Below are 57,671 nucleotides of genomic sequence, written 5' to 3' on the forward strand. Positions count from 1 at the left end.
ATAATCCGTTGTTTCGCTTCCTTACAGCCTTTAGGGGACAATACAGTGATTTTAATGGTTATGGAACCTATATGCTTTCATATGCACAACGGGCGATGTTTGGTTTATGCAGTTTGTTGGTTTTCTGGCAGATTTCAAATATGATAAAAGAGCGCAAAATGAAAGTTCATTTCTTGATTCTGTTCATCTTTCTAGTTTTTTCATCTTTTTTCTTTGCCAATCAATTCTTAAAAGGGTATGTACCTGCAGATAAACGCCAGAAGCTGGAAATGGCAGTTAGCTATGAAAAAAAATACAGAAAATATCAAGCCATACCGCAGCCTGTTATTACTGATGTAATAACACAGGTGCATCTATTCCCGTCATTACAGCAATACACGGTTGAGGGCGTTTATACGATCAGGAATAAATCCAACCGTCCGGTGAACCACATTCTCGTTAGTTTTCATGATGATTTGAAAATAACAGAGGCACAGTTTACGTCTGCTTCAGAGACACTTGAGATCGATCAACCCATCAGTGAAATTTACCTTCGTCAGCCATTGAGGCCAAATGACAGTGCAAAATTGCGATTTTCACTGCAGTACTCCTGGCGTCCGGTGAATGGACATCAGTCTTTTAATGCCATCGTTGAAAATGGTTCATTTATGCGCATCAGCCGGTATTATCCGAGGATCGGTTATCAATCGGACTATGAATTGATGGATAGCATTGAAAGAAAACAATACGGTCTGGGGCCGGCTACTCCCTTAAAGCGGATTCAGGATCCAAGAGAGCCTGCTGATGATTTGATAACGCTTGCAATGACAATTGATACCGACGACGGGCAAACCGCAGTAGGTATCGGCGAACTGAAAAAGAAATGGAGCGACAAGGGCCGAAATTATTTTCAATTCGAAGCAATGGATCCGATTCCTTTTCGGTTTGCAGTCTCTTCTGCAGCATATAAAATTAAGAGTGTTCTGCATGATAGTATAACTATCAGTGTGCTGTATCATCCTGAACATGAAGTAAACGTAGATCATCTTATACGTAATGCAAAATTGACATTGGACTATTGCCGCAGTAATTTCGGGGCATACCCTTTTAAGTCTGTTTGCTTTGCAGAAGTGTCTTCATTCACAAAGGGCTTCGCCGGAACAGCTTATCCTGCATCCATATTTATGACTGAGGATATGCTTTTTCATGCCAATATTAAAGCGGATCAAAAACAGGATGTAATCAATGAGCTGGCAGGGCATGAGTTATCTCATTTATGGTGGGGAGGCAATCAGATTGTTCCTGATATAAGAGAAGGCGCTGCATTTCTTACGGAAACTTTGGCCATGTATACAGAGATGATGCTGTATAAAAAAATGTATGGTATTGAAAAAATGAAAGAACGCTTGCAGGTACACCAGCAGATATATGATACAGAAAAAGGATTTTCATCAAATGAGCCATTGTATAAAGTAAGTGATGGTAATCCACATATTTGTTATTCAAAAGGTGCAGTGGTAATGGTTCAGCTAAGTGAACTGATTGGGGAACAAACAGTAAATATGGCATTAAGAAATTTCTTACAATCAGTCAGGTATTCCGGGAATAAGCCAATATCAACAGATTTTATAAATGAAGTATTGAAAGTTAGTGAGCAAAGGTTTCATAGTCAGATCAAGCAGCTATTTATGGAAGTATAAATAGCCTTCGATAAAACCGTGTATAGAAAACTGTTTTCGTAGTAAGGTTAAATCACACAATCATACAGATTATTAAGCAGCAATGGTATACCAAAAAAATAAGAAGGTAGTTTTTACTACAAGCATAGTTGTAGATGAATTAAATATTCAGATAGAGATTGATCCGGAAGATGTAAGTATTGACGAGCATTTGGAAATGGTTAACCGTGTAATTGATAATTATTCTCTTTACGAAGACATGGCAAGAAAGAAAATTATTGAAGATTTTCTCAGCCAGTATGATAACATCTGGGTTGATGAGGATCATACTGAATTAAATCAGGCCGACTTTGCTAAGAACCTTTCAGTTAAACGAATTTCATTTCTTTCGAACACTGGGATTGATTTTATTTATGACGAAAAAAGGATGTTTGGATTTCATTCATTGGTTGCACATTCCTTTGATGGTGAAAAATTTGAATATACTTCTATGTTAGGGTGAAATTGAAACGGATTCGCTGAAAAAGACCTAAATGCTGACAGCCAAAAAACTGGTCCTACCTCTATTCCTGAATGAAAGAATTGTATTGTTATAATTAACCTGTACCTGTATCGTATTGTAAATAGGTTATTTGCATAATCGAATAACATATTTTAAAGTCATTTCCTATGCAGTTACAAGTCACTAAGTTAGCGTATGAATGAAGCAGGTATAACGGCTCTGGTAATAAGAGCAAGAGTTGGCAGTCAATAAGTTTTGTAAACCGAAAGTTTCCGCTTAAAGACAATGGATTGTTAGATCGATGATTCAAAATGAAAAGAAGTGATATGAATTGGCATTTCGTTGCTTTTGAAAATAGTTCAGTTGCTGAAAATAAAGATTCATGGAGGTGTTACCCAATGTTCTATATGTCTATTGTTGAGCTTGGTCAACGCACAGTTGTGATACTCAGAGAGCAGTATCAGCTAGCTGGTCTTATGTTTACAAAATGTAAAATATTCAATCATAAAGTTGATAGTTAGGATCGTAAAAAGGCTGCTATTGAAGCTGCTTGTTGTCTGTAAAAGAGTAGTTGCCTTTTTATTGGGAAATCAGTAGCGATCTGAATGCAAATGGAATAGCAGAACTTTTCAGAGTCGGTTGTTTAAATGTTTCACTTGGTTTTTTCAGCCAACAGCTGTTTTTCTGACCGATGATAAATGTTCAGTTGCTTTAAATTCCTGGGGAGAAATTCCCGTCTGTTTTTTGAAAAACCGAGTAAAATAAGCAGGGTCATCAAATCCAAGCTCATATCCAATTTCTTTAATACTCTTGCTGTTGTAAGACAGCTCTCTTTTTGCCTCAAGTATAATTCTGTCTGCAATAATATCTCCTGCTGTTTTTGCAGTGTATTTTTTGGATAAGCTGTTTAATGTTCTCGGCTGTATGGACAGCGCCTCGGCGTAAGCCTGTACACTGTGTTCGGTACGAAACTTTTTTTCGACCTCTCTTTTGTATTTTTGAAATACAGAGAAATTGACATCGGTAGTTGTCAACTCCTGTGACGTATTGATTTTCTTTAACCTGCTGATATGGGTGATCAGTATTTTCAGGTAAGCAAGCATTATTTTTTCTTTATCTTCCTCGTTGGCATTGAACTCTGTTTCCATTTTATTCAAAACATCATCCAGTACTGCATGAACCGAAGCCGTGAGTTTAATGACGGGTTCGGTTTGTATATTGTCAAATAAGCCTGTTTTAATCAGGTAATCGTCCATGTCTTTACTGTCTGAAAACAACGACGGTAAAAACTTAATAACAAAACCTTCAGCTTTTTCTTTTGGAAAAATGCGGTGTAACTGACCGGGAGATAACATGAACAATACGGATCCGGCATATGGATAATCTATCGTGTCAATAACATGGTTGCCGCTCCCTTTTTTTAACCAGACAATTTCATAATAATTCTGACGATGCCCTTCTTCAATTTCTGCAATCGTACATGCTTCTTCTTGAAATGAACTTATTTTAATACTGCGTATTTCTTTTGTGTTGCAATAGTCGGCGATTGCAAATACTGGTGCATGTTTCTTCTTTTCCATTGCTGGTAAAATTTATTCTACAAATTTAATCAATGTACCAGATATGCCGTCTTGCACAAATGTGGTTTTCACTTGCACAATAACGACCTAGATGTAGTTGTCATTTATAAAAAGGTTGAAAAATCCAAGTTTTCTGCATTTTCTGCTATTCTATCATGCAGTGCAGCGGGACAACTTTGCAAAAAAATATAAGAGTATATGATCGCTGATTTAAAAGAACAAAAAGTAGACATGGGTTTGCTGGTATTAAGAGTTTTGATTGGATTTATGTTCATTTTGCATGGAGCGCCGAAGCTTTTTGGAGGAACAGAGACTTGGACCTTTGTAGGAAGTTCGATGGAGTTTGTTGGCTTGAAAAGTGGGTTTGCATTTTGGGGATTGATGGCTGCATTGGCAGAGTTTGCGGGAGGCTTACTGCTGATTATAGGCTTGTTTGTACGGCCTGCATCTTTGTTTTTATTGGGAACAATGATCGTAGCCATACTTTTCCATTTTGGAAAGAACGAAGGATTCAATGGCGCTTCACATGCAATGGAAGATGCAGTTGTGTTTGTGTGTCTTTTTATAACCGGAGGTGGCAAATTTGCGTTGGACGCTATGATGAACAGCAGGTTTGGAAAGTTCGGTTCAAAACAAAATGCAGCTTAAAATGCGGATAGCAGCTTTTTGTTTTTTGTTATTGCCCATTGCTGCTATTGGTCAAAAAGGCCCTTTCAGTTTAACCAATAGAGTTAAGCTGGACAGGGCCCTTTTTGCTTTTAGATCAAAAACCTTTGTGGATTTTGATACCCTGCGGATGATTAAGAATATATCTGAAATGCGCATGGCTTTAATGATTTCCGATTCATTAAACACGAAATGCAGTTTTCGGATTTTTGGGTCGCTCACTGTAGCAAAACAAAATTATTCCAACAGCTCAGCAGAATTGATTCTTAAGCCCGGTAAAAAAGTAAAGATCAATTTTGGTTACACAGCAACGCTTACTACCGAATTACGGCCGAATCCGACTGTTCCTGAAAGCTTAATCGAGTCAATGCCACAGGCGTCAATTATCGGCGCACGGCCAACTGCAAAGCTGCAATACAAATGGACAGATCACTTTTCAACAGGTATCGGTACTTCTTATCATGATACGGCCTTAGCCATTCATGCAGCAGTTTCATTTAAAAATTTGAGAATGGCTGGCTATGTTTCAAAGCATGAATTTTTTGTTGCCAGTGATGCGAGGTTTAAGCATATTGATTATTCATGGACCTATCGTAATACGGGCGTTTTTTCCATCGCTTTTTTCGTTAAATTAAAGAAAAATTTTACGTCTTTTGTCGATATGCAGATTCCGGTTAAAACAGGAGGTTCCAGGGTAATTGGAATCAGAAAGCATTTTTCTGATAAATCCGGTATAGTACACGGATTTTTAGAAACCTCTTTCGATCTGCATTCAAATCTGTTGTCACTGCAATATTACTTTCATATCTGAATTGAGACATATACCTCTTCCTGTATATCGTTCATTTCAACAAGCTGAATTTATTTCCATTTTTTTTGACGAAGACTTTGGTTGTCTTTGCAATACATGCAGGCTTCGGTTCTACAGTTTGGATTTTTTTATTCTGGTTTGCCGTTATTTGAAAACCTGTAAAAGATCTTGCTGAGCAGGCTGCGGGAAAAGGAATGATTTTTACATCGTTATTTTTCAAACACAATATAAGATGAGGAGTCCTTACTCTTTGTATTTATTATACGTCGTCTATCTGCATGATTCTCCTAAAACTTTTATGATCATTGGTTGATAGGACTACTTGTTCATTTCTTATTTCATACGGTATGTATAAAAATGCAATTCATGTGTTTTTTCGTCCATTCTTTCGGGCACAGCTGCAACTGAAATTTGCATAGAAAATAAATACAACATGCCTTTTATACAAATTGATGTAACACGTGATGGTGTTACCAAAGCACAAAAACAGGAATTGATTCTTGGTGCAACACAACTCCTGAAAGATGTCCTTAATAAGGATTTTAGTCTCACACATGTCATCATCAGAGAAATCGACAGCGATAATTGGGGGCTTGCAGGTGAGCAGGTAACAGAAATTCGTAAACAAATTAATAAACAATCAAACAATGCGTAAAAAAACAGTGATCGTAACTGGTGCATCAACCGGAATAGGCAAAGCAATCAGTAAAACATTTCTCGATAAAGGATGGAATGTGGTAATGAACTCTGCTACAAAGCAGAATCTTCAAAACACATTTGAAGAATTCAGTTCTCCGGAAAATGTAAAAGTGGTTGTTGGGGATGTCAGCAAACAAGCTGTCTGCGATGAAATGGTAGCAACTGCTCTTCAACATTTTGGAGCCGTTGATGTGCTCATTAATAATGCCGGCGTATTTGCTCCCAAAGGTTTTCTGGATGTGGAAGAAGCTGATTTGGACAGGTATTTTACAATCAATCTCAAAGGAACGTTTTTCGCTACACAGGCCGCAATCAGAGAAATGCTCCAACTTGGCGGTGGTTCGGTGTTAAATATCGGAACCGTATTGGTTAATCATGCGATCGGTGGATTTCCTGCAACTGCTCCTGTTGTTAGTAAGGGAGCCGTCCATGCATTAACCGTTCAGCTGGCAGCTGAATTTGGCAAACAAAACATTCGTGTTAATACAATTGCCCCAGGAATCATTCGTAGTCCTTTACAGGGTAAAATCGGTGTTGCTGATGCAGATAGTTTAGCGGGTCTTCACCTTGTAAACAGGATCGGTGAACCGGAAGATATTGCGGAAGTCGTGTATACCGTAGCAACCAGCAATTTTATTTCCGGTGAAATCATCAATGTCGACGGCGGACATGTTGCCGGTCATCATCTTAATTAAACTCAAAAAAGTAAAAAAATGAAAACTAATTTAATGATTCTTCTCGTTGCAATTTTTAGTATGGCATGTTTTGCCGGTAACGCACAGAGCAATAAAAAAACTAAAATTCTTTTTGTATTAACATCCCATAATAAACTTGGGAATACCGGTAAGCCAACCGGTTTCTGGATCGAAGAGTTTGCGACACCGTATTATTATTTTACGGATAAAGGATACGAAGTAGTTGTCGCCACACCGAATGGAGGACAGGCACCGATTGATCCAAAGAGCAATGAACCTTCCTTTCAAACGTCTTCTACAAAACGTTATTATAATGATGCAGTAACCCAGAAGGTATTGGCTTCTACCAAAAAACTTTCAACAATAAAACCTGATGATTTTGTTGCGATATTCTATCCCGGCGGTCATGGCCCTATGTGGGATCTGGCGAATGATAAAAATTCTATCCGTTTGATTCAGCAGTTTTATGAAAGCAAAAAGCCTGTAGCCTTTGTATGTCACGGTCCGGCAGCTTTGGTTAATGTGAAAGATAAAAAAGGGAATTATCTCGTGAATGGAAAGAAAATAACCAGCTTTTGCAACACGGAAGAAGATGCGGTACAGCTTTCAAAAATAGTTCCTTTCCCTCTGGAAAGTAAGTTAAAGGAAAGAGGAGCAATTTATGTGAAAGGAGCAGACTGGAGTTCATTTGCAATCGAAGACGGCAATTTAATTACCGGTCAGAATCCGCAGTCATCGGAACTGGTTGCAGAAAAACTTTTAGGACAAATTAAAGGCAACTAAATCAGTATTTATGTTTCAGCAGGATATACAACAGATTCAGTCTGTTATTACCAATTATTTTGAAGGCATCTACTATGGAGATATCGATAAGCTGTCCTCTGCGTTTCATACGCAATGCTTATTGATCGGAGATATCAACGGACAGCCTTACTTCAAGAACCTCGAGGAATATCTGCATGGTGTAAAGAACCGCAAAAGCCCCTGTGATTCGGGCGAGCAGTTTCAAATGAAGATTTTAGGAATTGAAGCAGTCAATGATATTGCCAGTGCAAAACTCCATCTGCCGATGTTGGGATATAATTATTACGATTATATGTCATTAAGCAGAATTGAAGGTCAGTGGAAGATCGTAAATAAAATTTTTACAAATGTGGGTGTGGGTACGCGGTAAATATGAAACCCGGTTGGCAATTGCTGCCGGGTTTTCATTTTTTTATGCAATAGTTAGACGTTCAGTGGTCAATCCTTCAACCGGTACAATGAAAAAAGCAGAGGGAGCACAGATGTTTAAATGGAAATGGTTGTTGATTTTATTCTTCGTGGTTATCATCAAAGCGGATAGCTATACGCAGGAGTTATCTATCAACAAACTCGGGGTTGTTTGGCAGGATAGCCTGCAGTGGAATTCGTTCGCAGCATTTCCTGCAAAAGTTAAACTGGCTATTCTTGTCGGAGATCCACGAAAGCCAGCACCTTACCTGGTGCGGGTAAAAGTGCCTTTGAATGAAAAGATAATGCCGCATAAACATCCTGAGGACAGAGTATATACTGTGATTTCGGGCGTCTTTTATATTGGAATAGGAGAAGTCTTTAACGATAATATTTTACAGGCCTATCCACCGGGAGCTGTTATTGTATTACCTGGTAATACGCCGCATTTTCATTGGGCAAAATCAGGTGAGTATATCACACAGGTTTATGCAATTGGTCCGTTAGGTCTGGAGTATATCGACACTAAATATGACCCAAGGTTGACTTCAACAGAAAAACATGATGACTAGAAAAAAAGACATAGCCCCCATTTTAAAAATTCAGCATCCCATATTGCAGGGCCCCTTTGGTGGAGGTTTGTCCTCTTCCAGACTTGTAGCTGCCGTTTCCAATGCAGGAGGTTTGGGAGGATACGGAGCATATCAATTGGAACCACTGCAAATTACAGAAGTGATCAAGGAAATAAGAGAACTCACAAATAAACCATTCAATATTAATTTATGGGTCAATGATGCAGATGCAAATGCGAGTGACTTGAATGATGTTGAGTTTGAAAATGTTGCTGCGGTATTCAAGCCTTATTTTGAGGAATTGAATATTCCCCTTCCTCGGAAGCCACAGAATGTTACCAGCAAATTTGAAAAACAAGTTGAAGTACTGTTGTCACAGCAACCTGCTGTTTTCAGTTTTGTTTTTGGAATTCCATCAAGGGATATTCTGATCGAATGCAGCAAACGCCAAATCGCAACCATTGGTGCCGCAACAACACTTGATGAAGCTTTGGCTTTGGAGGATGCAGGTGTTGATCTGATTGTAGCTTCAGGTTTTGAAGCCGGAGGCCATCGCCCCTCATTTATACAAACACCGGAACTGTCGTTGCATGGAACATTCACCCTGGTGCATCAGTTGTCTTCAAAAGTGAAAGTGCCCTTGATCGCAGCGGGTGGAATAGTTGATGCTAAAAGTATCGAGGCTGCATTTAAACTGGGTGCATCCGGTGTTCAGATCGGTACTGCATTTTTAGCCTGTCAGGAATCAGGAGCATCTAACGAATACAGGGAGGTGCTTTTTTCAGATCGTGCAAAATATACGTCACTTACAAATGTATTTACCGGAAGACTTGCAAGAGGTATCAGTGGTCGTGTCGGAAATGACTTGCGTTCGGTTGCGGAAGTACTTCCATTTCCTTTGCAATCAGTTTTTCTATCTCCTTTGCGAAAAGCCGCAATTGAACAGGGGCGAACCGAGCTGTTGACATTTTGGGCAGGGCAGAATGCAATGTCTTTGAAACATAAAACGGTTAAAGATTTTTTTGATTCTATTATTCCTGTTCTTAAATCGTAATTGTGAATTACTAAAAGATGACTTCTATTGATGTTAGGGTTTGTATTGTTTGTGTAGGCGGTTTTGTCAGCAACAGAAGAGGTTTGATGATTGTGAATAGTTGTACCTGTAATAGTTCGATAATAAATTAAGACATCAGTAGGTTGCTAACACAAAATTGTTTTTTGGAGAAATCAGCGCAGTGAAAGAACAAGCTTGAACATAATTAAGTATGTTTTTTTTAATCCATCTGAGAAATGTCATTTAAATGTTTAAGGCATAGGGTAAGAGGTAAACAAACTAATGGCTGATTTTTATTAACGTGTCAATCCGATGTGAGATATAGAAGGTGTTGATTAGATCAAGGTATTGTTGCTGTGAAACAATGTGAATACATTTTCAAGTGTGCGCATCCTGCCTTAGTTTATGAGCTTGTAAACTTCCAGGTAAGAGCCTTTTATGTACAGCTTTGTAAAAAAATAAAAAAATGTATATACCAAAACACTTCTCTGTTGAAGACAGTAATCAGATTCTGAGTTTTATCAAACAATATAGTTTTGCTTCAATCGTCTCTTTGCAGGATAAGGTGCCGGTAGCAGCTCATCTGCCTTTTGTTATTGAGGAACAAGATGGTCATTTGAAGCTGCTTTCACACTTTGCTAAGTTGAATAAACAATGGGAAACTATCGAAAATCAGGTTTCTCTCGTAATATTTTCTGAGCCGCACGCTTATATATCTCCGGTTCATTACAACTCGGCTTTGAATGTTCCGACGTGGAATTATGTTGCGATTCACGTGTACGGACAGGTTCAAATTATTCGGGAGCAGAATAAGGTAGAAGAGTTATTAATAAAAACTATTCAACAGTATGAGCAGGATTATCTCCGGCAATGGAAGAGTCTTCCTGATCAGTTCAAATTAAATATGCAGAAGGGAATAGTTGCTTTTGAAGTGCAGATTACACAGGTGCAGGCAAAATTTAAATTAAGCCAGAATCGAACTGAATCTGAAAGGAAATCTATTATCTCATTATTATCTGTCAGTGAAAAGTCAACAGAAAATGAAATCGGAATATTGATGAAGAATAACTTTCTGTGATGCTTATTACACGGTTTCTGATGTTCGCAGATGAATAAAGGAGTAATAGCAGAACAGCTTTTAAGTCAAAGACAAGTTCGTGATTTTTGATATCGGAAAGTGGAATTTTAATGGATTGAACATTTGGCTGATAAAGTTTATTCTTTACACTTTTAATATAAAAGAGGTGTGTTTTTTTAACAGATGCCATCCTGAGATTTGCGTAGATTTTTATATTGCCACAATAAAATATTTCAATAATGCATCAGCAATTAGCAGACGATCTTGCAAACATTGAATCGCTATTAGAGGTTGTTAAACTTCAGGGTCTGGACTACTTAGGACAACTCTCTCAACGGCCGACCATTGCTGCGACAGTCGAACAAACGCATAACTTAAGTGATGAAGGGATAGGAACCCTGCGTGCACTCGAATTGTTTAACTCTCAATTTGAGCCCGTGATCATCAGTTCATCAGGCCCCAGATATTTGGGTTTTGTCACGGGAGGTTCAACTCCTGCTGCAATTGCAGGGGACTGGCTCGCTTCTATTTATGATCAAAATACACAAGCAACAAATGGACAGGGCGATAATTCCGCAATCATCGAAAAAGCTACGATCAATTTACTGTTAGAGCTCTTCGGACTTCCCAAAACGTTTCTCGGCGGGTTTGTAACGGGAGCAACAATGTCTAATTTTACCTGTCTTGCAACTGCCAGGCAATGGGCCGGTAAATGTCAGGGAAGAAATATTTCACAAAGCGGAATTTCTCAAAATCTGCATGTGTTGTCAGCGAATGCACATTCCTCCATTCTGAAATCCATGTCGATGTTAGGGATTGGCAGTGCCAATATATTAAAAGTCGGTACTGAAGAAGGGAACAGGGAGAGTATTGATTTGATGGATCTGGAAAATAAAGTCAAGCTGCTGAAAGAACAGCCGTTTATTCTGGTGTCAAGTGCAGGTACAGTCAATACCGTTGATTTTGATAATTTCAAAGCAATTGCTGCACTAAAAAGTAAGTACAGTTTTTGGTGGCATATCGATGCAGCGTTTGGAGCTTTTGCAACCTGTTCCCCTTACTACAGACATTTACTCGATGGGTGGGAGAACGCTGACAGTATTACAATTGATTGTCACAAATGGCTGAACGTTCCTTATGAAAATGCTGTGTTTTTTATCAAAACATATCATCAGGATCTGCAGGTGGAAACCTTTCAGAACTCCAATGCACCTTATCTGGGTTCACTTACTGATCAATTCAGTTACTTGAATTTTCTGCCCGAGAATTCAAGACGCTTAAAGGCATTGCCGGTTTGGTTTTCACTGATGGCATATGGAAAAAAAGGGTTTCGGGCTATTGTTGAAAATTCAGTCGATATGGCTCGTCGTTTAGGTGAATTTATTTTCCTTTCTGAGCAATTTGCATTGCTGGCACCCGTTCGTTTGAACAATGTCTGTTTTACTTTGAAAAATGACAAAAATCAGGAATTGGTTTCTGTATTTTTGGAACAATTGAACGGTACAGGAAAAGTCTTTATGACACCCACTTTTTATAATGGGAAAAAGGGTATCAGGGCGTCTTTTGTAAACTGGAGGACATCTGTACATGACCTTGAAATAATTACAACGACAATGATTTCAATAGCACGTTCTATTAACAATTGAACTTAATCAATATACCCAAGCCGGAATATTCAAACTAAGCAGATATTTTATGAGTAAGCTATCAGATATTTTGAAATGCTGGAATCAAGTTGCAACAGCATTTCTTCAGTTGCATGGTTTTAAACAATATGGCAAAGATGGTTTTGGCAGGATGACACATGATCATGTTTTTCAGTTTTTTATTTTTAATGTCCATCGGCATACCAATACATTTACACTGGATATCGGTATTCGGCCTATGTACTGTGAAAATCAAAATTACCTTATACTTCGGCCGGGTAACAGGTTGGGAAAATTGGCAAGCAAAAACGGATTGGATACCTGGTGGCCAAGTGATACTGATGAAGTAAGGGAAAGAAGTTTGACAGAAGTGCTCCGGCTTTTTCAGGAATATGTATTGCCTTTTTATGACAATACAAGGACTTCTGTAGATATTGTCAAGTCGTGTCAAAAAAATTTTTTTGGAAAGAATAAATTCGGCGATCGGGTAAGTTGGGGGTCGCCGGGCTATGAATGTTTTGATTTTGGATATATTTATCTGAGAGCAGGTGAATATGAAAAAGCTGCAAGGGAATTTGAAAGGTGCTCGAAATTTGTTTCCGCATCTAATTATGAAAGTGAGCGTCAGCGAAATGAAAAATATCTGAAACTGATACAGCTTTGTAAAACAGCGAAACTGGAAATAAATGCATACTTGCAAAACCAGATACAGAACAGTCTGTCGAATTTAAAACTTGATAACTGGCTGTTTGCAGATATCTATAAATCAATTGCCCGTTATTTTCCTTCTCCAGTTGAACAGGCCGAAGTTGAAAAGCTTTTACAGTCAATCAATCGAGCTGATATTACAGTTGGAATAGATCAGTTAGCCAGAAGCATACTGGTTGTAGCAGATGGAAACCTGAATGAACTAAGGCGGCTGTTTGATACTGGGTTTTTAGGTGATCCAAGAGATGTCATCATGATTGCTATGGGTAAAACAAGTAACAAAAAAGATTTCAGCGCACCATTTGATTATTAAACCTGTAACAGTTCCTTCGTTTAGATAGTTTATTTTCTTTAAAATGATCAGATTCTGGATTGTTATGACGTTGTTCAATATCAATTATGCTACTTTGTACGCACAGGATTTTTTACCTAATGCCAAGGTTATGCAAAATAAAAAAGTCAAAACTGTAACACAGTTTGATTGTGATTCGACAGGTAATAATTGTTTTATCCTTAACCGAAAATACTACGACACACTTGGGCAACTGTATCTTTCAGAAGATTATGCACAAGGGGTGGTTTATTTAACCACAGCTTACAGCTATTTGAAAGATGGTAGAATCGATACTGTTTTTCAAACTACTCCCGGTGAGGAAAAAAGACCCGTAATAGTTTATACGTACGATACTGCCGGAAATAAAATTGAGCAACGACAATATTCACAAGGTACAGAGCCAGTGTTAAGAACAATATATGCTTACAATGCAGCTAAACAATTACAAATTGAGGTCGTAAAAGAAGGAAATAAAACAAACAGCGAAAAGAAATATTATTACGATTCATCTGGTAATGTCATTAAAACGGTTGAGACGTATTATCCAGACGGAATGAAGGAAACCATTTTGCTTTTTTACGACGGCTTGAACAGACTTGCAAAAATTAAATACGGTAGCCGGGAAGAAGAATATTTTTATGACGAACATGCTAATCTTGTTAGAGTAGCTTATCTGGAATATGATACCAAAATAAAGCAAGTAAGTCTTCTGAGCTATTTTGGTCAATTGTTGATTTCATCTGTAACACTTCATGGTGACGACGTTCTTTTTTTTATTAAATACGAGTATCAGTTTTATTGATAGATATCCATGCTTAAAGTGAATGCAATGATGTGTGTTCTGATGTAAGTGGTGGTTATCTAAAGTATACTTGTATGTAAGGCTTGGCTTGAGGTAGTTAGACAATAGGTTGAAATGTACTGACAAATGGTTTTATGTTCAATTTATTATGAAAGCTTATGGCCCCTTGATTGGAACAAAGTTATTCAAGTGGATAGTGACATATAAAAAAACGTTTAACCTTTGATGTGTTCAACTTTGAGGCGGATTTGTGGAATAGATTAATAGAGGTTTGTATAAATTATACAAGATAAATGCTTTTTTGTCCATTTTTATTGAGGCCGTTTTCATTCATTTTTGTCTAAAAAAATGAGTTCTCTTTCTAGACTATTTTTGTGTAGTATTATTTTGATTGCAGTTTCTTTTTCTTGTAAAAAAAGAAGTCAATCTTCATATCCTCTTCCGGTTTCGATTCAATACAGAATTATAGCTTCGAACGGAGTTTCCCAGGCAACAAGTATCATTTATACAAATGAAACTGGAGGCTTGACAAATCTTACCAATCAAAATTTACCTTTTTCCAAATCTTTAAGTACAACCGTAACCAGAGGAGATGCCTTTACTTTACGTGGTGACGCATCTGGAGCCGGAAGTTTGAAACTTGAAATTCTTGTTAATAACAACGTGGTGAAAACTGCTACATATACAGGAAGTTCAGTTATAACAGGGCAAATAACCTATCAGTTTCAATAGCTGTTGAGTGAATGCTCACTTAGGCTTTTCAATTTCTCTGGTATTATTGAGGAAAGTGTATCTGCCAGTGTTACTTATATTCTGCACTGCCTGTTTGGCGAATAAGAATTATATACCTAAGAAAGAAACTATTCAGCCAGAATGTTTTTTCTTTTCCCTGGCTCGGAATCAAGGATAATTTCTTTTAAATGATAGGATAAGGTTCTTATTGGAATATTCCTGTAATTGCTCAGAATAATAATTGTTAAATCATCTTCCTTATAATAATGATAATTGGAAGTAAACCCGTTCATCGTTCCTCCATGCCGTATTAAGGTGCCCGGTGTTTGCAATAATGGACTGCGTTGATACCCTTGTACCCGGAATCCGTATCCATAATAGCCCCAGTCCTTCGTGCCTCCATCAAACATTTTAGCCAGGCTTTCTGCATTCACTAATTTTCCACTTTGTAGCGCTCTGCTCCAATTATATAGTTCCATAGTAGTTGAATATATATCGCCGGAACCAAACGCATAGGAAACTACGTTTTGCACACGGCGAAACTGGTTGTTAATCATTCGGTAGCCAATGGCCCTGTTTGCCGGTATGTTCAGCAAGCGTTCCATTCCTGTATTCTTCATACCAACCGGAGTAAAAATTGTTTCCTGTAAATAAGCCTGGTAGGTTTTGCCTGTTACCTTTTCAATAACCATTGCCAGCAGGCAATAGTTGATATTGGAATATTCATGTTTCTCACCAGGATTAAAATTCTTTTTGGATTTATTAATGATTTCCAGCAGCTCAAGCGGTGTAATATCCATGATTTCATATTCTGTTAAATTATCCATTGACGCAGCGAGACCCGATTGTTGCTTAAGTAAATGATGAACTGTAACATTTTTGGCAAGTTCAGGCTTAAGGTTAGGAATGTACTGTTGCAGGGGGGCATTTAAATCAACCATGCCTTTCTCTACCAGTTGCATGATGGCCGTCGCAACAAAGGATTTAGTAAGTGAGCCAACAAGAAACTGCGTCGTAACGGCATTGGGCACTTTGTTTTCGACATCAAAATAGCCATACGCTGCATGATGGATGATTGAATCTCCTTTTGCAATCAAAACAGTTCCGTGAAAATTAGCAGTGTCTTTAAATGATTGGATGTATTTTTCTGCTAGCGGATGCTTTATCTCTATTCCATCTTTCGGCTCATTCCCAGATGATTTAAATTTTTCCAGCTCAACCGAAAATAATACACTTGCAATTTTCCATTGATTATTCACTTTTATAAGCCCCCAACTTTCTTTTCCCCAATTACCTTTTTTATTATTAACCAAAAAACTATAATCGAACGTAACAGATCCAATTGTGCCATCCTCTGAAATAACAGGATTGGTAAATTTTTCCTGGTAAAGGCGGTCTCTCATCAGACCGGTGACCCATGTTTTGTAATTCCGAGATTCCACTAAAGGCTCATTGAGTTTTGTTTTTTGCAACTCCTTCAATGTTTCAGGTTTCCAAACTGCAACCCAGCTAATGGGCACATCAACAAACAAAGAAAATAACGTACCGGTATCTTTTTTTTCGATGGAGTTCATAAACAGGTGTAACAGATGTTCAATCTGCTGTTTATCGGTATTGGGGTTTGCCGTTAAATTATTTCGAAAGGTTTGGTCCATCATAGGGCCAAGTTTTGTGCCTCCCAGTAAATGCAGGTGTATATGAAACACGGACTGTCCGGCATTTTCATTTGTATTTAGTGCCAGCCTGTAACCTGTTTGGTCTATACCCTTTTTGCGGGCCATTTCTTTTGCCAACAGCATCATTTTGCCCAGCATATTCTGATTATCCGTCCCTGCTTCGTTCAAAGTCGTAATTCTTTTTTTGGGAACAATTAAAAGATGCACAGGTGCCTGCTTACTTACAGGTTCAAAAACCATAAGCTCTTTATCCTCGTATTCCAGTACCACATCCTTTTTTTGATGGGCTGCAATTAATTCAAATGGAGATGTTGTCTTAAGCGCACTGTCTTTTTTCTTTTTATAATTTTCTGATTGCGCCATGCATTCATTACGAACAATAAAAGCGGCTACTAAAACAAAGAGGAATTTAAAACGCATATCTTTTTTTTGCAAACCTTTAGTTTTTTCCAGGTGCATAAAAATTAAATCGATCAAAGCGATTTAAATACCTATAAACAGGAGGTTCACGTGTTCGTGTCCGAAAAAGAACTGTTGGTGTTAAAACAATGCCGGTTCATCTATTTCCAGCAATGCAGCTGTTTTTTTTATTTAATTTAGCTCAAAAGGATACATGCGTTTTTTAAGTAAAAGAAAGTGGTTGATACATCTGGTTTTTTGGATTGTCATGTACATCCTTTACCTGGTACAGCCTCTTGTTTCGGGCGGGGAAGATGCAGGTGCGGTAACGGCCATTTCATATGCAGCTGCAGTAAAAACGCTTTTCCATTTACTGAGCGTTGCAGCCACCAGTTATTTTATATGCATCATTGTAATGCCACTTTTGCTTGAAAAAACGAAGCTATTAAATGGCTTTCTGCTATTGGTATCAGGATTGTATGCAATTGCAGTTGTAAGCAGGGTGGGAGTGGTTTATCTTGTAGAACCTCTTGTTGGCTATAACAACAGCAAGGAAACCCTTTTGCAAATTGTAAGTCAACTCGGAATCCTTTTCCAATATTATATTATCGGCAATATCGCTGCCGCATTTCCATTTGTTGCTTTTTATTTGTTACTCGACAGACAATTGCTGATGCGCAAACAAGCCGAAGCCGAAAATGAGAAAAAGGAGGCAGAGCTTGCAGCGTTAAAAGCACAATTAAATCCGCATTTTTTGTTTAATACACTGAATAATATCTATTCACTTGCTGTTCAAAATTCGCCGCAAACTTCTTATTGTATTGAAAAGTTAGCCCACATACTTGACTATCTGCTTTATCGCTGTAACGATAAATTAGTGCCAATGGAAAAAGAAATCGAGTTGCTTCAGAATTACCTGGACTTACAGAAAATAAGATTTGGCGACAGGTTGAATTTAAAAGCTGAATACAAAGCCGATCATTCCTATAAAATAGCACCATTGTTGTTATTGCCGATTGTTGAGAACATGTTTAAACATGGGGTAGAACAAAATGCCGGAAAAACAGATGTGAAGGTATCCTTGGAGTGTTTCAAAGATAGGCTTACGTTCAATACCGAAAATTTATATGATCCCGATGCAGCAGAAGCTCCGGGTATCGGTTTGCAAAATCTGAAACGCCAGCTTGAATTACTGTACCCGGAAAAGAATAGTTTTACAATTACAAAAGCAAATCATTTTTTTAAAACAAATCTGCAATTAACCCTCTCTTGAAAGCCACTTGTTTAATAGTTGATGATGAGCCATTGGCCGTGCAGTTATTAAAAAAGCACGTCAGCGAAATGGATAATCTGCTCCTGGCGGGAACGTGCACCAATGCGGTTGAAGCTTCATCTTTTCTGAAGCAGCACCGGGTAGAGCTATTGTTTTTAGATATTCAGATGCCACGTATTACGGGTATTGACTTTTTAAAAGCATTACAATTTCCTCCTGCTGTAATCATCACTACAGCCCACCGTGAGTATGCATTAGAAGGATACAATCTGGATATTGTTGATTACCTATTGAAACCAATAACCTTTGAGCGGTTTCTTGCTTCTGTTGAACGTTTTTGGCGCAGGAACCAAAATAACAACCGCACACCACTCACAGATATAACAGTACCCGGAGATATTTATCTGTCAATAAAATCAGGAACAAAAATCTACCAGTTTAACGAAAGCGAAATTGTATACATTGAAAGTATCAGGGATTTTATACAAATTCATTTCAGGGATGAAAAGAAACTGATGCTTAAATACAGGATTAGCCAGATTGAAGCTGAACTATCGGGTAGTTTTATCCGGGTTCATAAATCCTATATTGTTAATAAGAAATCGATTACAACACTTTCGGCCAATACCATTGAAATGGGGAAAATGATTATTCCGGTGGGTGAGCGTTTTAAAACAGAAGTTGAACGGTTTTTGAAATTGTAGTGGTTATTGGAAAAGGTATGCATCTTAAGTAACAGGCGTTGTAAGTTGTGCGATTTTACATTATTAAGATTTCACTTTTTACTTGTCTGGTTGCTGTCTATACTTGTTAAAAGGAAAATCTATTCAGTTTTGATTTAAGCCGCTGTATTATTTCTTAATCGTTTTAGCTTGAAATTAGTATGGTCGCATTCAAATTTACAAAAAACAAATACGGAGTTGGGCTATTAATGGATATCGGAACCTATGCTGATATTCCTGCTTATTTTTTTGAGGAGACATTACATGAAACAGATTTTTATGAAATAGTTTTCTTTAAACAAGGAAATGGGTATATTCTGCTTGATCAGCAACGGATACCTGTTGAAAATGATATGATTGTTTTCATTTCCCCATTTCAAAAACGACAGTGGTTTGTTGATAAAGCAACTATCGATTGCTACTTTCTGCTTTTTCAAGCTGATTTCCTTTCGTCATTTTTTGTTGACAAGCTTTTTACGTACAGATTACAGTATTTCTATAATAAGGCTACGCCATTATATCTGAAACCGGATGCGAACTCTTTTTTTCGTGTACAATCTGTATTGGAAGATCTGTTGACTGAAATAAAAAATATCCGCAAAGACAGTGAACACGTAATCCGTGCATTGTTATATTTTCTTCTGGTAAAGCTGAATCGTGAATATGAACATAGGTTCTATTTGTCTCCGGATAAAAAGCAGCATGTGAATGCTTTAAAGTTTAAAGAACTGCTAATCCGGGAAGTAAAGAATCGGAGTGGAATCGGCTATTATGCTGGTAAACTTGGTGTTAGTAGAGTTACTTTAAACAAATCAGTGAAGGCGCATTTTGGAATTCCTGTTTCTGAAATGATTAATGAGTTTTTAATGTTCGAAATAAAATCACAACTATTGTATACGGATCGTACCATCAAAGAAATCGCCTATGACTTGCATTTTTCTGCTCCCAATCATATGACTCGTCTTTTTAAAACATTGACAGGTCTTTCTCCAAAAGATTTTCGGCTGACTTATCAAAATGGTAGGAATATTCACTGATTGGTAATAGTTGGCTGTTTGTGAAATCTAATTTCGCCCTGTTAGATTAAATCAGGGTAAAGCATGAATAAGCAGTCGCTGTCTTTTCAACAGTATGGTGTATTTAAAAGTTGTTTTGTTTGGTATCTTTTCCAATTTCAGTTCATGATATTGCTTTTTTTGTTGAATGGGATGCCGTTGTTCGGGCAACAACAGAAAGCAAAGGTTGTAATGATCTCCATCGATGGTACGCCCGATTATTTGGTTGATCATTATCTTAAGAACGGTGTATTACCTCAGAATGGTGCCTTTGCGAAAATGAAAAAATATGGTGCCTATGCTGAAACAATGTTTCCTGTTAATGTTGCTTCTACCGGACCCTCTCATATTTCAATTTTTACGGGCGCATCTCCTGCAAAAACAGGAATTGTGGGGAACAGTTTTCGACGTTTTGATCAGCCATGGGAAGCGCCTTCTTTATCGGCATTTCGTCAGCCGTTAAAAGCAGAAACCATTTTTCAGGCAGCTATGCGACAAGGAAAGAAAGTCGTGGTTCTGGGTGGAGTGGGAGTAGATCATCTTGGTCCGGAACGCAGAACGGATTTCATGCACATGTATCCGTCTATAAGCGGACCTTCGCTTGTGTTGGACCTTGTTCCCGATGGCAATCAGAAAAACATGAACGGGAAATATTTTCAACAGTTAACTACGACTGCCACTTCTCCATCTGCTGCGATCTATGAACTTAGTAATAATGTAAAACTACCCCTCTACATTTTTCAATCTGATACAGCAGAAAATGTAGCCAACATATTATATCCCATCCCGCAGGTAATCATTGATCAGGATGCAGATCTGAGTAATGGTTACAATGCTATCATTAATGGTCATTCGTGGACCACGATGATTATTTGCTACCAGGGGAAACAGTATGCTTCCTCATTTCGCCTAATCGATACCTATTCAAAAGAAAACCGAATTCGGTTATTTATGAGCGCACCTGCAGAAGTGTTTGGATATCCTGCTTCTTTTTTTCAACATATAGAAAAAGAATGCGGGGTTTGGCCCGGTGAACCAGAGAACCGGAAACAAACGAGTGGTTTGATCTCAGAAGAAATCTGGTTCGAACAAGTGGATCGGCTGGCAGCTTATTCCAGAGATTTAATCCTGGCAAGTATGCAAACCAATCAATGGGATTTACTCTTTGGATATTTTTCAACGCTCGATGATCTTCAACATAGGTATACCTTGACAGATCCACGGCAGTTAGATTATACGGCAGATAGCGGTAGCCGTCCGCAGCTTTATGCATCTTTTATCGAACAATATTTTCAAAAAATAGATCGGTACCTGCTTCAAATCATGAATGCGGCACCAATGGGTACAAATTTTGTCGTTTTTTCGGATCATGGTATGATCCCTGTTCATACGACCTTACTGCTCGGTAATTTTTTGGAACGTTCAGGATTTTCTGTTACGGGCCAAATGGTAAAAAGTTTGTCCAGTGGAAACTCCGCTCATATTTATTTGAATAATTCGCTGCTTGCACCGGCAGTAAAGGCCGATTACCTGAATCGTCTGTCAAAACACTTGCTGGCCTTGAAAGATTCCCTGACGGGAGAGCCTATTTTTGAACTCGTAGCAACCTCGTCTATGCAAAAAGAACTTGGTATCTATCATCCCGAATATGCCGGTGACCTTTTTGTGAGTTGCAGAAAAGGGTACTCTCTTTCAGATAAAGTTTTGCAGGATGTTCCAGTGTTTGTAAAGAATTCGTTTGATCCTGCTTTGTTTGCCACGCAGAATCAAGCAGTCAGAAATTTTCTTATTAACGGGACTATGAATGAGACAGGTAGGGGCGTACATGGAAATCTTGCTTCTGTAAGAGAAGGACAGTCTATATTCTATGCAATCGGACCTAACATACCCCGAGGCAATTTGGGGGACGTTAATTCCCTGCAAATTGCCGCTTCGGTTGCAGATATTTTATCCATTGATCCTCCCTTCGAAGTCGAAATGATGACGGTGTTTCAAAAAGGAAAACAGAAACGCAGTAAAAGGTTGACTACGAAAATTAAAAAATGAATGAAGGGGTTTTATTCTTTCAACAGTTTGAGATAGATACAAAGGATAATCTCAATAAATAATTTATTTGCTAAAAGAAAAGTTGATGATAAGAGGCAAATGATTGTTGCAAATAATAGCAATTGTCTGAATGTGCGTTTGATGATTCTTTAATGCAGAATACGATCAGGCTGTTATTCATGTATGCCGTAATTCAAAATTAAAAAAAAACACTGAACAGGCTCAAAGTTGTAAGAATGTCTGTACACTATTTTAGAATGTACTGAGATAAATCACTGATTTATTTACTTCAAGTTAAACAATCATAAAATTATCACGATGATTCAATGCTTGACCAGAAGTATGGCGTAATCAGAGCTGTTGATTCTTGTTTATTTTTTATTGCTGTCAATCAGCGTCTTTTATAAAGTATAAATGATTTCAAGATCAAAAGTGATGTTCAGTTTAGCAGGAAAATTCTTTTCATTTTTTTAAATTGATAATTGTGCAACGTTTTTTTTATGTCAGATGTCACATCAAAAAAATAAGTATGAAACAAATTTGTTTTGCAGCATTGATCAGTCTTTTTGTAGTTTCCTGTGACAAACTGGATTGTGAGGAACATTCGGTTGTTGATGAATGCACTAAGTCCGCCGGCTTTGCTCCGGTAGAACCAAAAATTACGGTTTCACAGGGTATCTATGGAACTGTTCAGTTTAAACTTGGAAATTGTATGCCTACAGCTGGACCAGGTAGATCAGACTGCAGAACCTGTCCGGTGAAACGGAAAGTTCAAATTTACAATTACAGCTTAATAACGGATGCTGTACGTTCAATGAACTCAACTGTATTCTTTGAACGCTTAAATACAAAGCTCATTGCAGAAACCGAATCGGATGCAAATGGTTTTTTCCAGGTTACTCTGCAGCCGGGAACTTATACCATGGTTGTTGTTGAAGATGGAAAATTGTATGCAAATTCTGGAGACGGGCAGGGTGGGATTAATCCGTTTACCGTTGTTACGGGTATCAGGAATGTGGACATGCGTATTGATTACAAAGCTGTGTATTAAATGGGATCTGAAAATAAGCAATCTTATACCTTTGCCGGAAATAGTCTTGAATTCCGCCGAATAAGTTGATGTTTAGTTTTTCAAAACATCTTAGAGAGTTCAAAAATAGCTGTAAGTCTGTGCATTTAGATAATGAATGCAGTAGCGGTTACACATCCTGCTTTTCCAGGATTTCCTGAGTAGCATTTTGTGTGGCGGGGACGGGTTCGCCATTAGTAAAAACATTATCGTATTTGTTAGGGGCGAGGAATATAGAGAAATGTTTGAACAAAGGCGTCTCCAACTGATTCGTAGTTGTACTGCTATTGAAACTATAACATGATCAGTTTTGGTTATCAGCGAACTTCTTGTTTATATTGTACTTTATTTAGTACAAAACAACTTGTTACAAGGGAGCGCAAAAACACACTTATGCAGGACATCTTATTTGACTTTATTGCCAAGTACATTACCCTTACAGAAGAAGAAAAGAATGCGATTCTGCCACTGGATATCTTTCACACTGTAAAGAAAGGAACCATTTTACTTAAGGAAGGGCAACAATCAAAAGACAGTTACTTTGTAATCAATGGCTGTATCCGTACGTACTACATAAAAGACGGGGAAGAAAGAACTACCGCTTTCTACACCGAAATGGAGGCTTTGACACCCAATTGTGTTGTGAATCAAACACCCTCGGATTATTTCGTCAGTTGTGTTGAAGACACAGTGCTTACCATTTCAAACTTGGATATGGAAGCAGAAATGAACAGCAGATTTCCCAAGTTTGAAATCATGTGCAGAAAAATGTCGGAAGAAATTTTAGTCAAACAACGGATGGATTTCGACGAATTTAAAACCTCTTCTCCAGAAGAACGATACCTTAATTTATTGCAGAAAAGACCGGACCTCATTCAACGTGTTCCACAAAACCAGTTAGCCAGCTATTTAGGTATCAAGCCCCAATCGCTGAGCAGACTAAGAGCAAGGATGCTTGAAAAAAAATGCTAAAACGTTTTTTAACTTAAGTGAACTGTGCCATATTCTGCTTTACCCACTTTTGCAGTATCATTTATCATTCATTGAAAGATTATGCAAAAGAAAATCTTATGGGTTATACACGCCTTTGAAGCAACGGTAAGTTTAAATGAAAACACAACTCGTCAATACGGGGCTGAAAAATGTGTCTAATATGTAGGTTACGCATGCTGCCAGAAAAATTTCATTAGGCAAATAACGTTGAGCGTTCACAATCAAGAATTTGTTACAGTGAGTCGTGCAAAGACTTTGTTCATTCTGGGTTTACGTGTTCCTCTTATTCCTTGTTAACCGGTATTCTTTTCGGCTCATCAAACTTTATAAGCCTTGGGAGAGTAATCCCAGTGACTGATTACCCACCTGCACATCCAGCAAGTTGCCAGCACTTTTGCGTGAAAGTTGTAGTTGATCTTGCCAAAATTTTATACTATAAAACAGAAACAATGAAAGCCGTAATCTGCTCTCAATATGGCCCTCCTGATGTTTTGCAAATTGAGGAAGTTGCCAAGCCAAAACCCAATCCCAACCAGCTTCTTGTAAGAGTAGCTGCTTCTGCTGTTAACTCCGGAGATGTGAGGGTAAGAAAACTTGATGTGAAGGGATTGATGAAGATCATTATGCGACTGGTATTAGGCATTTCAAAGCCAAGAAAACCTATTTTGGGAACAGTGTATGCCGGAGTTGTTGAAACTGTAGGAGACAAGGTTTCTACGTTCAAGCCCGGTGACAAAGTATTTGGCATGTCGGGGTTTGATTTCGGTGCCCATGCAGAATACATTGTGATCAATCAAAACAGGAACGTTATTAAAATGCCTGCTAATGCTTCATTTGAAGAAGCTGCTGCCATTATTTTCGGCGGACAAACAGCCATCTATTTTCTGGATAAGCTAAAAATTGACAGAAAGCCAAATCAAAAAATCCTGATTATCGGAGCAACCGGTTCAGTAGGATCTGCAGCAATTCAGATTGCAAAATATTACAGGGCTGATGTAACTGCAGTATGCAGCTCCCAAGGGCAATATCTTGTGAACGAGTTAGGTATTACAGACATTGTTTTATACGACAAAGAAAGCTTTACTAGCAGGACAGATAAGTTTGATATCATTTTTGATGCAATCGGTAAGTATAGTAAAAATGAATGTAAAAAGCTCTTAAAGAAAAAAGGAATGTACAAAAGTGTGAACGGTACAGAATATGCTTCGGAAAAAAAACAACAACTACAATTATTAAAAGAGTTATTTGAAAAAAATGCATTCAAAGCAATTATAGATAAAACGTTTCGAATGGATGAAATAAGAGAAGCTCACTGGTATGTAGAATCGGGAAGAAAAAAGGGCAACGTAGTGCTGCGAATGGGCGAATGATTAAAATAAATTGCTAAAAAAAAGGTAACAACTATTAATTAACTTAAGTGAACGGATAGTCTGTTTTGCTCATCCACTTTTGCAGTATCGAATTATTTAAAAAAGAAAAAGAAATGCAAAAGAAAGTTTTATTCATTGGTTTTGTCTTCATGATTACGAGTGCCCTTCAACTCAAAGCACAATATGCAAAAACCGACAGTACGCATAATCGATGGTTCGTTGGCAGTACTATGTTTTTATTAGGTAATCTGGCTTCTACGAATCCACCCAACTTTGTTCAACTCAATATCGGTTACCGTATTACAGGAAAAGATGTTATTACACTAGAACCCAAGACCTGGAAATATGCCTGGCCGAATGGTATTCATCCTTTCTTTAATAAGGCCTACGGAAAACCTGAAGAGCAGTTCCCGGGTTATGTTCGTGAGTATGGCCTGTCAGTAGCGTATCAGCGTTTTCTGTATAAAGGTTTGTATGCCGAACTGAATGTAATGCCTACGCTGCAAAAATTTGTGAACCGTGAAGGAAAAAAGGTTGATAATGGTTTTCAGCTTTTCAATACCTACCGTGTTGGCTATCACGTTAAACTTTTTAAGGATCGATTTTTTATTCAGCCATCCCTCGCCATTACTCACCGGGCTTATCACACAGAACTTCCAAATGGGTTTAAGCAATTAGACGATAAATGGTCAAAATTTGTTTTCGGCGAGCCTGGCTTGCATTTTGGATTTAACTTTTAACATCCGTATCAGGAAATTTGTTGCAAACTCAAACCTTATAACGGTAGCCTGGATGTTAATGACAGATAGTTGTCTAATCTGCTGCGAATACGGCTTTACAGGTTAATGAGCTTTCCTCTTGGGTATGATTGAAAAAACAAGAAGCATTTTAATAGTGAGCAGAATCTGCAGATTCGCTTCGCTTTTAAAAAACGTTTTCCACTAAATAAATATTTATTCAAATGAAAAATATCAGTACTTATTCCTTCTTTTTTCTGCTTGCTGTATTACTTACCTCATGTGGTATTGGAACCGCTGTTGTTACCAACCACAATCAAAATGCAACGGAGGTACATCTGAGCGGGAATAACTTCAAAGTAGTTGATCAGGTAACGGGAAGTTCCGAAGCATCATACGTATTGGCAATTGGAGGTATGAATAAACGGCAATTGTATGAAAATGCATACTCAACGATGATCAAGAAAGCCAACTTAATGAATGGTTCCAGAGCCATCATCAATGTGATGACGGAAGAGCATATTAGTGGGTTTGCACCATTCTTTGTCAGAAGAACCATAACGGTCAGTGCTCAGGTCGTTGAATTCACGAGGTAATTTAATAGCAAACAAGTTGTTATTACTGTATAGCGAATAGCATACCCCCAATGGGCCTCCTTGCAATAATAATTTTATGCTGTGATTTAAAGTGAATCTAAATGAAAACACAAAAGATATCTGTTTCCAAGTTGGAGGACGTTGCAATCAGTATAAAACTGAAACTCGCTATGGTGTGGACGAGTTTAATGTTTCTGATAATCTATCTTGATTATTTTCACTTGTATATGCCGGGTAAAATAGCGGATATTCTCAAAGGGCGGGTGTTTGTATTTGATATTACGCAAGGATTTCTTTTGGTAGCACTCGCTTTAATTGCAACACCGGCGCTGATGATTTTCCTTTCTGTAGCTCTTCCGGCTAAAATAAATCGCTGGATAAATATCATTACTGCTGCGGTTAATATTCCCTGTATCTTATTCAATTTAGCAGGTGAGGCATGGCTGCATATGGTGACAGGAGCTGTAATACAAGTGATCCTGCTTAGTCTTATTATCTTTTATGCATGGAAATGGCCTCGTACTTAATTTTGAAAAATATGGAATCGTCAGTAATTGGACAGACGGTTGAATATCAGTTACGAAGAGGCATTTGACAAAGTGCTGCCTCCAGTTCCGGCAGAGTGTTCGTCAGTTTGGATTAATGATTATAATCATTAAAAGAATAAGTTGTGAGAAGGTACTTGATTTTGCAATATGTCAGGATTTTTTGAGTGGACCTCTCTCTTCAAAAAATAAGATTTAAAAAAGTAAACATGAATAAGTTCAAAGAAAAAATTGTTCTGCTGATTTTTTTTGCCTCAATGCTTAGTTGCTCAGCTTCTAAAAAGAAAATGACAGCCGAAGTAGAAGACAATCTCTTCATTGAAAAGCTATATTTGAAAGATATTGAAATAAGGGAACTGGATGCGAAGACTGATACTGTAATATTAGAAAACTACGATAAAGTACACCGGGAACAAATATTTCAATTTCTGGCCGAAAATAAAGTCGTAACAGTGAGAGATAAAATCAGAGCAGCCTGGATTTTGCAGCATACAGCAGCAAGATTTTGTGATGGAGAATTAACAAGCCTGAGTCCTGAAAACTTTTTGTTAGCTTACAAATTATCATCAACAGCACTTGCACAGTTAGAAGCCCAAAAAGATACGTTGACCATCCGGAAAGAAAATATTCCGAGAGTTGTAGCCTTGAATTATGACCGGTATCTTTTATACACATTTGGGTATCAAAAATTTGGAACTCAATTTGTATTTGATGATAAAACCAATGAAATGCTGTTGGCACCGATTGATACAACCCTCTCTAATGATGAAGAAAGAAAAAAATATAACGTTGAATCATTACACGAACTCCTGAATCAATACAAAATGAAATCAATGCCAAAACGTTAGCTGAAGTTAGGTTGATATACCAGAAATGCTTTATCCGGACTTTGAACAGAATAGGTGGATCGGATAAAGCGTTTCTTTTTGCATACGAAAGAATAATGGCCTCATGTTAGTGTAATTCTTATACACATGCAATAGGATCGAAATAGGAAAAGTTTATTCGATAAATAATAGACAATTTTATTTTCTGTTGGATAGTATTCATTACTTTTTGACCAGTGTTCTTGTGAAAAGCAAATTGCACGAGTGAATGCATTTCAATATTTCTACCGAAATTAACTTAAGTTAATTTTTTCTGTCCTGCAATCAACTATTCTTGTCGCATTCATTGATCAAACCTGAATGCATGAAAAATATAAGCTTAACAGCTGCTTGTAGATCTTTTATTTTGTTGACAGCTTTCCTGCTGTTTGTCTCTCTAAATACTTCATATGCTCAGACCATTCGCTACGTTGATGCTGCCCGGCCTGATAATGCCGGTGCAGGTACAAGTTGGGCAACTGCAAAAAAAGATCTGCAGGCTGCTATTATTGCGGCTGTAGCAGGTGATCAGATCTGGGTGAAAGCGGGTACCTATTTACCTACACACGATGCATTCGGCAGTACAACGCCTGCGAACAATCGGGATAAATGTTTTATGTTGAAAGACGGCGTAAAGGTCTACGGTGGATTTGCAGGCACAGAAACCCAGTTGAATCAACGAAACTGGAAACTGAATGTAACAACACTGAGCGGTGATTTGGGTGTTGTCAATACGCTTACCGATAATGCCTATCATGTGGTGTTGAGTATTAATCTTACCAGCGCATCTGTACTTGATGGGTTTACCGTAACGAAGGGTTATGCTACTGCACCTGGTCTTTCCAGGATTACAGTAGGCAGCCGTGTGATCGACCGTTTTAAAGGGGGCGGTATTTTTAATTCCAATGCGGCAACACAGTTTGCGAATCTTACAATAACACAAAACAGTGCCGACTGTACTGATATGAACGACGATTCCTGGGGTGCAGGGATGGTGAGTGAGCTATCCACTTCAACTTTTACAGATTGTTTATTTCTATCCAATTCATTTTTAGCCGGCGGGGGAAGTTTTGGTGTATTTGGTGCCGGTTTACTGATTTCCGGTTCGCCAGCTCAGACGTTAACACGTTGCGTTTTTGCCAACAACTCGGGTGGTTCGGGTTTTCTTGATGGTTCACGTGGCGGCGGTTTTTACATGGATGCCGGTTCACACACAATCAGCAATTGTATTTTTTATGGCAATACTGCAGACAACGGGGCCGGTATGATGGCGGGTGGTGCAGAATTTAATACATCAAACTTTGTGAACTGTACGTTTGCCAATAACAGCTCCCGATTTGCAGGGACAGCTTATTCGGGTTTTACAGATGCAGTATTTAGGAATTGTATTTTCTGGAATAATACTCCAACGACCAGCAGTGTAGCAGGGCGTAATGAAATCTACAGTCAGGAAACCCGTTCTCAATACTGGCCTACATTCAACAATTGCATTATCCGTGATGCAACAGGTTCACCCTTGAGTGTAACCAATACTGTCACAAGTAATGTACTCAATGGAAATCCCTTGTTTGTAAATTACAACGATGGCGACGGAGCGGACAATGTGTGGGGTACAGCTGATGACGGGCTGCGCTTGCAATGCAGTTCGCCTGCAGTTGGTTCGGGCACCGGTACAACACCAACAACTGATTTCTTAGGATTGACAAGAACAACAGTACTTGATATCGGAGCCTACGAAGGAGAACATGCAAACAGTTCTGTAAGTCCGCTTGCAACAGCACAAACGACCGTGCAGCTTGCTGTAACAGGAACAGGTGTAACAAACTTTTCAAATTGTTCCAATCTTGTTGCCTCTATTCAATCTGGTGCTCCTTACACTGTAACAGGAACAGTGACTTCAACGGTATGGATACAGGGCACACAACCTGCAGGTCATGTACGCAGACATTATGAGATAACGCCCTCGACTAACGCAGCTGCTGCAACATCCCGGGTGACCCTGTATTTTACACAGGCTGATTTTGATGCTTTCAATAACCAGGTTCCTGCACCTTCTTCAAAATTACCAATGAACAGTGCAGACGCTACCGGTAAACAAAATCTGTTAGTAGAAAAAAGAGCAGGCGTAAGCAGCAACGGAACAGGGTTGCCGCCAACTTATACAGGTGCGATTACAACCATCAATCCTAATGATGCGGATATTGTATGGAACAGTACTGCATCGAGATGGGAAGTAGCCTTTGATGTAACAGGCTTCAGCGGATTTTTTGTTAAAACGGTATCCGCAACGCTTCCACTCACATTGGTCGATCTCGGGGTGAAGCGTATGCAACAATGCAATACCCTTCAATGGCAAACAAAGGATGAAATCAATACCAATTATTTTGAGATTGAATCATCTGTTGACGGGAATGTATTTACTACGAAAGGAAAGCTGACTGCTGCCGGGGCCAGTAATAATGCTTACCGTTTTACAGATTGTGCAGATGTGGGATCCGTAAACTATTATCGTTTGAAAATGATTGATCATGATGGCAGCTGGCTGTATAGTAAACTCGTAAAAGTTGAAGCAGATGTCCACGCAAAAGCTGTTACTGTCTTTCCGACAATTACCAGTAGTTATGTAACAATTCAACTAGCAGACAGATCCAATGTCGGTACCGTTGTCCGTGTAATTGATGTTAGTGGGAAAATCCATAAACAGATACGCATTGCGGATTTACAAACAAGGTTACATGTACATGATCTGAAAAAAGGAGTGTATATCCTTCAATTCGCTAACGGTTATACTGAAAAAATCATTGTTCATTAAGGACACAGATTATAACCTGATGTATAACCGACATCCTGTTCTTGTTTGTAAAATGTAACGTGTCGTCGGCAGAAAATTTCATTATATTGATTGTATCCGATAGTGAATAAATGTGAGAGCATCCAGTGGCGGTTGATCTGAAACCAGTCATCAATATCGCCGGATACAAAAACTAAATATACCATCTGACGGAACTGAAATTGCCGGTAGCAAATGATATGCAAAACAATTTAACAGGTATTTTAGTGGAGAGGGGGGGAATGAATGAATTCGTAATTTGATAAAGTTTCCGGTCACTTAATTGGTCATTGTGGTTTATTGCAGTTAAGAGTATACGGTCTGATCGAACTGGAAGTTGGTTATTCGATCTTGCCGGTTTTTTTTGTACAAAGGATATGCAACGGAAGCTGCCATCAAATGTAAAGCGCATGCATTTGAATATTTGCTTTCTTCATCTTTGGTTTCAATCATTGGTCTGTCGAATACAGCAGTACAAAAAGTAGCGTGAAAAATGAGGATGACTTTGGATAAGACGACGGTATACAGTGAAAACAAAGTAAACATCTTCGGGGTGTGCATTTAAGCTAATCTTCCTTATTACTAAAGTTGGGTATTCCGAACCCCTTTAGCGGAACATACTAATTCTGATTTGTTATCTGACCGAAATAAACTACAAAAGCACCGTTCCATTTGGAACGGTGCTTTTGTATACTGACTTCCATTGATCAGAAAACATGGATGATGTTGCCGAATTGAATTCGTCCGGTTGCGTCAGCGGTTTGCGTAACAGTCTTTTTTAACTCCGTTCCGATGTAAAGTTTTGCTGTTGCTGTTTGACCGGTTACGCCAACTGTACTTGTACTGGTTGTACTGGCAGTAAGTGTTGCTGATTGCATCCCTGTACCTGCCGTGAAGGATTTATTCCAGGGTAATGATACATTTGTTAATGTTTGAAAATTACCTGTTTCATCGGTGAATACAATATTTAGTTTACCTGTGTAGTTGCCGGTGATTTCATAACGGACAGCCCGGCTTTCCTGATTGTTGTTTTGATTGTCCTTTTTACATGATGCCAAAATGATCGCAAGCATTGCGATAACGGAAAGACTCTTCAATACTTTCATAACTGTTTGTTGTAGGAGTTTATAATTGTGGTTAAATAATTGTACTTAGTGTTTAAAAAATATGATAGGGGGCGGGAAGAGGCAAACCCTGGAAGCCGTTGGTAAGTCCACACAGAACTGCAAACGCAACCAGTATACCGGTAATAGCCAACAGGTTTGCTTGTACAGGAACTGAAATGCCAGCGATGGTTCTGCGCATTCGTTGTGCGTGGATCGCTGCGAAATGAATAAAGAAAGCGGCAATCGCTAAAGCATAATAAGGAATGAAGAACAGATTGACCGGAAAACTGTTAAGACCCGCAGCTCCAAAATATATATTGGTATCAAGCTGTAAAACAAATCTGCCTGCCATTACTGCTCCAACATGTATGATCAGAAATATTGCCAGATAGAAGCCCGACCATGCCTGCCACCGGGCATAACCTGTCCATTCTTTTTTTTGTTTGCTGAGTAAAAGGCGTAAACCGGAAATGATCTGTACTGTTACAGCCACCAGCAACACCGTTTCAACAAAGATATTCCTGTACACTTTGCGGAATTGACCCATAACGGTAAGATGAATATCTGCACCCATTAAACTGCATAGGTGATTGAACAGGTGGATGCCTACAAATGATGCAAGGACTAAACCGGAGCTTCGGTGCAGTTTTTTCATAGTGTAAACTTCTGCAATACGGTGGTGCTAAAAATTAACTTTAGTTAATTTTTGCTAATACAAGTGTTGTCTTAGTGTTTTATAGTTTCGATAGTTTATTTGAATAAAAGACAATAATCGCTTGTAAATTGAAAGGATGTTTTAAAGCATATCGATTCTTAAGATTTTGTCACGATGAACTTTGCTGTATTCTCAGCAATAAAGGAGTGGATGATTTGAAAGAATTCATAAAAATTACTGGCAGTATAACCAAAGTATTTTCCAATATGGTTTAAATCAAAAACTGAAATGTTTCTCTTATCAGATAGATTATCACTATCTGTAAATTGACATATATACTTTATTCTGGTAGTTTAGTAAAAACTCGGATGACAATAAAACCTACAACCCAATTAAGGTCAACAAATAAGTTGACTTTTTATTTGCTAGAAAATACCAATTCAATCTGTCCTAAATGTTTTTAAGAAACGCATATAAGAAGTTCGATGGACTGATATCATTTTAACTGCAAAAAATGAAAGTATTTTTACGTGCAAAATGTTCTTATATTTGAATCAATATCACACAAATGAGCCTCCAGAAGCTGTAGCGTTGTGATGAAATGCTTTTAGTGAGTCATTTAGTGAGTCGTAAAATTTTGGCCTTATAACAGTTTGATTATTAATAAGTTATAACGATTTTAGTAGGAGCCGTCCGGTCCGCAAAAATCTGAACAAAGAGAGATAAAACCGCTTAGAACATGCATTCTAAGCGGTTTTTCTTTTATAGCCAGTCCAAAACTGACCATCTATTTGCAATCTGCTCGGTTAGCAAACAATTGTTCAAAAAGCTGCTAACCGAATGAAGGAATCCTGATGGCGTTAGATGCGTTAAGCATTATCCATTTGATTAGAAAATGCAAAAGCTGGCTTACCTTCTTTCTAAAGTGAAGGCTATCTGCATGGATTACTCATGGATAAACAAGTATGTTGTTATCTTTTTTTATTGCGCATTTTGGCAATATACTCCGATGGCAACATGTTAAATTTTGCTTTGAATGATTTTGCAAAGTAATTAGGCGTAGAGAAACCTACGGAATAGGCTATTTCTGCAATGGTAAGTTCACTTGTTTCCAGTAAGTGCGCAGCTTTATCAAGCTTTACCGAACGTATAAATTCTACCGGCGTTTGGCCAGTGAGTTCAAGCAACTTGCTGTACAATGTGCTTCTGCTCATCCCAACATGTTTACTTAAGTTTTCAACAGATAGTTGCGTGTCTGTAAGATTATTTTCTATGTAAAGAACAATTGTTTGAATGAGCTTTTCTGCAGATGATTCAACTTCGGCTTTTTGCGGAAGAACTTCCACTCTTTTTAAATAGGTATTCTTCAGCGTGTCGTTTAAGAGCAAAAGGTTTTTAATTTTAGCATGCAGCACCTCAAAATTGAAAGGCTTTGTAATGTAGTCACTGGCTCCTGTTTTCAAGCCTTTAATCTGGCTTTTCTCTTCTGTTAATGCTGTTAAAAGAATGACCGGTATATGGCTTGTTCGTTTATCGGCTTTAATTTTTTTACAGAGTTCAATACCATCCATATGCGGCATGCTGATGTCGCTTACAATCAAGCTAGGATGAACGGCTAAAGCCTTTTGCCATCCTTCCATCCCGTTTGTTGCTTCAATAACTTTATAATTTAAACGGAGGTTCTCTTTTAAATAAAAGCGGAAATCATCATTGTCTTCTACCAGTAACACGGTTGGCATTGTTGCTGCGTCTTGTGTATTGGTATTAATTGTAATGTCTTCATCAGTCTTATTTACGTCTTCCTCAGTGGTAAACGTGAGTATTTCTCCAGGCTTTTCTGTTTTTTGTGACGCAGGAAGTTCCGTATAAGGAATCTGAATGACGAAGGTGCTTCCTTTTCCCGGTTCACTTTCTACTGTAATTGTTCCACCATGCATCCGTATAAATTCCTTGGTAATTGAAAGCCCGATGCCTGAGCCCTGGTTAAGAATAGAAGCTGCAGTATTGTTCTGGAAAAAGCGTTCGAAAATGACCTCTTGTTTATCGTGAGGTATCCCAATTCCGGTGTCTTGTACTTTCATTGAAATAAGTGTAGAGTTCGTTTCCTGGTTATATATTTCCTTCTCAATTTCAAACCGGATACTACCTCCTTCAAGCGTAAACTTGAATGCATTGGATAAAAGATTGAACAGTATACGCTCTGTTTTATCGTGGTCAAATACTGTATGAAATTGTTCTGTATTACTTGTAAAACTGAAGTCAATTTTCTTTCTTTCAGATAAGTCTAGAAAGGAATCGTATACTTCTTTTAAAAATGAAATCAGCTCGCCTTCTTTTGGTTGCAGTTTTAGTTCCTGTTCTTCCATCTTCCGGAAGTCGAGTAATTGGTTTACCAGGTTTAACAAACGTTTGCCGTTTCGTTTGATCATGTTTAACTGAAGACGAAACGTATTGTTTTTTTCTTGCTCAATAAGACTGTCAACAGGGCCAAGTATCAATGAAATCGGTGTTCTGAATTCATGACTAAGGTTTGTGAGGAATTTCAGTTTTAACTGATCCAGTTCATGTATTCGTTCTGCTTCTTTACGTTCCTGTTCTGCACGAAAACTTTCCTGCTCGAGTAAAAACTTTCTTCTGATTTTTTCCACACTTCTGTGACGAAAATAAATGAGTGCGCCAACAATCAGTAATGTGTAAAAGAAGTAAGCATAAATTGTTTGCCAAAAAGGCGGGCGAACATATATTTTTATAGATGTTCCTTTGGTATTCCAAACGCCGTTATTATTACTTGCTCTTACACGGAAAATATATTTGCCCGGAGATATGTTGGTGTATGAAACAGTTGAAGCATTGCCAATATTGATCCAGTCTTTATCAAATCCTTCAAGTTTGTATTCGTACTGGTTCTGTTCTGGGGCTGTAAAGTTTAAACCCACAAAGGATAGTGCAAAATTTTGTTTATAATCAAGGGTTATTTCAGTGGCCGTTGTGATGTTTTCTTTTATCGGTCCGTTTTCAGAAGGGACAACTGACCTGTTTGAAATTTTAAGATCGGTAATGATTACAGGGGGGATTGCAGTATTCTTTTTCAGATTTGCAGGGTTGAAATAATTAAAGCCTTCATGCCCTCCAAAAAACAAATCTCCGTTTTTTAGCCTTAATCCCGATCCCAGAATAAATGTGTTGTGCTGTATGCCATTATGGTAATTATAGTTATTGATGATTCTTGCTTTTGTATCAAAACTACTCAACCCTTTGTTGGTGCTTATCCATAGCAGGCCATTTTGATCTTCAATAATTTTATAAACGTTGTTATTTGTCAATCCGTCTTTTTCTGAAAGTGAAACAAATTGCCCATTTTGCTGTTTGAACAAAGCCAATCCTCCGCCAAATGTTCCTGCCCAGATATTTCTGTTCTTGTCTTCTAACAATGTAAGCACTTTGTCATTCGGTAACTTACTGTTTTGCGTTGTGTAAATACTGAATTTTTTTGATACAGGATTATAAACTGCAATACCTCCACCATGTGTAGCAATCCAGATGTTGCCATTTCTCACTTCCACTATATCACGTATGTATGCATTAACGGGTAGGTTGATATCCGTAGGTAACGTGGGGTGGGGTGTTAACCGGAATACTTGTTCATTTGCATTATTCATAACGAAAATTCCATTTCCATTTGTGCCAATCCACTTGTTGCCTTTTCTATCTTCTCTGATCGCATAAATTTGATTGGAAGCAATGTCTGATGTTTTGGTTCCCGGCAGCAGCTGTTCATATTTACCGGAAGCCTGGTTGTATATAAAAAGACCGTCATCAAAAGTTCCGATAAACAGTTCATCATTGCTGGTCATGGTTAATGTAATGATTGCAAGATGTTTACTTTCGGGACGCTTCGATCTGATATTAATTTGCCGGAATAATCTTGTTTTCGGATCAAACAAGCTAAGACCTCCGTTATCGGTGCCAACAAAAACACGACCGTCTTTTGCTTCTGCGAATGATGTTACAATTGGAGCATTTAAACCTTGGTTATCGAAAGGGTTACTCTGTATTAAATTAAACAGGTTAAGGTTCTTGTCATATTTACAGATGCCTCCCAGGAATGTACCCAGCCAACAAATACCTTCTTTAGCCAGGTACACAGTATGAATATTGTTGCTTGAAAGTCCATTTGTATTGCGTGGGTCGAAACTGTAACCGGTGATTGTTTTAGTTTTTGCGTCGAGTATATTCAAGCCTTTCGAGGAACCGATCCAGAGTTTATTAAAGTCGTCAACCGCAATTGAATAAATGTAATTGCTGTTGAGTGTTTGTTTATTCCCTTCATTATGTATAAATCTTGTAAATCCCTTTCCATTAGATAGTAACATGTTTAAACCGTTGGTTGTACCAACCCAGAGATTTCCATCCTTGTCTTCTGTAATTGTAAGTACATGGTTGCTGCTTAAACTTGCCGCATCAAGCAAATTATGCCGAAACGGAACCAGCGAGTTTGTATGCTTATCATAGAGGAATAAGCCATCAGGAGTTCCAATCCACATCCGCTGTTTACTGTCTTCAAACAGTGCGTTACAGGTTTTTGTAAACCGTGAACCATTTCCGGGTTTGAAATCAGAAATACGATGCGTTTTCTTATCCATGATGTTGATACCATCAAAATGGCCAATCCATAGTTTTCCCTGAAAATCGCTGCAGATGCTCATGACTACATTGTTTCGAATTGCCCCTTCTGCCGGTCTGTGTGGGAAATTGACAAACGCATCTTGTTTACGATTGTATAAACTCAGCGAGCCACCGCTGGTGCCAACCCATAAATTACCGTCCTTATCCTCATGGAGTGATAAAACTTCGTTGGCCTGTAAACTTGTAGAGTCTGTTGGGTTGTTCCGGTAAACTTTAAAATTTGCACCATCGAATCTGTCCAGTCCATCATCTGTAGCAAACCACATAAAACCGAATCTGTCTTTCAAAATCGCATTGATGTTATTCGACGAGAGCCCTTCTTTGGTAGTTAGCGTTGTAAAGTTGATATCCTCCTGTGCTGCGGCTATAGAAACGCAGGCGAAAAGGCAAAAGCAGACCTGTACTAAAGAGCTAAGTTTTGGCATTGGGGCTTGAAGCAAATGTTAGTTAAATAAGTGCGATATTTTTGTGCCATTACGTTTCCACTACTTGAGCATGCGAAACCCGGCAAAATGAACTTTTATCCACCCTGTTTTCAAAACCGGTAAGCGGCCTTTTCTCTTTCGTAAGGCAACAGAACGAAGCGTTTTGATCCGTTCTTTTTTCCAGTAATCAAACACTCACCTCATCTGCACAGCAGTCTTTTGTTCATTAGTTTTTGCACACTCCAGAAAATGTTTTAGCACTGCTAATGTAAAACTTGTTTGCCAAAAAAGTTTAAAGGGTAAAAAATAGACAAAAGTGTAATTGTTTGAAAATCAGACATTCTAATCGGTTGCATAAAATGGGAATAAACATTTGTATCATAAGTTTCAACAAATGAGCCAGCCTTCGGGAAAGGCAAAAATTAGTTTTGAGAGGCAATGATTTTTGAATGTTCTGCAGGCAACAAGAACGCTTGAACCAAGGAACTCAGAAAGAAATTGTACTGACTGATGCCGGTATTGAGATGTTGGAAATGGGAGTAGCAAACATGCTTATATCCCGATAAAACAGGTTTGTGCTTTGCCGGTATCAACACGATTGTTTAGTAAAAACAGACTAATCTTAATTAACTGCTTAGGATAATACGTAGGATTTCTATGTGGCTCCATGGCGTGTAATTAAGCAAAACCCTTCTGATTGCCATATGGAAGAATTACAAAAACTGCAACTACGGATTGCGATGCACGAAGACATCCGGGCATACCGGGAGCTTTACCTGCTTTTGTCGGAGGGTCTTCAACATTTTTCCTTTTCCATTACAAAATCCCGTGAAGGTGCTGAAGAAGTGGTATCTGATGCATTCGTTAAAATCTGGCAAATGCGCAGCCAGTTGCACAGCATAGATAACCTGAAAGGCTACCTGTATACAACCACCCGCAATCTGTCGCTCAACTATTTGGCCAAACGTTCGAAAGAGCCTATTCGTGTTTTACATGATGTTGCAGAAGAGTCATTTATTGAATGCAACAGCCCGGAAGAATTGATGATTGCAAGGGAAACATGCAAAGCCATCGATCGGGTTGTACATGGATTACCAGCACAGTGCAAAGCTGTGTTTCAACTGGTAAAAGAAGAGGGATTGAAATACAAAGAAGTCGCTTCGGAGTTGAACATTTCCGTGTTTACGGTACGTAATCAAATGACAATTGCTACCCGGAAAATAGGTAAGGCACTTTTATTTGGCGTAACGGAACCGGCAGGGTTGGCGATTTCGAATTGAGCTGTTCGAAATCAATTCAAAAGCAAAAGTTGTTGATGTTTTTATTAGTTGTAAAGAGCCAGGTAACAATTGCAACAGCATTCGGGATAAACTTTTTGCAGAAAAATGCAAATGCCTTTGGTACATAGTTAAGCCCTGGCTGTCTTTAATAAATGGTGGATTCTAAAAAGTGGAAAACACCGGACTTACAGCCTTTGTGTTGAAGTTTTGAAATAAACAGTTAACGATTTGAGCATTTCGGGAGAAGCAGAAAATGCAAAATGCTTGCACAACACTGCATACGCTTCTCAAAGAACTGCTAGAACTATTTAAATGATTGCTTAAGTATATGGATTCATCTTAACCAGGACTTTTCTGCATTTGGTATAGTATGTTTTAACAAACATCAACGAAATCAAGACTAACTCTAATAAATAATCAAGTATGAAATGCGTGGCTAAAAACTGGCTGCTAAAGCTAACTGTTGCCCTCTGCTGTATTTTATTAACAGGCTTGCAGGCATCGGCACAAGGAAATTCAAGAACCGTAACCGGTACCGTTAAAGATTCTTCGGGTGTACCTCTTTATGGCGCTACCATTAAAGTTAAAGGGACAGCAATAGCTACTTCAACCGATTCTTCAGGTTTATTCCGGATTACAATTCCAACAAAAGAAAAAATACTGGTCATAAGTTACGTTGGAATGGATGAAATGGAAGTTGGGATAGCCGACCAGACTGTTATTGAAGTAAGGCTTGGCTTAACCCGTACCATTTTAGAAGATGTGGTTATTGTTGGTTATGGCCGGCAAAAGAAGGAGAGTGTGGTAGGGGCTATTACACAAACAACCGGCAAAGTTCTGCAACGTGCTGGCGGTGTATCTAACATTGGTGCTGCTTTAACCGGTAATGTTCCCGGCGTTATCACTATACAAGGTACTGGTATGCCTGGCGCAGAAGATCCGTTGATTTTTATACGTGGACAAGGCACCTGGAACAGTGCAGGACCACTTATCCTGGTTGATGGAATTGAACGTTCGATCAATGGTGTAGATATTGGATCTGTTGAGAGTGTTTCTATCTTAAAGGATGCATCGGCAACAGCTGTATTTGGTGTTAAAGGTGCAAATGGTGTAGTACTTATTACAACGAAACGTGGTGTAGAAGGAAAAGCCAACATTAATATTACGGTGAACTCCACCTTGAAAGTTCCTTCACGTTTGCCGGAGAAGTATGATGCATACGATGCGTTAACTATACGCAATATGGCTATTGAACGTGAGCTGGGCATCAGTCCCGCATCATGGCAGGATTATACTCCGCAAGCAATCATTGAAAAATATCGCAATCCTGCAAATGCGCAGGAAGCGCAGCAATATCCCAATATTGATTGGCAAGCCGAATCGTTGAAGAAATTGGCAACGGCTCAAAATGCCAACATCAATATTTCAGGTGGTTCCAGTTTTGTGAAGTATTTCACTTCTGTAGACTTATTACATGAAGGTGATATCATGAAAATACCGGATAACGGTAAAGGGTATAAACCTGGCTTTTTTTACGACCGATTAAACATTCGTGCAAACCTCGATTTTAAGTTAACCCGCACAACAACGCTGTCTACAAATTTATCGGCGCTCTATGGTAAACGTCAGGATACATGGAGTGGTTTTGAATATTCCTGGTATCAAGGGATTTATGGTTTGGCACCCGATCTTTTTTATCCTGTTTACAGCGATGGTGCTTTTGGTTATTATCCCCTTGATCCCGTATCAACAAACAATCCTGCACACATTCTTTCGAACAATGGTGTAAGAAATACGAAAACCACACAAATGACTACTGACTTTATCCTTACACAGGATTTAAGTGCAATACTCAAAAACTTATCGTTTAAAGGTTCGTATTCATTAGATAATACGTTTGTTTCACAAGGTGGCCAATTTGATGATGGCAGTGCAATTGTGAAATGGATTGCACCCGATGGAAGAGTGCAATACCGTAATACAGCAGGCCCTAACCAGTTTGATTATATATTACCACAATGGAGTGTTAGACCTGATGCATTCCAAAACGGACAAACAAGAAGAAGACGTGTTTACCAGTTGCAACTGAACCATGCAATAAAAGTGGGTAAGCACAACATTACTTCAATGGGGTTATTTATGCGTAATGAAAATGCTGTAGGTAGCTCTTTCCCCGAATTCAGAGAGGACTGGGTATTCAGAACTACTTATAACTATGGTAACAGATACTTTGCTGAAGTAAATGGTGCGTACAACGGTTCGCAACGTTTTGGTCCTAATTACCGCTTCGACTTTTTCCCTTCTGCAGCTGTTGGCTGGACTTTGACAAATGAGAAATTCATGAAAAAAGTTGACTGGTTATCCAGTTTGAAAGTAAGAGCTTCTTATGGCCTTGTAGGTAATGATGCTATTGGCGGTAACTACCTTTATTTAACACAATGGACTTACGGAGGTCAGGCACGTATGGGTCAAAATAATGCAAACAGCCCATATGTATGGTTTAGAGAAAATACAATTGGCAACCCGGATATTCATTGGGAAACTGTTGCAAAAGCAAATTTAGGTGTTGACTTCAATTTGTTCAGAGGACTCATTGAAGGTAGCTTCGAGGTATACAGAGATCACCGTACAGATGTATTGATCAGCGGTAATCAACGTGCAGTGCCTGCTTATTTTGGTGGCACTCCTCCAACCGCAAATCTTGGTCAAACAATAGTACAGGGTTATGAAGTTGAAGTGAAGTTTAATAAAACGTTTAACAGGCAGCGGGATATTCGTTTGTGGGGAAATTTTGCATTGACACATGCAAAGGATGAAATCCTCGATCGTGATGATCCGAAATTACTCGATGATTATCTGAAGCAGGCAGGCTATCAAATCGGTCAGTACAGATCACAATTACGTGCAGGCTATTACAATACATGGGATGAAGTGTATGGCAGTAGTATTCTGGATCAAAACGATAATAATAAACTGCCTGGTAATTTTAATTTGATCGATTTTAATGGCGATGGTGTGATTAACAGCTTTGATAACGTACCATATGCTTATCCTGAAAGACCACAAAACACCTATACAGGAAGCATTGGATTTGATTACAAACGCTTCTCCATTTTTGTACAGTTTTATGCAGTTAATAATGTAACAAGAAATTTAACGCAAACAAACTTCAGTGCAGCATTGAACTCTGTATTTAAGCAAGGTGATTACTGGACAAAAGATAATACAGATGCAATTTCTCCGCTTCCACGCTGGAAGTCCAGACTTTATAGTTACGGTGATTTTTACAACTACGATGGATCATATGTTCGTTTAAAAACAGCTGAGATGTCGTATACCATTAACCCAACTTGGTTGAAAAAAACAGGTATACAATCAATGCGTGTTTATGTAAATGGTAACAATCTTCTTTTCTGGAGTAAAATGCCGGACGATCGTGAAGCAAATGTTGGTTCCAGCAACTACTCCGGACAAGGTGCATACCCAACAGTTCGTCGTATCAACTTTGGCTTTAACCTAAGCTTATAATTGAAAAAGTAATTAATTATGACAAAGCATTTTGTAAAATTAAAATTAGCAGCAGCTGCATTACTTATTATAGTAGGATTTGCATCGTGTAAAAAGTATTTAGACAGGCCTCTGGATGCAAACATTTCTGAAAAGGATGTATTTACAAGCTTTAGAAGTTTCCAGGGTTTTACAGAAGAGTTATATTCATGTTTGCCAGACATGTCTAAATCAACCTGGAATAACGAATGGAATACAGGTGATGATATACTGTCTACAACAAACGCCAATTACAGATTGAATGCGGAGTTTGATAATGGCAATTACAGAGCATGGCAAACAGGTGGTGGCGGCTGGGATAACAGCTGGCTTGATGACAGAGCGGCAACAACTAATCCTAATGAATGTCATGATAAAGGACTTTGGCCATTGTCATGGTATGGTATACGTAAGGCAAATCTCGGTTTAGCCAATCTTGAAATGTTAACATCTGCTACACAAGAGGAAAAAGATGTAATAAGAGGACAACTCCTGTTTTTCCGTGGATTCTTTCACTTTCAATTAATGAGCTTTTGGGGAGGTTTACCTTATATTGATACTGTTCTTTCAAGTTCTGTAAGACTTGAATTACCTCGGTTAACGTATAAAGAAACTGCTTTAAAAGCTGCTAAAGATTTTGAAGATGCTGCGGCTTTATTACCAAACAATTGGGATAATGCAGCAGTTGGCCAAACTACTGCAGGTAATAATCAGCAACGAGTAACTAAATCAATTGCGCTTGCTTATAAAGGGAAGAATTTATTATATGCAGCAAGTCCAATGATGAATAAAGCTTCAACAGGTACAAATGCATATGATGTAGAATTGTGTAAACAAGCGGCTGATGCATTTGCCCGTGTAATAAAAATGTCTGAGAGTGGAGAGTCTTTCCATAAACTACTGCCTTGGGATAAATACAGTGAAAACTGGTATACTATTTCTAATAACTCAAGACATCCGGGTTTTCCTGAAGTAATTTTTGGCCCTCCCACGTACGTAGGTTGGAAATCTCGTTGGTCGTTGGTAAATATGTTTATTCCGCCACCATTAGGTGGAGAAGCAGGTATTTCATCACCTGCAGCCAACTATGTCAATTATTTTGGTATGGCGAACGGTTTGCCACTTGATGCTACTGGTTCGGGTTATGATATTGCCGATCCATGGACTAATCGTGACCCACGTTTTTACAAAGCAATTACCTATGATGGCGTACGCATGATACGTGGTACCGCCAATGCAGCTTATCGTTTTGCCAACTTGTTTAACGGTGGTAATCTTCGCTTAGATAATACAGCCAGCCGTAGCGGCTACTTGGTACGCAAATTTGTAACAGATGGTTGCAACAATACAGATAATGAGTGGAATAATATTAATATCATCATTCCATATCTCCGTTTAGCAGATGTTTATTTAATGTATGCAGAATCTGTATTACATGGTTTTGGTACTCCGCAAAGCACAGCAACAGGTATGAGTCTTACCGCTGTAGCTGCAGTAAATAAAATCAGAACAAGAGCTGGTGTTCCGGATGTTGATGCAAGATTCCTCGGTTCAAAAGAGAGTTTCATGGGCGAACTGATGAGAGAAAGAGCAGTTGAATTAGCATTTGAAGGTTTAAGATGGCACGACTTACGCAGATGGGGTGTTGCCGGCGAAAAGAAATATACTGAGAAAACAGTGATTGATTTTGACAGAGGCACGAATGGCAAACCACTTAACCTTAGAGAGCGTGTAGTTGTAACAAGAGTGTTTGAACCAAAGCACAACTGGTTGCCTTTACCTACCAATCAAGTTAATCTTTACCCTTCATTCGGTCAAAACCCGGGATGGTAATACCACAAGTAAACGAACAGTATTAAACCTGGTAAAACGGTTCAATACTGTTATCGCTAATTCACGTTTAAATTTTAGAAATGAAGTATTTCAAAATATGTTGGATACTCTGTGCATTAATTTCACTTATTTCAACAGGAATAAACGCTCAGGAAGTTACACAGATAACGATTTCATCGGTTGTGTACGATGAAAAAGGAAATCCGGTTGATGGTGCAGTTGTATCAGGTAATCAAGGAAAAACAAATGCTTACACAGATAAAGCCGGTAATTTTTCAATTAAAGTTCCTCTTAATTCTGATTTAATAATCAGTGCAAAAGGGTTTAGGCTATCTGTTATAAAAGCAACAGCTACACTTGGTAACATTTCACTTAACAGCGAAGAAGCATTATACAGTGAAGTGTACCTTCCTTTTAATAAAATCAATAAAAAGGATGTAGCCGGTGCAATAAGTATTTTAAATCCGGAAAGTTATATCGATCAGGATTTTAACCTTACTGTTCAAGGTGGTATGAATGGTCGTGTTGCAGGCTTACTTTGGAGTAACAATATCTGGGGTTTAGAAAATGCGATTGTTATTATTGATGGAATACGCAGAGAGTTTTCAGATATTACATTTAACGAGGTGCAACAGATTTCAGTTTTAAAAGGTGTAAATGCTGTTGCTCTTTATGGAAGTCAGGCAGCTAAAGGTGTTATTTTCATTACAACAAAAAAGGGTGAAGTTGACGGCCGTAAAATTGGCATTCGTGTAAATACAGGTGTAGCAACACCAAGTGAACTGCCTAATTATCTCAACTCAGCTGATTATATGACCTTGTTTAATGAAGCAAGGCGCAATGATGGTCTTGCTAATTTGTACGATGCTGCAACTATTCAAAATTATACAACCGGAAGAAATATTTATCGTTACCCGAGTGCTAACTTTTATTCAGCACAGTATTTGAAAAAATTTCAAAACGCTACCGATGCAAATGCTGAATTTTCCGGCGGAAATAAAAATGCCCGGTTTTATTCAAACATCGGTTTTGCCAATAGTTCAACCTTGTTGAATGTAGGCGAAGGAAAGAATGAAAACGATAACCGGTTAAATGTTCGTGGTAATGTTGACTTAAAATTGAATGAACATATTTCGAGCTCGGTATATGTATCAGCAATCTTCAGCGAAAGCCGCAGAGCACGTGGTAATTTTTGGGCGAATGCTGCAACATTATTACCTAACAGACTCGCTCCGCTTATTCCGATTAGTTTAATTCCTGAAAGTAATAAGACATTATTTGCTTTAGCCTCATCAAGCCGTAATATCATTGATGGTAAATATTTGTTAGGTGGTGCGCAACAGTTTCAAACAAACCCGATAGCTGATTTGTATGCTGCCGGTTATGATATGAATATCAGACGTGTACTGCAGGTAACAAATCAAATTGATGCAAATCTCAGTACAGTAGTTAAAGGGTTGTCTTTTCACACACTGTTTAATTTGGATTATGGCAACTCTTATTTGCAATCAATAAGTAATACCTATGCAGTTTTTTCTCCCACATGGAGTTCTACTTCAAATGAAATAACAGGGTTGCAAAAATTTGGTGAAGATGCTCGTCCAGGTATACAAAATATCAATAACACAACACAACGACAAAACATTGGTTTTTCATCTTGGTTTAGTTATGATAAAGTTGTTGCAAACGATCATAATATTTCGGCAAAACTTCTCGGATTTACATCGTCTGTTTCTGTTAATGATGTCTATCAGCCCATTACCAATTCACATCTTGGCCTGCAGCTCGGCTATAATTACAAACACAAGTATTGGGTCGATTTCAGCAGTGCCTATGTTAATTCAACAAAATTACCTAAAGGTAACCGTGCAGCATTTTCGCCCACATTTAGTTTAAGCTGGTTAGCGAGTGCAGAAAATTTTCTTGTTAACTCAAAAAGTGTTAACCATCTTAAACTTTCTGCATCAGCCGGTATATTAAATACAGATTTGGATATAAATGGTTATTACCTCTACGAAGATATCTACAATCGTGGGGCATTTTTTACCTGGAATGATGGTGTGCAAGCGCAAACGCAGGCAACTACTGCAGCAAATGGAGCAAATCCAAATCTTGGTTTTCCAACCAGGAGAGAAGTAAATGCTTCTGTTGAAGCAGGTTTCTTTAATAACCTTATAACAATGCAATCTTCGTTCTTCATTACACAGATGGACGGGTTGCTTACGCAACGCTTTTCGCAATACCCGAACTATTTCAGTTCGTTTATTCCATACACGAACTATAACGCAAATAAACGTTCAGGCTTTGACTTAATGTTGAACATTAATAAGAAAATCGGCGATGTGCAATTTAGTCTGGGCACAAACCTTGTTTACTCAAAATCAACAGTTACAAAACGTGATGAGTTGTTTTTAGATGCTTACCAAAACAGAGCCGGTAAACCTCTCGATGCAATTTTCGGTTTGCAAAATGCAGGCTTCTTTAAAGATCAGGCTGATATTAATAACAGCCCCCGTCAATTGTTCAGTGAAGTAAGGCCCGGCGATATTAAATATGTTGATCAAAATGGCGATAATGTAATCGACAATCGTGATGAGGTGATGATTGGCAGATACATTGCTCCGTTTACTTATGGAATTAATTTTTCTGTTGCCTACAAAAACTTTAATCTGTTTGTTTTAGGCACGGGCAACAATGGTGGCTATGGCTTAACAAACAATAACTACTATTGGGTAAGTGGTGATCTGAAGTATTCGGAAGTTGTATTAAACCGATGGACTGAAGCAACGAAGAACACTGCTACATATCCCCGTTTAAGCTCGCAGCAAAATAACAATAACTTCCGCAGCTCCGATTTCTGGGTATATAAAACAGATCGGTTTAATCTAAGTAAGGTACAGTTAACCTATAACATAGCGAGCAACGTCTTTCGTAATTCAGTGTTTAAAGGTATGTTAGTGTATATCTCAGGATCGAATCTGTACACATTTGCTCAAAACAGAAAAATTCTGGAACTGGCTGTAGCCAGTTCACCCCAGCTCAGAAGTTATAATATGGGAATACGTGCACAATTTTAATGTAAGATTCAACACAGAAAACGGAATATCATGACTAATAAATTATTGATACTTTTTATAACTGTGCTTGCATTGAGTGGATGTAAGAAAGTACTTGAACCACTTGATGACAATCACAGAACTTTAAGCGATATCTATGCTGATCCGGGATATGCAGAAGGCGTTTTAATGAATGCGTATACCAGGCTGCCGACAAATAGCTATTCGTTTAATGATGTAGCAACAGATGATGCTGTTACAAACGACAAGTTTAATCCATTGCTGAATATGGCAACAGGCTCATGGTCTGCAGCGAATAATCCCGTTGATCAGTGGAACAATTCATACACTGCAATTTTATACTTAAATCTTTTTTTACGGGAAGTTGACAGCGTAAACTGGGCTCCATCAAGTAAAGATGTACGCAAACTTTTTACAGATCGGTTAAAGGGCGAAGTTTATGGCTTGCGTGCTTTGTTTATGTATAATTTATTGCAGGCGCATGCAGGTTACAGTGCAAGTGGCGAATTGCTGGGTGTGCCTATTATAACAGAAGCGTTGACTCCTGATTCTGATTTCAGAAAACCTCGTAATACATTTGATCAATGCGTTCAACAGATTTATACTGATTTAACCGAGTCAGAAAAGTATCTGCCGCTCGATTATGTAAATGTAACACAGGTGCCGGCTAAATACACAGGTATGGCTGTTGCAGATTATAACAGGGTTTTTGGCACGTTTAACAGGCAAAGAATGTCGGGCCGTATATTAAAGGCAATCAAAGCACGTACTGCATTGCTTGCTGCCAGCCCCGCATATAACCCACAGTTGACTGCTGCGAAATGGGAAGCAGCTGCAAATACTGCAAGTGAAATATTGAACCTGATTGGTGGTGTTAATGCCATCGACCCACAAGGTGCTTTATTTTACACGGCTGCTAATGTTAATGCACTTGATATTAACACATCGCCTAACTCGCCAACAGAACAACGGGAAATGTTGTGGAGAGGTAACATTGTAGTTACAAACAACTTGGAAAGAGATAATTTTCCTCCAACACTTTTTGGAAACGGAAGAGTTAATCCAACGCAAAATCTGGTAGATGCTTTTCCTATGGCCAACGGATATCCTATTACCAATCCTGCAAGCGGGTATGTAGCAACAAACCCTTACGCAAATCGTGATCCACGCTTACGTAACTATATTGTTGTGAATGGCGGTACTATTTCTAACAGAACAATATTTACAAAATCGGATGCTCCTACAAATGATGCTGTAAATCTGTTGCCAAATTCTACCAGGACCGGCTACTATATGCGTAAATTATTACGAGAAGATGTCAATGCAAATCCTACAGCACTCTCAACGCAGAAGCATTATCCGGTACATATTCGCTATACAGAAATCTTTTTGATTTGTGCAGAAGCTGCAAATGAAGCTTGGGGTCCGGATGGGGCAACCGCTCACGGTTATACTGCACGCAGTATAATACAAGCCATTCGCAAAAGAGCAGGTATTACACAGCCGGATGCTTATCTGGCGTCTGTTACCACGAAAGAGGATATGCGTAATCTTATTCGTAACGAACGCAGACTTGAATTATGTTTTGAAGGATTCCGTTTCTGGGATATGCGTCGTTGGAAATTGAATTTGACAGAACCTGCAAAAGGTGTAACAATCAACAGCAATGTATTTACAGTACAGAATGTTGAAATACGACAGTATTCTCCCGATATGTACTATGGACCAATTCCTTTAACTGAGGCGCAAAAAGCAAATCTTGTTCAAAATAAAGGCTGGTAATATTTGAATTATAACTATTAATGCTAGAAATATGAAAAGAGTTTTAATTATCTCTGCAATTTTACTCTCAGTTATTACAGCCTGTAATAAAAAGTGGGAGTTCCCCGACTATAAATATTCAACTGTATATTTTGCATACCAATCGCCCGTAAGAACACTTGTTTTTGGTGAGGATATTATTGATAATACACTGGATAATCAAAAGAAGTGTTTGATTATGGCTACAATGGGTGGTGTATACGAAAACAAGAAGGATGTAACGCTTTCTGTAGTTATCGATAATACACTCGCACAAAGGCTGAAATTTGGTTCGACATCAGGGAGCGATGTTATTGCTATGCCTTCAAACTATTATACACTGCCACAGGATATGAAGATTGTAATTCCTCGTGGAAAAGTAATTGGTGGAATTGAAGTACAACTCACAGATGCTTTTTTTGCTGATCCACGTTCAATAAAAAATACGTTTGTTATACCCATGCGCATTAATTCTGTTGTAAATGCAGATTCTGTTTTACGTGGCTCAACAACTAAATCAACTCCGGATCCACGACTTTCGACAGATTGGGCTGTATTGCCGAAAGATTATGTGTTATATGCTGTTAAATATGTAAATCCATTTCATGGTGTTTACTTACGAAGGGGTGTAGCAGAGGTAAGAGGTAATAATGGTAATACTGCGCTCGATACGAATCTGGTTTACAGAAATCAGTATGTTGAAAAAGATGAAATCTGTAACCTCTTTACGAAATCAATGACTGAAGACAGTATTTCCTTAAATTCAAAAAATAAGGGAAATGTGAATGCTCCTTTTCAACTTTTCTTGAATTTCGATAATACTGGCAAGTGTACTGTTGTTGGCCCTGCTACAGCAACGTATACAGTAACCGGTAACGGCACTTTTGTAAAGAAAGGAGATATGTTTGGTAACCAAAAAAGAGATGTGCTGCATTTGAAATACCAGGTGAACTTTGGTACTACGACACATAGCTTTACCGATACCCTCGTTTTAAGAGACAGAGGCGTAAAATTCGAAACATTCACCCCGGTAGTTTATTAAACACATTGGTTTATTACAGAAGTTGCTTTATGGATATGCAACAGCGGTTTCATAATGCAAGAGGATATTGCTGTTGATGAACAGCAACTTTAAAAAGTACAACATGCAAAAAAGTTTTATAAAAGGAATCGTTATAGCAGTTGGAGGATTTGTTTTTCTTAATTGCAGTAGTGTAAACAAAGTCAAATCTAAAAGTGATGTTCCCTCGTTAAAGGAAGCGTTTAAAAGCGATTTCTTCATCGGTACTGCATTAAATACAGCGCAGATAGAAGAGAAAGTTCCCGGGGCTGCGGTATTGGTTCCTAAGCAGTTCAATGCCGTAACACCTGAGAATATTATGAAAGCAGAGGTGATACATCCCGAATGGAACCGTTACAATTTTGAACTTTCTGACAAATTGGTTGCCTATGCTAAGAAGAATAAGATTGTAGTAAATGCACACACATTGATCTGGCACAGTCAATTGCCGCAATTTGTACGTCGCATAAAAGATGCAGATTCAGTGCGCATGTTTTTTAATGAGCATATTACTACAATTGCCAGCCGTTACGATGGTCAGGTGTATTCGTGGGATGTGGTGAATGAAGCGTTGAATGAAGATGGTACCATGCGTAGATCAATTTTCCTGGATAAACTCGGCGATGATTTTGTAGTGGAAGCATTTCGATTGGCACAAAAGGCTGCACCCAACACAAAGCTTTACTACAACGATTACAATATTGAGCAACCCAAAAAGCGTGCAGGAGCAATTGCACTTATCAAAAAAATACAGGCGGCGGGTGTGCGTATTGATGGGGTAGGTATTCAGGGGCATTGGCACATTAATCATTTGCCGTTAAAAGATATCGAAGAAAGTATTCTCGAATTTTCTGCATTGGGTATTGATGTGATGTTCACCGAACTGGATCTGAGCGTATTGCCGAATCCACGTGATATTGTTGGTGCCGATGTAAATCAACGTGCAGCTTACGAAGCAAAACTCAACCCATATACAGCGGGTTTGCCCGATTCTGTACAAACCCAGTTGGCGAAAAGTTACGAGGATGTGTTTCGCCTGTTCTTAAAGCATAAGGATAAGATAAGCCGTATTACATTTTGGGGTGTAGATGATGGACAGTCATGGCTCAACGGGTTTCCTGTTCGTGGCAGAACCAATTATCCCTTACTCTTCGATAAAGAGTTTAAACCCAAGCCTGCTTTTTACAGTGTAATAGCATTAAAAAGCAAAGGCAAATAACGCATTAAAAGTGTAAGCATAAGATAGAATAAAGAGTTTATTTCTCGCATAGCAATCGATAGTAAATCGTCCGCCGTTTCTACAGCGGACTTTGCGTTTGCATAAATAAACACAGGGAAATTGTTTGAAGGATGATTTATATTTAAACAATTACCAGTTCATACGTTTATTATGAAACATGTTGTATTTCTTTCGTTTCTTTTTAGTCATTGTATTTGTTTCTCTCAAACGAATACGCAATTAAAATTGTGGTACAACAGCCCCTCCGGCAACACATGGGAAAATGCATTGCCAATCGGCAACGGCAGGTTAGGTGCAATGGTTTACGGCAATGTATCAACTGAAACTATTCAATTGAATGAACATACCTTGTGGAGCGGTAGCCCGAACAGAAATGATAATCCGCTTGCATTGGATTCACTGGCTGAAATGCGCAGGCTCATCTTTGATGGTAAGCAGAAAGACGCTGAGCGTTTGGCCAACAGAGTCATCATCAGTAAAAAATCGCATGGGCAAATGTTCTTGCCTGCCGGTGAATTGCAGCTTCGTTTTGACGGGCACGACAACTACAGCAATTATTACCGTGAACTGGATATTGAAAAGGCCATAGCAAAAGCAACCTATACTGTTAACGGCGTCAACTACACAAGAGAAGTGCTGGCTTCATTTCCTGATCGTGCAATTGTACTGCATTTGACTGCCAGCAAACCCAACAGTATTTCTTTTACTGCTTTTTATAAATCGGTTTTGCCGAATGCACAACGATCAGTTGTTGCAGGAAAGCAATTGACCATCGCCGGTACGACTGTTGATCATGAAGGCGTAAAAGGGATGCTTCGTTACAAAGGCATTTCCGAAATAAAAACAACAGGTGGTACAACTTCTGCAACCGATACGTCTATTACTATTCAAAATGCAACGGCTGTTACCATCTATATTTCTATTGCAACAAGTTTCAATAACTACAAAGATGTAAGTGAAAATGAAAACGAACGTGCAGCAACGTATCTCAACAAAGCGGTTGTAAAATCGTTTCAGCAGATAAAGCCAGCACATATTGCAGCCTATCAAAAATATTTCAATCGAGTTAAGATCGATCTTGGTGTGACTGATGCAAGAGCACTTCCCACCAATGAACGGTTGAAAAATTTTGCAAGCACCAACGATCCGCAGTTTGCAGCCTTGTACTACCAGTTTGGCCGTTACTTATTGATCTCGTCTTCGCAGCCCGGCGGACAACCCGCCAACTTACAAGGTATCTGGAACAACAAAGTCCGTCCACCGTGGGACAGCAAGTACACCATCAACATCAATACCGAAATGAATTACTGGCCGGCAGAAAAAACAAATTTGTCAGAGTTGCATGAGCCGTTATTAAAAATGGTGAAGGAATTATCAGTAACAGGTGTGCAAACAGCAAAAGACATGTATGGCGCAAGAGGTTGGATGGCGCATCACAACACCGACATCTGGCGGGCAACCGGTGCAGTAGATGGTGCATTCTGGGGAGCATGGGCCAATGGTGGCGGTTGGTTAAGTCAGCATTTATGGGAACATTATTTGTACAATGGCAATCAAACATTTTTAGCAACAGCATATCCTGTATTAAAAGGTGCGGCGTTGTTCTATGTTGATTTTTTGATAGAGCACCCCACGAAAAGATGGCTGGTGATGAATCCGGATATGTCGCCGGAGAATGCACCCAAAGCACACCAGGGTTCTTCACTCGATGCAGGCACAACCATGACGAATCAGATTGTGTTTGATGTGTTCAGTTCAACCATTCGTGCTGCGGAAATTTTAAAGAAAGACAAAGCATTTGTTGATACGCTGAAAAAAATGCGTGCCCGTTTGGCGCCGATGCATATTGGTCAGCATGGGCAATTGCAGGAATGGCTTGATGATATTGATGATCCCAACGATAAGCATCGGCACATTTCACACCTGTATGGTTTGTTTCCGTCAAACCAGATCTCCGCTTACCGCACGCCGCAATTACATCATGCCGCAAAAACTACTTTGTTGCATCGGGGCGATATTTCAACCGGCTGGAGTATGGGTTGGAAAGTAAACTGGTGGGCAAAAATGCTGGACGGCGATCATGCATTTCAACTCATCAAAAATCAACTCACGCCGGTTGGTACAAATGAAGGTGGCGGAGGTACCTACAATAATCTCTTTGATGCGCATGCACCTTTCCAGATTGATGGAAATTTCGGATGCACATCGGGTATTACGGAAATGCTGATGCAGAGTGATGACGGTGCTATTCACTTGCTTCCTGCACTACCAACTGTTTGGCAAAATGGCGGAAGCATTAGCGGCTTACGTGCAAGAGGTGGTTTTGAAATTGTAAGCCTGGAATGGAAAAACGGAAAGGTTGTGAAAGCAGTGATCAAATCAACCTTGGGTGGCAATTTAAGAATCCGGGTACCCAATCAACTGAAAACAGTAAGTGGTGCAGCATTGAAAAATGCAGTTGGCGAAAACAACAATCCCTTTTATGCAACAGAAAAAATCAAAGAACCGTTTGTTTCTGAAAAGGCAACACTTGCACCAGTCGAGTTAAGTAAAACCTTTTTGTATGATATAGCCACAAAACCAGGGCAAATCATAACGATGTCAGCCGAATAAGGGGTTAATCTGAACGGCTGTGTTGTGTAATATTTTCCGCTGTGGTTTTTTGGAAGTTTAAGATTGGTGAGCTGTATAACTTGTAACGTTCAACATATCTTAACCAACCTCAACAGAACATTGCTTGACATTCAATAAAGGGTTGCATTATTTCTTCAAATTTCAACGATGCTTTTTACAAATAAAGACGTCTAAAACACACAATCAGAAATTAGAATGGCAACATCTTTAATTCGGAAGCTTTTTTTTGCAGGAATTCATTTCTGTTTGGTCTGTACTGCAAGTAATATTCATGCACAAGAGATTTTAGAAATATATCCCGGTCAAATTCCGGGTGCAACTGTTGCAGCTTCAAACGCAACAAATGATACAAAGTATCCGGGATTGATCAGGCATTCTGTAATACCTACCATTCAGGTTTTTCTGCCAGCAAAAGATAAAGCGAACGGTACTGCCGTTTTGATATGTCCCGGTGGCGGTTACAGTGTAATTGTTTATGAAGGCGAAGGTATAAATACAGCAAAACGATTTGCAGAAAATGGTATTGCTGCATTTGTATTGAAATATCGTTTGCCCAATGATTCCTTTTCTGTTGATAAAAGTATAGCTCCTTTGCAAGATGCTCAACAGGCTATCAAGTATATAAGAGAAAATGCAGGTAAATGGAATGTTGATATTCATAAAGTTGGAGTGGTTGGTTTTTCAGCCGGTGGTCATCTTGCATCAACCTTGGCAACTCATTTCAATACGTCTTATATAGATAATCCGCAAAAAACAAATCTGCGACCCGACTTTCAGGTATTAGTTTACCCTGTTATTACAATGCAGGAAAATCTTACGCATAAAGATTCGAGAAAGAAATTACTTGGAGCAGAACCATCAACAGATAAAGTTGATTTGTTTTCGAACGAATTACAGATAAACGACTCTACACCACCTGCATACTTAACACATACCGCTGATGACAATGTAGTGGATGTTGATAACAGCATCAATTATTTTGAAGTATTACGGAAAAGGAAAATTGCTGTGGAGATGCATATTTATTCCAAAGGCGGACATGGATTTATTTTCAGACAGCCAGGCTGGATGGATACGCTGTTGCTTTGGATGAAGAATAATAAATGGCTTAATTAAAGAATCGATTTGATGTTACCTGCACATGCTGTATCAATTGTAAGAATCAGTTTGTAATAATAACCATAGTGAATTAAAAACGATGATGATGACATTTAGAAAATTGGCTACTTATACCTTAACCTGTCTGTTACTTGTAGCAACAACTGCAGGTATTGCACAACCACCACGTGGGCCGATTGTAATTTCTCCGCAGGTGCATGCAGATAAAAAAGTAACCTTTCGTTATCTCGCTCCATCAGCAAAAGAAGTGAAACTCGGCGGTGGTCAGTTTGGTGCAGCGCAAGTTCCCATGACGAAAGATTCCATCGGCATCTGGAGTATAACAGTTGGTCCAATAAAACCCGATATCTATCCTTACAGCTTTCTTGTGGATGGCGTAACAGTCATGGATCCGGCCAATGTGAACTTTTTCCCCAATGAACGTTTCAAAGCAAGCCTCGTTGATGTGCCGGGTGAAACGCCCTTGGTGCATGCAATGAAAAACGTACCGCATGGTACAGTTACTTACGAGTACTATCCTTCTGTTGAAGGTTCAACAGGATCAGTAGTAGTGTACACGCCGCCGGGTTATGATCAATCGGCAAACAAAAACTATCCTGTCTTTTATCTCATCAGCGGAACAACCGATACAGAAGAAACATTTTTTAAAGTTGGTAAAACCAATTTCATTCTCGACAATTTGATTGCAGAAGGAAAAGCTGTTCCGATGATTGTTGTAATGCCCTACGGAAATCCCATGGCACGTATAGCAGAGCAGAAGAAACAACCTAAGCCGGGTGATATTGTTGGCAGAGATAGTGAAGATGCAGTTACCCGTGCAAAGTTGTTTGAAACGGATTTAGTCAATAATCTGATTCCTTACATCGAAAAAAATTACCGTACCATCAGCAACAAGAACAGCAGAGCGATTGGTGGTTTTTCAAGAGGCGGCGGACAAACCTTGCGAACTGCATTCAGCAACACCGATAAATTTTCTTGGATATGCTGTTACAGTGCATATCTCTCTCCGCAGGAAATGGATACACGCTATAAAAACCTCGTAGAGAATCCAACAAAAACAAACAACGATTTCAAACTGCTTTGGGTAAGTGTGGGCAGCGAAGATTTTTTATACCAATCAACAGTTGAGTTTATCGATTACCTGAAAGCAAAAAAAATCAATCATAAAAGTTTAATCACCGGTGGTGGACATACATGGATGAATGTGAAAGAGTATGTAGCACAAACAGTCCCTTTACTTTTTAAATAGTATAAGATGAAATCATTTATCATAGCATTTGCAAGTTTATTCATCGGCTGCATTGTATTTGCACAGCAACGGCCACCTGTAATCAGTTCGCCCGATGTAAATGCTGATGGCAGCGTTACGTTCCGCTATTATTCACGAACTGCACAAACTGTACTGTTGAAAGGCGAATTTCTTTCTGCTCCGCTTCCTTTTGTAAAAGATACATCGGGCATTTGGTCAGTGACAGTGAAAGATATTAAGCCCGATATTTATCCTTACAGTTTTAATGTAGATAATGTTGAACTGGCCGATCCCAACAATACCTATGTGTTCGCCAATGAACGTTTCAAAAGAAGTATTCTTGATGTGCCGGGTAATACACCCTTAGTTCATTCCTTGCAAAATGTGCCACACGGAAAGATCAGTTATCGTTATTACAATTCTGCCACATTAGGAACTACACGCCAGTTGCTCGTATACACACCACCGGGTTTCAATCCCAACGGTAAAATAAAATATCCTGTTTTGTATTTGATTCATGGCGGATCGGATACCGAAGAAACATGGACAAAAGTTGGTAACGCCAATTTCATTGCAGATAATCTCATTGCACAGGGCAAAGCAGTACCGATGATCATTGTAATGCCGTATGGCAATGTTCGTCCCAAACCAATGCCCGACTTTACAAAAGATGTCATCAACGATATTATTCCGTTTATTGAAGCCAACTATCCCGTGTACAACGATAGTAAAAACCGTGCAGTGGCCGGCTTCTCTGTTGGAGGTGGACAAACACTCAACATTGGTTTAACCAATACCGACAAGTTTGCATACATCTGCTCGTATGCGCCCTTTACAGCAACTGAAGAGTTTCAGAAAAACTTTACCAACTATTCGCCTGATGCCAACAAGATTAATCAACAGGTGAAATTGTTTACGATCAGTGTGGGCACAGAAGACTTTTTATACGAAAGTGTAAAAAACAACATTACACTGTTTGAAGAAAAAAAGATCAAGGTAAAAAGTTACATTGTGCCGGGCGGACATACATGGATG

The 57,671-nt window shown here is 38.7% G+C and carries 43 protein-coding genes (1 of these 43 running past the window's edge); 38 read left to right on the forward strand and 5 right to left on the reverse strand.

Translation table 11 applies throughout. The annotated features are described in order from the left end of the window. On the forward strand, window positions 1-1,679 hold a 1,679-nt coding region (locus tag IQ13_RS13685), incomplete at its 5' end, for a M1 family aminopeptidase (protein WP_144886966.1). An 82-nt stretch (window positions 1,680-1,761) separates the two neighbouring features. Continuing rightward, window positions 1,762-2,160 (forward strand): DUF2262 domain-containing protein, encoded by a 399-nt coding sequence (locus tag IQ13_RS13690; RefSeq protein WP_144884911.1) that lies wholly within the window; start codon window positions 1,762-1,764, stop codon window positions 2,158-2,160. 665 nt (window positions 2,161-2,825) lie between these two features. Here the strand turns inward: IQ13_RS13690 and IQ13_RS13695 are convergent. Next, window positions 2,826-3,740 (reverse strand): helix-turn-helix domain-containing protein, encoded by a 915-nt coding sequence (locus IQ13_RS13695; protein WP_144884910.1) that lies wholly within the window; start codon window positions 3,738-3,740, stop codon window positions 2,826-2,828. A gap of 198 nt (window positions 3,741-3,938) precedes the next feature. Here IQ13_RS13695 and IQ13_RS13700 point away from each other — a divergent pair, with 198 nt between their 5' ends. The 13 genes from IQ13_RS13700 to IQ13_RS13760 all read left to right on the forward strand — a co-directional run bounded on the left by IQ13_RS13700 (window position 3,939) and on the right by IQ13_RS13760 (window position 14,749). Beyond that, window positions 3,939-4,388, forward strand: coding sequence for a DoxX family protein (locus tag IQ13_RS13700; protein WP_144884909.1), 450 nt, complete (start codon window positions 3,939-3,941; stop codon window positions 4,386-4,388). Window positions 4,389-4,536: 148 nt separating this feature from the next. Continuing rightward, on the forward strand, window positions 4,537-5,217 hold the full coding sequence (locus IQ13_RS13705) for a hypothetical protein (RefSeq protein ID WP_144886967.1): 681 nt from the start codon (window positions 4,537-4,539) through the stop codon (window positions 5,215-5,217). Between the two features lie 433 nt (window positions 5,218-5,650). Beyond that, the gene (locus IQ13_RS13710) at window positions 5,651-5,872 is read left to right on the forward strand and encodes a 2-hydroxymuconate tautomerase family protein (protein WP_144884907.1); all 222 of its coding nucleotides are present in this window, start codon (window positions 5,651-5,653) and stop codon (window positions 5,870-5,872) included. Next, complete coding sequence (locus tag IQ13_RS13715; protein WP_144884906.1) at window positions 5,865-6,611, forward strand: SDR family NAD(P)-dependent oxidoreductase; 747 nt, start codon at window positions 5,865-5,867, stop codon at window positions 6,609-6,611. The genes IQ13_RS13710 and IQ13_RS13715 overlap by 8 nt, the downstream gene beginning before the upstream one ends. An 18-nt stretch (window positions 6,612-6,629) precedes the next feature. Continuing rightward, window positions 6,630-7,394, forward strand: a complete 765-nt coding sequence (locus IQ13_RS13720) for a type 1 glutamine amidotransferase domain-containing protein (RefSeq protein ID WP_144886968.1) — start codon at window positions 6,630-6,632, stop codon at window positions 7,392-7,394. A gap of 10 nt (window positions 7,395-7,404) precedes the next feature. Next, the gene (locus IQ13_RS13725) at window positions 7,405-7,785 is read left to right on the forward strand and encodes a nuclear transport factor 2 family protein (protein ID WP_144886969.1); all 381 of its coding nucleotides are present in this window, start codon (window positions 7,405-7,407) and stop codon (window positions 7,783-7,785) included. Further along, window positions 7,763-8,395 (forward strand): cupin domain-containing protein, encoded by a 633-nt coding sequence (locus tag IQ13_RS21510; RefSeq protein ID WP_199758269.1) that lies wholly within the window; start codon window positions 7,763-7,765, stop codon window positions 8,393-8,395. The genes IQ13_RS13725 and IQ13_RS21510 overlap by 23 nt, the downstream gene beginning before the upstream one ends. After that, window positions 8,385-9,449: an NAD(P)H-dependent flavin oxidoreductase gene (locus IQ13_RS13735; RefSeq protein ID WP_242009552.1), complete on the forward strand. Its 1,065-nt coding sequence runs from the start codon at window positions 8,385-8,387 to the stop codon at window positions 9,447-9,449. Before IQ13_RS21510 ends, IQ13_RS13735 begins: the two co-directional genes overlap by 11 nt. A gap of 466 nt (window positions 9,450-9,915) precedes the next feature. Further along, window positions 9,916-10,527, forward strand: coding sequence for an FMN-binding negative transcriptional regulator (locus IQ13_RS13740; protein WP_144886970.1), 612 nt, complete (start codon window positions 9,916-9,918; stop codon window positions 10,525-10,527). A 239-nt stretch (window positions 10,528-10,766) separates the two neighbouring features. Continuing rightward, entirely contained in the window at window positions 10,767-12,173 is a 1,407-nt protein-coding gene (locus tag IQ13_RS13745) for a pyridoxal phosphate-dependent decarboxylase family protein (RefSeq protein WP_144886971.1), read from the forward strand. Window positions 12,174-12,486: 313 nt separating this feature from the next. After that, window positions 12,487-13,194, forward strand: coding sequence for a hypothetical protein (locus IQ13_RS13750; protein WP_144886972.1), 708 nt, complete (start codon window positions 12,487-12,489; stop codon window positions 13,192-13,194). A 130-nt stretch (window positions 13,195-13,324) separates the two neighbouring features. Continuing rightward, the gene (locus IQ13_RS13755; RefSeq protein ID WP_158637399.1) at window positions 13,325-14,017 is read left to right on the forward strand and encodes a hypothetical protein; all 693 of its coding nucleotides are present in this window, start codon (window positions 13,325-13,327) and stop codon (window positions 14,015-14,017) included. Between the two features lie 348 nt (window positions 14,018-14,365). Further along, on the forward strand, window positions 14,366-14,749 hold the full coding sequence (locus tag IQ13_RS13760; RefSeq protein WP_144886974.1) for a hypothetical protein: 384 nt from the start codon (window positions 14,366-14,368) through the stop codon (window positions 14,747-14,749). Between the two features lie 128 nt (window positions 14,750-14,877). Here IQ13_RS13760 and IQ13_RS13765 read toward each other — a convergent pair whose 3' ends face one another. Then, window positions 14,878-16,902, reverse strand: a complete 2,025-nt coding sequence (locus IQ13_RS13765) for a serine hydrolase (protein WP_144886975.1) — start codon at window positions 16,900-16,902, stop codon at window positions 14,878-14,880. Between the two features lie 136 nt (window positions 16,903-17,038). Between IQ13_RS13765 and IQ13_RS13770 the strand changes: the two genes are divergently transcribed. From IQ13_RS13770 to IQ13_RS13825, 12 genes are all read left to right on the forward strand, one after another. Further along, entirely contained in the window at window positions 17,039-18,097 is a 1,059-nt protein-coding gene (locus IQ13_RS13770) for a sensor histidine kinase (protein ID WP_144886976.1), read from the forward strand. Further along, entirely contained in the window at window positions 18,094-18,801 is a 708-nt protein-coding gene (locus tag IQ13_RS13775) for a LytR/AlgR family response regulator transcription factor (RefSeq protein WP_144886977.1), read from the forward strand. Before IQ13_RS13770 ends, IQ13_RS13775 begins: the two co-directional genes overlap by 4 nt. Before the next feature lie 179 nt (window positions 18,802-18,980). Then, a complete protein-coding gene (locus IQ13_RS13780) occupies window positions 18,981-19,856 on the forward strand; it encodes an AraC family transcriptional regulator (RefSeq protein WP_144886978.1) in 876 nt (291 codons plus the stop codon). A 63-nt stretch (window positions 19,857-19,919) separates the two neighbouring features. Then, window positions 19,920-21,920: an alkaline phosphatase family protein gene (locus IQ13_RS13785; protein WP_144886979.1), complete on the forward strand. Its 2,001-nt coding sequence runs from the start codon at window positions 19,920-19,922 to the stop codon at window positions 21,918-21,920. 757 nt (window positions 21,921-22,677) lie between these two features. Beyond that, window positions 22,678-22,971 (forward strand): hypothetical protein, encoded by a 294-nt coding sequence (locus tag IQ13_RS13790; protein ID WP_144886980.1) that lies wholly within the window; start codon window positions 22,678-22,680, stop codon window positions 22,969-22,971. Between the two features lie 411 nt (window positions 22,972-23,382). After that, window positions 23,383-23,961 carry a Crp/Fnr family transcriptional regulator gene (locus tag IQ13_RS13795; RefSeq protein WP_144886981.1) on the forward strand — a complete coding sequence of 193 codons (579 nt, stop codon included), beginning with the start codon at window positions 23,383-23,385 and terminating at the stop codon, window positions 23,959-23,961. 311 nt (window positions 23,962-24,272) lie between these two features. Next, the gene (locus IQ13_RS13800) at window positions 24,273-25,352 is read left to right on the forward strand and encodes an NAD(P)-dependent alcohol dehydrogenase (RefSeq protein WP_199758270.1); all 1,080 of its coding nucleotides are present in this window, start codon (window positions 24,273-24,275) and stop codon (window positions 25,350-25,352) included. A gap of 113 nt (window positions 25,353-25,465) precedes the next feature. Continuing rightward, window positions 25,466-26,092: a hypothetical protein gene (locus IQ13_RS13805; RefSeq protein ID WP_144886982.1), complete on the forward strand. Its 627-nt coding sequence runs from the start codon at window positions 25,466-25,468 to the stop codon at window positions 26,090-26,092. 221 nt (window positions 26,093-26,313) lie between these two features. After that, on the forward strand, window positions 26,314-26,685 hold the full coding sequence (locus IQ13_RS13810) for a DUF6567 family protein (RefSeq protein WP_144886983.1): 372 nt from the start codon (window positions 26,314-26,316) through the stop codon (window positions 26,683-26,685). A gap of 101 nt (window positions 26,686-26,786) precedes the next feature. Further along, the gene (locus IQ13_RS13815) at window positions 26,787-27,212 is read left to right on the forward strand and encodes a DUF6326 family protein (protein WP_144886984.1); all 426 of its coding nucleotides are present in this window, start codon (window positions 26,787-26,789) and stop codon (window positions 27,210-27,212) included. Window positions 27,213-27,439: 227 nt separating this feature from the next. Next, window positions 27,440-28,078: a hypothetical protein gene (locus tag IQ13_RS13820; RefSeq protein WP_144886985.1), complete on the forward strand. Its 639-nt coding sequence runs from the start codon at window positions 27,440-27,442 to the stop codon at window positions 28,076-28,078. 385 nt (window positions 28,079-28,463) lie between these two features. After that, window positions 28,464-30,908 carry a right-handed parallel beta-helix repeat-containing protein gene (locus tag IQ13_RS13825; RefSeq protein ID WP_158637400.1) on the forward strand — a complete coding sequence of 815 codons (2,445 nt, stop codon included), beginning with the start codon at window positions 28,464-28,466 and terminating at the stop codon, window positions 30,906-30,908. 725 nt (window positions 30,909-31,633) lie between these two features. On the opposite strand, the gene IQ13_RS13830 is transcribed toward IQ13_RS13825, so the two are convergent. From IQ13_RS13830 to IQ13_RS13840, 3 genes are all read right to left on the reverse strand, one after another. Continuing rightward, window positions 31,634-32,032, reverse strand: a complete 399-nt coding sequence (locus IQ13_RS13830) for an MmpS family transport accessory protein (protein ID WP_144886987.1) — start codon at window positions 32,030-32,032, stop codon at window positions 31,634-31,636. A 52-nt stretch (window positions 32,033-32,084) separates the two neighbouring features. Further along, window positions 32,085-32,687 carry a succinate dehydrogenase/fumarate reductase transmembrane subunit gene (locus IQ13_RS13835; protein WP_144886988.1) on the reverse strand — a complete coding sequence of 201 codons (603 nt, stop codon included), beginning with the start codon at window positions 32,685-32,687 and terminating at the stop codon, window positions 32,085-32,087. Window positions 32,688-33,658: 971 nt separating this feature from the next. Further along, window positions 33,659-37,798: a hybrid sensor histidine kinase/response regulator transcription factor gene (locus IQ13_RS13840; RefSeq protein WP_144886989.1), complete on the reverse strand. Its 4,140-nt coding sequence runs from the start codon at window positions 37,796-37,798 to the stop codon at window positions 33,659-33,661. A 704-nt stretch (window positions 37,799-38,502) separates the two neighbouring features. Here IQ13_RS13840 and IQ13_RS13845 point away from each other — a divergent pair. The 11 genes from IQ13_RS13845 to IQ13_RS13895 all read left to right on the forward strand — a co-directional run. Further along, window positions 38,503-39,078 (forward strand): RNA polymerase sigma-70 factor, encoded by a 576-nt coding sequence (locus IQ13_RS13845; RefSeq protein WP_144886990.1) that lies wholly within the window; start codon window positions 38,503-38,505, stop codon window positions 39,076-39,078. A 423-nt stretch (window positions 39,079-39,501) separates the two neighbouring features. Further along, the gene (locus tag IQ13_RS13850) at window positions 39,502-42,606 is read left to right on the forward strand and encodes a SusC/RagA family TonB-linked outer membrane protein (RefSeq protein WP_144886991.1); all 3,105 of its coding nucleotides are present in this window, start codon (window positions 39,502-39,504) and stop codon (window positions 42,604-42,606) included. Between the two features lie 18 nt (window positions 42,607-42,624). Then, on the forward strand, window positions 42,625-44,457 hold the full coding sequence (locus tag IQ13_RS13855) for a RagB/SusD family nutrient uptake outer membrane protein (RefSeq protein ID WP_144886992.1): 1,833 nt from the start codon (window positions 42,625-42,627) through the stop codon (window positions 44,455-44,457). A gap of 80 nt (window positions 44,458-44,537) precedes the next feature. Next, window positions 44,538-47,534 carry a SusC/RagA family TonB-linked outer membrane protein gene (locus tag IQ13_RS13860; RefSeq protein ID WP_144886993.1) on the forward strand — a complete coding sequence of 999 codons (2,997 nt, stop codon included), beginning with the start codon at window positions 44,538-44,540 and terminating at the stop codon, window positions 47,532-47,534. Window positions 47,535-47,564: 30 nt separating this feature from the next. Beyond that, window positions 47,565-49,316 carry a RagB/SusD family nutrient uptake outer membrane protein gene (locus IQ13_RS13865; RefSeq protein WP_144886994.1) on the forward strand — a complete coding sequence of 584 codons (1,752 nt, stop codon included), beginning with the start codon at window positions 47,565-47,567 and terminating at the stop codon, window positions 49,314-49,316. 31 nt (window positions 49,317-49,347) lie between these two features. Then, window positions 49,348-50,376, forward strand: coding sequence for a DUF5627 domain-containing protein (locus IQ13_RS13870; RefSeq protein ID WP_144886995.1), 1,029 nt, complete (start codon window positions 49,348-49,350; stop codon window positions 50,374-50,376). A 103-nt stretch (window positions 50,377-50,479) separates the two neighbouring features. Then, complete coding sequence (locus IQ13_RS13875; RefSeq protein ID WP_144886996.1) at window positions 50,480-51,613, forward strand: endo-1,4-beta-xylanase; 1,134 nt, start codon at window positions 50,480-50,482, stop codon at window positions 51,611-51,613. A 171-nt stretch (window positions 51,614-51,784) separates the two neighbouring features. After that, window positions 51,785-54,247, forward strand: coding sequence for a glycoside hydrolase family 95 protein (locus IQ13_RS13880; RefSeq protein WP_144886997.1), 2,463 nt, complete (start codon window positions 51,785-51,787; stop codon window positions 54,245-54,247). Window positions 54,248-54,463: 216 nt separating this feature from the next. Continuing rightward, window positions 54,464-55,384 (forward strand): alpha/beta hydrolase, encoded by a 921-nt coding sequence (locus IQ13_RS13885; RefSeq protein WP_144886998.1) that lies wholly within the window; start codon window positions 54,464-54,466, stop codon window positions 55,382-55,384. 88 nt (window positions 55,385-55,472) lie between these two features. Then, window positions 55,473-56,636: an alpha/beta hydrolase gene (locus IQ13_RS13890; protein WP_144886999.1), complete on the forward strand. Its 1,164-nt coding sequence runs from the start codon at window positions 55,473-55,475 to the stop codon at window positions 56,634-56,636. A 6-nt stretch (window positions 56,637-56,642) separates the two neighbouring features. After that, a protein-coding gene (locus IQ13_RS13895) for an esterase (protein WP_144887000.1) crosses the window boundary here: on the forward strand, window positions 56,643-57,671 show its 5' portion. Its footprint extends 48 nt past the window's final position; the window shows 1,029 of its 1,077 coding nt (coding positions 1-1,029); the start codon lies at window positions 56,643-56,645; its stop codon lies off the right edge, out of view.

Origin of the sequence: Lacibacter cauensis (assembly GCF_007830055.1) — a bacterium.
Taxonomy (GTDB): Bacteria; Bacteroidota; Bacteroidia; order Chitinophagales; family Chitinophagaceae; genus Lacibacter; species Lacibacter cauensis.

What these genes read in the sequence shown, in the direction of transcription:
- IQ13_RS13690 (WP_144884911.1), top strand. Translation starts at nt 1,762, where the DNA reads ATGGTATACCAAAAAAATAAGAAGGTAGTTTTTACTACAAGCATAGTT.
- IQ13_RS13695 (WP_144884910.1), bottom strand. Translation starts at nt 3,740, where the DNA reads ATGGAAAAGAAGAAACATGCACCAGTATTTGCAATCGCCGACTATTGC.
- IQ13_RS13700 (WP_144884909.1), top strand. Translation starts at nt 3,939, where the DNA reads ATGATCGCTGATTTAAAAGAACAAAAAGTAGACATGGGTTTGCTGGTA.
- IQ13_RS13705 (WP_144886967.1), top strand. Translation starts at nt 4,537, where the DNA reads ATGATTAAGAATATATCTGAAATGCGCATGGCTTTAATGATTTCCGAT.
- IQ13_RS13710 (WP_144884907.1), top strand. Translation starts at nt 5,651, where the DNA reads ATGCCTTTTATACAAATTGATGTAACACGTGATGGTGTTACCAAAGCA.
- IQ13_RS13715 (WP_144884906.1), top strand. Translation starts at nt 5,865, where the DNA reads ATGCGTAAAAAAACAGTGATCGTAACTGGTGCATCAACCGGAATAGGC.
- IQ13_RS13720 (WP_144886968.1), top strand. Translation starts at nt 6,630, where the DNA reads ATGAAAACTAATTTAATGATTCTTCTCGTTGCAATTTTTAGTATGGCA.
- IQ13_RS13725 (WP_144886969.1), top strand. Translation starts at nt 7,405, where the DNA reads ATGTTTCAGCAGGATATACAACAGATTCAGTCTGTTATTACCAATTAT.
- IQ13_RS21510 (WP_199758269.1), top strand. Translation starts at nt 7,763, where the DNA reads ATGTGGGTGTGGGTACGCGGTAAATATGAAACCCGGTTGGCAATTGCT.
- IQ13_RS13735 (WP_242009552.1), top strand. Translation starts at nt 8,385, where the DNA reads ATGATGACTAGAAAAAAAGACATAGCCCCCATTTTAAAAATTCAGCAT.
- IQ13_RS13740 (WP_144886970.1), top strand. Translation starts at nt 9,916, where the DNA reads ATGTATATACCAAAACACTTCTCTGTTGAAGACAGTAATCAGATTCTG.
- IQ13_RS13745 (WP_144886971.1), top strand. Translation starts at nt 10,767, where the DNA reads ATGCATCAGCAATTAGCAGACGATCTTGCAAACATTGAATCGCTATTA.
- IQ13_RS13755 (WP_158637399.1), top strand. Translation starts at nt 13,325, where the DNA reads ATGCAAAATAAAAAAGTCAAAACTGTAACACAGTTTGATTGTGATTCG.
- IQ13_RS13760 (WP_144886974.1), top strand. Translation starts at nt 14,366, where the DNA reads ATGAGTTCTCTTTCTAGACTATTTTTGTGTAGTATTATTTTGATTGCA.
- IQ13_RS13770 (WP_144886976.1), top strand. Translation starts at nt 17,039, where the DNA reads ATGCGTTTTTTAAGTAAAAGAAAGTGGTTGATACATCTGGTTTTTTGG.
- IQ13_RS13780 (WP_144886978.1), top strand. Translation starts at nt 18,981, where the DNA reads ATGGTCGCATTCAAATTTACAAAAAACAAATACGGAGTTGGGCTATTA.
- IQ13_RS13785 (WP_144886979.1), top strand. Translation starts at nt 19,920, where the DNA reads ATGAATAAGCAGTCGCTGTCTTTTCAACAGTATGGTGTATTTAAAAGT.
- IQ13_RS13795 (WP_144886981.1), top strand. Translation starts at nt 23,383, where the DNA reads ATGCAGGACATCTTATTTGACTTTATTGCCAAGTACATTACCCTTACA.
- IQ13_RS13805 (WP_144886982.1), top strand. Translation starts at nt 25,466, where the DNA reads ATGCAAAAGAAAGTTTTATTCATTGGTTTTGTCTTCATGATTACGAGT.
- IQ13_RS13810 (WP_144886983.1), top strand. Translation starts at nt 26,314, where the DNA reads ATGAAAAATATCAGTACTTATTCCTTCTTTTTTCTGCTTGCTGTATTA.
- IQ13_RS13815 (WP_144886984.1), top strand. Translation starts at nt 26,787, where the DNA reads ATGAAAACACAAAAGATATCTGTTTCCAAGTTGGAGGACGTTGCAATC.
- IQ13_RS13820 (WP_144886985.1), top strand. Translation starts at nt 27,440, where the DNA reads ATGAATAAGTTCAAAGAAAAAATTGTTCTGCTGATTTTTTTTGCCTCA.
- IQ13_RS13830 (WP_144886987.1), bottom strand. Translation starts at nt 32,032, where the DNA reads ATGAAAGTATTGAAGAGTCTTTCCGTTATCGCAATGCTTGCGATCATT.
- IQ13_RS13835 (WP_144886988.1), bottom strand. Translation starts at nt 32,687, where the DNA reads ATGAAAAAACTGCACCGAAGCTCCGGTTTAGTCCTTGCATCATTTGTA.
- IQ13_RS13840 (WP_144886989.1), bottom strand. Translation starts at nt 37,798, where the DNA reads ATGCCAAAACTTAGCTCTTTAGTACAGGTCTGCTTTTGCCTTTTCGCC.
- IQ13_RS13845 (WP_144886990.1), top strand. Translation starts at nt 38,503, where the DNA reads ATGGAAGAATTACAAAAACTGCAACTACGGATTGCGATGCACGAAGAC.
- IQ13_RS13850 (WP_144886991.1), top strand. Translation starts at nt 39,502, where the DNA reads ATGAAATGCGTGGCTAAAAACTGGCTGCTAAAGCTAACTGTTGCCCTC.
- IQ13_RS13855 (WP_144886992.1), top strand. Translation starts at nt 42,625, where the DNA reads ATGACAAAGCATTTTGTAAAATTAAAATTAGCAGCAGCTGCATTACTT.
- IQ13_RS13860 (WP_144886993.1), top strand. Translation starts at nt 44,538, where the DNA reads ATGAAGTATTTCAAAATATGTTGGATACTCTGTGCATTAATTTCACTT.
- IQ13_RS13865 (WP_144886994.1), top strand. Translation starts at nt 47,565, where the DNA reads ATGACTAATAAATTATTGATACTTTTTATAACTGTGCTTGCATTGAGT.
- IQ13_RS13870 (WP_144886995.1), top strand. Translation starts at nt 49,348, where the DNA reads ATGAAAAGAGTTTTAATTATCTCTGCAATTTTACTCTCAGTTATTACA.
- IQ13_RS13875 (WP_144886996.1), top strand. Translation starts at nt 50,480, where the DNA reads ATGCAAAAAAGTTTTATAAAAGGAATCGTTATAGCAGTTGGAGGATTT.
- IQ13_RS13880 (WP_144886997.1), top strand. Translation starts at nt 51,785, where the DNA reads ATGAAACATGTTGTATTTCTTTCGTTTCTTTTTAGTCATTGTATTTGT.
- IQ13_RS13885 (WP_144886998.1), top strand. Translation starts at nt 54,464, where the DNA reads ATGGCAACATCTTTAATTCGGAAGCTTTTTTTTGCAGGAATTCATTTC.
- IQ13_RS13890 (WP_144886999.1), top strand. Translation starts at nt 55,473, where the DNA reads ATGACATTTAGAAAATTGGCTACTTATACCTTAACCTGTCTGTTACTT.